This window comes from Pelorhabdus sp. sgz311002 (genome assembly GCF_056134285.1).
Map to the genome: position 1 here is coordinate 1 of NZ_JBWBCL010000004.1, position 57,671 is coordinate 57,671.

51 protein-coding genes, 1 rRNA gene and 1 pseudogene (1 of these 53 running past the window's edge) are annotated in these 57,671 nt (G+C 43.5%); 46 read left to right on the top strand and 7 right to left on the bottom strand.

Translation table 11 applies throughout. The annotated features are described in order from the left end of the window. The 5 genes from rrf to AC0NJP_RS07835 all read left to right on the top strand — a co-directional run. Positions 1–110: ribosomal RNA gene (gene rrf / locus AC0NJP_RS07815) — 5S ribosomal RNA — on the top strand; the annotation flags it as partial. A 516-nt stretch (positions 111–626) separates the two neighbouring features. Then, a complete protein-coding gene (locus tag AC0NJP_RS07820) occupies positions 627–860 on the top strand; it encodes an ACT domain-containing protein (RefSeq protein WP_474041142.1) in 234 nt (77 codons plus the stop codon). Positions 861–909: 49 nt separating this feature from the next. Further along, positions 910–1,902: a ketol-acid reductoisomerase gene (gene ilvC, locus AC0NJP_RS07825; RefSeq protein ID WP_474699394.1), complete on the top strand. Its 993-nt coding sequence runs from the start codon at positions 910–912 to the stop codon at positions 1,900–1,902. Between the two features lie 19 nt (positions 1,903–1,921). Next, entirely contained in the window at positions 1,922–3,625 is a 1,704-nt protein-coding gene (gene ilvB / locus AC0NJP_RS07830; protein ID WP_474699620.1) for a biosynthetic-type acetolactate synthase large subunit, read from the top strand. Between the two features lie 117 nt (positions 3,626–3,742). Then, on the top strand, positions 3,743–4,378 hold the full coding sequence (locus AC0NJP_RS07835) for an NUDIX hydrolase (protein WP_474041140.1): 636 nt from the start codon (positions 3,743–3,745) through the stop codon (positions 4,376–4,378). Positions 4,379–4,418: 40 nt separating this feature from the next. Here AC0NJP_RS07835 and AC0NJP_RS07840 read toward each other — a convergent pair whose 3' ends face one another. After that, positions 4,419–4,691: a hypothetical protein gene (locus AC0NJP_RS07840; protein ID WP_474699395.1), complete on the bottom strand. Its 273-nt coding sequence runs from the start codon at positions 4,689–4,691 to the stop codon at positions 4,419–4,421. Positions 4,692–5,066: 375 nt separating this feature from the next. On the opposite strand from AC0NJP_RS07840, the gene AC0NJP_RS07845 reads away from it, so the two are divergent. The 11 genes from AC0NJP_RS07845 (at position 5,067) to AC0NJP_RS07895 (ending at position 17,460) form a co-directional block, all read left to right on the top strand. Beyond that, positions 5,067–6,350 carry a dicarboxylate/amino acid:cation symporter gene (locus AC0NJP_RS07845; RefSeq protein ID WP_474699396.1) on the top strand — a complete coding sequence of 428 codons (1,284 nt, stop codon included), beginning with the start codon at positions 5,067–5,069 and terminating at the stop codon, positions 6,348–6,350. A 104-nt stretch (positions 6,351–6,454) separates the two neighbouring features. Further along, positions 6,455–7,546 carry a glycosyl hydrolase family 18 protein gene (locus AC0NJP_RS07850; protein WP_474699397.1) on the top strand — a complete coding sequence of 364 codons (1,092 nt, stop codon included), beginning with the start codon at positions 6,455–6,457 and terminating at the stop codon, positions 7,544–7,546. 67 nt (positions 7,547–7,613) lie between these two features. After that, on the top strand, positions 7,614–7,826 hold the full coding sequence (locus AC0NJP_RS07855) for a heavy-metal-associated domain-containing protein (protein WP_474699398.1): 213 nt from the start codon (positions 7,614–7,616) through the stop codon (positions 7,824–7,826). A 121-nt stretch (positions 7,827–7,947) separates the two neighbouring features. Further along, positions 7,948–9,291: an LCP family protein gene (locus tag AC0NJP_RS07860; RefSeq protein ID WP_474699399.1), complete on the top strand. Its 1,344-nt coding sequence runs from the start codon at positions 7,948–7,950 to the stop codon at positions 9,289–9,291. Between the two features lie 271 nt (positions 9,292–9,562). Then, positions 9,563–10,219, top strand: a complete 657-nt coding sequence (locus tag AC0NJP_RS07865; protein ID WP_474041134.1) for a precorrin-2 dehydrogenase/sirohydrochlorin ferrochelatase family protein — start codon at positions 9,563–9,565, stop codon at positions 10,217–10,219. Continuing rightward, positions 10,188–11,501, top strand: coding sequence for a glutamyl-tRNA reductase (gene hemA / locus AC0NJP_RS07870; RefSeq protein WP_474041133.1), 1,314 nt, complete (start codon positions 10,188–10,190; stop codon positions 11,499–11,501). Before AC0NJP_RS07865 ends, hemA begins: the two co-directional genes overlap by 32 nt. Then, a complete protein-coding gene (hemC, locus tag AC0NJP_RS07875; RefSeq protein WP_474699400.1) occupies positions 11,467–12,387 on the top strand; it encodes a hydroxymethylbilane synthase in 921 nt (306 codons plus the stop codon). Before hemA ends, hemC begins: the two co-directional genes overlap by 35 nt. A gap of 12 nt (positions 12,388–12,399) precedes the next feature. Continuing rightward, positions 12,400–13,929 (top strand): uroporphyrinogen-III C-methyltransferase, encoded by a 1,530-nt coding sequence (gene cobA, locus AC0NJP_RS07880; RefSeq protein ID WP_474699401.1) that lies wholly within the window; start codon positions 12,400–12,402, stop codon positions 13,927–13,929. Positions 13,930–13,944: 15 nt separating this feature from the next. Further along, positions 13,945–14,925: a porphobilinogen synthase gene (gene hemB, locus AC0NJP_RS07885; protein ID WP_474699402.1), complete on the top strand. Its 981-nt coding sequence runs from the start codon at positions 13,945–13,947 to the stop codon at positions 14,923–14,925. Continuing rightward, positions 14,925–16,235: a glutamate-1-semialdehyde 2,1-aminomutase gene (hemL, locus tag AC0NJP_RS07890; protein ID WP_474699403.1), complete on the top strand. Its 1,311-nt coding sequence runs from the start codon at positions 14,925–14,927 to the stop codon at positions 16,233–16,235. The genes hemB and hemL overlap by 1 nt, the downstream gene beginning before the upstream one ends. A gap of 394 nt (positions 16,236–16,629) precedes the next feature. Then, positions 16,630–17,460, top strand: a complete 831-nt coding sequence (locus AC0NJP_RS07895; protein ID WP_474699404.1) for a MetQ/NlpA family ABC transporter substrate-binding protein — start codon at positions 16,630–16,632, stop codon at positions 17,458–17,460. Positions 17,461–17,522: 62 nt separating this feature from the next. Here the strand turns inward: AC0NJP_RS07895 and AC0NJP_RS07900 are convergent, their stop codons facing one another. After that, a complete protein-coding gene (locus AC0NJP_RS07900; protein ID WP_474699405.1) occupies positions 17,523–17,924 on the bottom strand; it encodes a (deoxy)nucleoside triphosphate pyrophosphohydrolase in 402 nt (133 codons plus the stop codon). Between the two features lie 178 nt (positions 17,925–18,102). Between AC0NJP_RS07900 and AC0NJP_RS07905 the strand changes: the two genes are divergently transcribed. Continuing rightward, positions 18,103–18,342, top strand: coding sequence for a CDGSH iron-sulfur domain-containing protein (locus AC0NJP_RS07905; RefSeq protein WP_474041126.1), 240 nt, complete (start codon positions 18,103–18,105; stop codon positions 18,340–18,342). 80 nt (positions 18,343–18,422) lie between these two features. On the opposite strand, the gene AC0NJP_RS07910 is transcribed toward AC0NJP_RS07905, so the two are convergent. Further along, positions 18,423–20,570 carry a cell division protein FtsA gene (locus tag AC0NJP_RS07910; RefSeq protein WP_474699406.1) on the bottom strand — a complete coding sequence of 716 codons (2,148 nt, stop codon included), beginning with the start codon at positions 20,568–20,570 and terminating at the stop codon, positions 18,423–18,425. Between the two features lie 210 nt (positions 20,571–20,780). On the opposite strand from AC0NJP_RS07910, the gene AC0NJP_RS07915 reads away from it, so the two are divergent. From AC0NJP_RS07915 to AC0NJP_RS07925, 3 genes are read left to right on the top strand one after another with little or no spacing between them, the layout of a single operon-like run. After that, on the top strand, positions 20,781–21,635 hold the full coding sequence (locus AC0NJP_RS07915; RefSeq protein ID WP_474699621.1) for a DegV family protein: 855 nt from the start codon (positions 20,781–20,783) through the stop codon (positions 21,633–21,635). A 25-nt stretch (positions 21,636–21,660) separates the two neighbouring features. Further along, positions 21,661–23,292 (top strand): DAK2 domain-containing protein, encoded by a 1,632-nt coding sequence (locus AC0NJP_RS07920; protein WP_474699407.1) that lies wholly within the window; start codon positions 21,661–21,663, stop codon positions 23,290–23,292. 18 nt (positions 23,293–23,310) lie between these two features. Then, positions 23,311–23,934 carry a cyclodeaminase/cyclohydrolase family protein gene (locus tag AC0NJP_RS07925; RefSeq protein ID WP_474699408.1) on the top strand — a complete coding sequence of 208 codons (624 nt, stop codon included), beginning with the start codon at positions 23,311–23,313 and terminating at the stop codon, positions 23,932–23,934. A 103-nt stretch (positions 23,935–24,037) separates the two neighbouring features. On the opposite strand, the gene AC0NJP_RS07930 is transcribed toward AC0NJP_RS07925, so the two are convergent. Then, positions 24,038–26,215, bottom strand: a complete 2,178-nt coding sequence (locus tag AC0NJP_RS07930) for a Tex family protein (RefSeq protein ID WP_474699409.1) — start codon at positions 26,213–26,215, stop codon at positions 24,038–24,040. A 139-nt stretch (positions 26,216–26,354) separates the two neighbouring features. Between AC0NJP_RS07930 and AC0NJP_RS07935 the strand changes: the two genes are divergently transcribed. From AC0NJP_RS07935 to mmuM, 4 genes are all read left to right on the top strand, one after another. Then, on the top strand, positions 26,355–28,052 hold the full coding sequence (locus AC0NJP_RS07935; protein WP_474041121.1) for a LytS/YhcK type 5TM receptor domain-containing protein: 1,698 nt from the start codon (positions 26,355–26,357) through the stop codon (positions 28,050–28,052). After that, on the top strand, positions 28,045–28,803 hold the full coding sequence (locus AC0NJP_RS07940) for a LytR/AlgR family response regulator transcription factor (protein ID WP_474041120.1): 759 nt from the start codon (positions 28,045–28,047) through the stop codon (positions 28,801–28,803). The genes AC0NJP_RS07935 and AC0NJP_RS07940 overlap by 8 nt, the downstream gene beginning before the upstream one ends. A gap of 181 nt (positions 28,804–28,984) precedes the next feature. Continuing rightward, complete coding sequence (locus tag AC0NJP_RS07945) at positions 28,985–30,781, top strand: carbon starvation CstA family protein (RefSeq protein WP_474699622.1); 1,797 nt, start codon at positions 28,985–28,987, stop codon at positions 30,779–30,781. Positions 30,782–31,027: 246 nt separating this feature from the next. Continuing rightward, entirely contained in the window at positions 31,028–31,960 is a 933-nt protein-coding gene (gene mmuM / locus AC0NJP_RS07950) for a homocysteine S-methyltransferase (RefSeq protein ID WP_474699410.1), read from the top strand. 176 nt (positions 31,961–32,136) lie between these two features. Here mmuM and AC0NJP_RS07955 read toward each other — a convergent pair whose 3' ends face one another. Then, positions 32,137–34,008: a sigma 54-interacting transcriptional regulator gene (locus AC0NJP_RS07955; protein ID WP_474699411.1), complete on the bottom strand. Its 1,872-nt coding sequence runs from the start codon at positions 34,006–34,008 to the stop codon at positions 32,137–32,139. 246 nt (positions 34,009–34,254) lie between these two features. On the opposite strand from AC0NJP_RS07955, the gene AC0NJP_RS07960 reads away from it, so the two are divergent. The 16 genes and pseudogenes from AC0NJP_RS07960 to AC0NJP_RS08035 all read left to right on the top strand — a co-directional run bounded on the left by AC0NJP_RS07960 (position 34,255) and on the right by AC0NJP_RS08035 (position 50,720). Continuing rightward, the gene (locus AC0NJP_RS07960; RefSeq protein WP_474699412.1) at positions 34,255–35,445 is read left to right on the top strand and encodes a CaiB/BaiF CoA transferase family protein; all 1,191 of its coding nucleotides are present in this window, start codon (positions 34,255–34,257) and stop codon (positions 35,443–35,445) included. A 47-nt stretch (positions 35,446–35,492) separates the two neighbouring features. Then, positions 35,493–36,443, top strand: a complete 951-nt coding sequence (locus tag AC0NJP_RS07965) for a hydroxymethylglutaryl-CoA lyase (RefSeq protein WP_474699413.1) — start codon at positions 35,493–35,495, stop codon at positions 36,441–36,443. Positions 36,444–36,489: 46 nt separating this feature from the next. Beyond that, positions 36,490–37,926: an SLC13 family permease gene (locus AC0NJP_RS07970; protein WP_474699414.1), complete on the top strand. Its 1,437-nt coding sequence runs from the start codon at positions 36,490–36,492 to the stop codon at positions 37,924–37,926. Positions 37,927–38,081: 155 nt separating this feature from the next. Then, positions 38,082–38,282, top strand: coding sequence for a ferritin-like domain-containing protein (locus AC0NJP_RS07975; RefSeq protein ID WP_474039721.1), 201 nt, complete (start codon positions 38,082–38,084; stop codon positions 38,280–38,282). Between the two features lie 24 nt (positions 38,283–38,306). After that, entirely contained in the window at positions 38,307–38,621 is a 315-nt protein-coding gene (locus AC0NJP_RS07980; protein WP_474699415.1) for a spore coat protein, read from the top strand. Positions 38,622–38,778: 157 nt separating this feature from the next. Next, positions 38,779–39,204, top strand: coding sequence for a transcriptional regulator PerR (perR, locus tag AC0NJP_RS07985; RefSeq protein WP_474039719.1), 426 nt, complete (start codon positions 38,779–38,781; stop codon positions 39,202–39,204). A 151-nt stretch (positions 39,205–39,355) separates the two neighbouring features. Then, positions 39,356–40,234, top strand: a complete 879-nt coding sequence (locus AC0NJP_RS07990) for a peptidase MA family metallohydrolase (protein ID WP_474699416.1) — start codon at positions 39,356–39,358, stop codon at positions 40,232–40,234. A gap of 113 nt (positions 40,235–40,347) precedes the next feature. Next, positions 40,348–41,709: a phosphomannomutase/phosphoglucomutase gene (locus AC0NJP_RS07995; RefSeq protein ID WP_474699417.1), complete on the top strand. Its 1,362-nt coding sequence runs from the start codon at positions 40,348–40,350 to the stop codon at positions 41,707–41,709. Positions 41,710–41,760: 51 nt separating this feature from the next. After that, positions 41,761–42,534, top strand: coding sequence for an MBL fold metallo-hydrolase (locus AC0NJP_RS08000; RefSeq protein WP_474699418.1), 774 nt, complete (start codon positions 41,761–41,763; stop codon positions 42,532–42,534). Positions 42,535–42,559: 25 nt separating this feature from the next. Beyond that, positions 42,560–43,660, top strand: a complete 1,101-nt coding sequence (locus AC0NJP_RS08005) for a S1C family serine protease (RefSeq protein ID WP_474699623.1) — start codon at positions 42,560–42,562, stop codon at positions 43,658–43,660. Beyond that, the gene (rlmH, locus tag AC0NJP_RS08010) at positions 43,661–44,140 is read left to right on the top strand and encodes a 23S rRNA (pseudouridine(1915)-N(3))-methyltransferase RlmH (RefSeq protein ID WP_474699419.1); all 480 of its coding nucleotides are present in this window, start codon (positions 43,661–43,663) and stop codon (positions 44,138–44,140) included. A gap of 367 nt (positions 44,141–44,507) precedes the next feature. Next, the gene (locus AC0NJP_RS08015; protein WP_474699420.1) at positions 44,508–44,753 is read left to right on the top strand and encodes a hypothetical protein; all 246 of its coding nucleotides are present in this window, start codon (positions 44,508–44,510) and stop codon (positions 44,751–44,753) included. A gap of 328 nt (positions 44,754–45,081) precedes the next feature. Beyond that, positions 45,082–46,923, top strand: coding sequence for a DUF262 domain-containing protein (locus tag AC0NJP_RS08020; RefSeq protein ID WP_474699421.1), 1,842 nt, complete (start codon positions 45,082–45,084; stop codon positions 46,921–46,923). Between the two features lie 2 nt (positions 46,924–46,925). Then, positions 46,926–49,127, top strand: coding sequence for a GmrSD restriction endonuclease domain-containing protein (locus AC0NJP_RS08025; RefSeq protein ID WP_474699422.1), 2,202 nt, complete (start codon positions 46,926–46,928; stop codon positions 49,125–49,127). A 138-nt stretch (positions 49,128–49,265) separates the two neighbouring features. Continuing rightward, complete coding sequence (locus tag AC0NJP_RS08030; protein ID WP_474699423.1) at positions 49,266–49,457, top strand: hypothetical protein; 192 nt, start codon at positions 49,266–49,268, stop codon at positions 49,455–49,457. Positions 49,458–49,524: 67 nt separating this feature from the next. Then, positions 49,525–50,720 (top strand): annotated as a pseudogene (locus tag AC0NJP_RS08035) (IS256 family transposase). Between the two features lie 383 nt (positions 50,721–51,103). Here AC0NJP_RS08035 and AC0NJP_RS08040 read toward each other — a convergent pair. Beyond that, positions 51,104–51,877, bottom strand: coding sequence for an NAD(P)H-dependent oxidoreductase (locus tag AC0NJP_RS08040; protein WP_474699424.1), 774 nt, complete (start codon positions 51,875–51,877; stop codon positions 51,104–51,106). 146 nt (positions 51,878–52,023) lie between these two features. Between AC0NJP_RS08040 and AC0NJP_RS08045 the strand changes: the two genes are divergently transcribed. Together AC0NJP_RS08045 and AC0NJP_RS08050 are read left to right on the top strand one after the other, a co-directional pair. Beyond that, positions 52,024–52,401, top strand: a complete 378-nt coding sequence (locus tag AC0NJP_RS08045) for a winged helix-turn-helix transcriptional regulator (protein WP_474699425.1) — start codon at positions 52,024–52,026, stop codon at positions 52,399–52,401. A 118-nt stretch (positions 52,402–52,519) separates the two neighbouring features. Beyond that, positions 52,520–53,062, top strand: coding sequence for a dihydrofolate reductase family protein (locus AC0NJP_RS08050; protein WP_474699426.1), 543 nt, complete (start codon positions 52,520–52,522; stop codon positions 53,060–53,062). A gap of 221 nt (positions 53,063–53,283) precedes the next feature. On the opposite strand, the gene AC0NJP_RS08055 is transcribed toward AC0NJP_RS08050, so the two are convergent. Further along, positions 53,284–53,898: a Type 1 glutamine amidotransferase-like domain-containing protein gene (locus AC0NJP_RS08055; protein WP_474699427.1), complete on the bottom strand. Its 615-nt coding sequence runs from the start codon at positions 53,896–53,898 to the stop codon at positions 53,284–53,286. A gap of 94 nt (positions 53,899–53,992) precedes the next feature. Between AC0NJP_RS08055 and AC0NJP_RS08060 the strand changes: the two genes are divergently transcribed. From AC0NJP_RS08060 to splB, 4 genes are all read left to right on the top strand, one after another. Next, positions 53,993–54,937 (top strand): helix-turn-helix transcriptional regulator, encoded by a 945-nt coding sequence (locus tag AC0NJP_RS08060; RefSeq protein ID WP_474699428.1) that lies wholly within the window; start codon positions 53,993–53,995, stop codon positions 54,935–54,937. A gap of 146 nt (positions 54,938–55,083) precedes the next feature. Further along, a complete protein-coding gene (locus AC0NJP_RS08065; protein ID WP_474699429.1) occupies positions 55,084–56,049 on the top strand; it encodes a helix-turn-helix transcriptional regulator in 966 nt (321 codons plus the stop codon). A gap of 402 nt (positions 56,050–56,451) precedes the next feature. Further along, a complete protein-coding gene (locus tag AC0NJP_RS08070; protein ID WP_474699430.1) occupies positions 56,452–56,880 on the top strand; it encodes a pyridoxamine 5'-phosphate oxidase family protein in 429 nt (142 codons plus the stop codon). Positions 56,881–57,259: 379 nt separating this feature from the next. Then, positions 57,260–57,671: the 5' end (the start) of a spore photoproduct lyase gene (gene splB, locus AC0NJP_RS08075; protein WP_474699431.1), read on the top strand. It continues 611 nt past the right edge of the window; only the first 412 of its 1,023 coding nucleotides appear in the window; it begins with the start codon at positions 57,260–57,262; its stop codon lies off the right edge, out of view.

A 57,671-nucleotide genomic window follows, 5' to 3' on the forward strand; every position in this document is an offset into this window, starting at 1 on the left:
ACGATAGCTATGGGGTTCCACCTGTTCCCATCCCGAACACAGAAGTTAAGCCCATATACGTCGAAAGTACTTGGCTGGCGACGGCCTGGGAGGATAGATAGTTGCTGATTTCAAAAAACCACTTCATGATGAAGTGGTTTTTTGTTGTATAATTGGTTTGAATTTACAAGAATAATTTGGGATTGCGAGATGGTTTACAAAGTCGGCTAAAAAATAGTTAATTTTATTTTTGTATTTACACTTGACAACTTTACACCTAAATGGCATAATAATCTCCAATACTACTTTACAAAGTTACATGCAAAAAGGTTATGATTGGGGAAAAGGTGTTAGCTTCTTGTTCACAGAGAGCCGGTGGTGCTGCAAACCGGTACGGAACTAACTACTGATTAGTCGCCCAGGAACCCTTTGTTGAAAGGCAATTTTGCAACGTTTAGGTTTGCAAAATTTGTTTATTAGATAAAAGCGCTTTCTGCCCGTTAACGCAGAACCGTTGTTCACATCGGAGTGAGTAAAAGTTAGGGTGGTACCGTGCATCAAGCACCCCTGTCGGCAGAAATGTCACAGGGGTGCTTTTTTATATGCAAATAAAGGCAACATGGCTTGCTAAAAGGAGGAGGAGTAAGATGAAAGAGCAGTTGTGCCTCATAGTGGAAAATCAACCGAATGCCCTATCGCGTATCTTTCGCCTTTTGGCTCGTTATGAAGTGAATATCCAATCTTTGTCGATTCAAAAGGACGATGCGCAAGATCATTTAGAAATTATGTTAACAACTGAGGAAGAAACTGTGAGTCAGCAATTTATTCGCATGCTTTCGAAATTAATCGAAGTGATTGATGTCAGAGTGGCTTGTGAATAGTTGTTTACACAATAAAAATCAAAATAAAAGCATTTAAGGAGAGAGAACGATGGCAAATATGTATTATGACAAAGACGCAAACTGGGACGCAATGAAAGACTTAACTGTGGCAATTATCGGTTATGGCAGTCAAGGCCATGCACATGCTTTAAATCTACACGAAAGCGGTGTTAAAGTAATTGTCGGTCTTCATGAAGGCAGCGCCTCTATTGCGAAAGCAAAAGCCGCCGGTCTCTCCGTAACTGATGTAGCCAGTGCGGCAGCGGCAGCAGATGTAGTGATGATCCTTATTCCTGATGAAAAACAAGGTAAGGTGTATACAGAATCCATTCAACCTCATTTGAAACCAGGTAACGCCCTTGCTTTTGCCCACGGCTTTAATATTCATTTTAATCAAATTGTTCCGCCAGCAGGTGTTGATGTGTTTATGGTCGCACCAAAAGGTCCTGGTCATCTGGTTCGTCGGATGTTTGAAGAAGGGAAAGGCGTTCCTTGTCTGGTTGCTGTCCATCAAGACGCTACCGGAAAAGCAGCTGAATTGGCTTTGGCTTATGCCAGAGGAATCGGCGGCACAAGAGCTGGGGCGATTAAAACAACCTTTAAGGAAGAAACCGAAACAGATCTTTTTGGTGAACAAGCTGTACTTTGCGGTGGGTTAACGGCTTTGATCAAAAACGGCTTTGAAACTTTAGTCGAAGCAGGCTATCAGCCGGAAGTAGCTTATTTTGAATGTCTCCATGAAATGAAATTGATCGTAGATCTTATGTATGAAGGCGGCATGGCAAATATGCGCTACTCCATTAGTGATACGGCTGAGTATGGCGATTATGTAACTGGCAGCCGGATTATTACTGACAATACGCGCACAGAAATGAGACAAATTTTAAAAGAAATTCAAAATGGAACGTTTGCTGAAAAATGGCTGCTAGAAAATATGCTCAATCGACCCGCCTTTACTGCTGCACGCAAGAATGAAGCAGAGCACCAAATCGAACAGGTCGGAAAAGAATTACGTGAAATGATGCCATGGTTGAAAAAATAAGGAGGAATCCATTGTGAAAATGTCAGGAGCCCAGGCGATTGTAAATTGTTTACTTGAACAAGGTGTCTCAACTGTCTTTGGCTATCCTGGCGGCAGTATACTTCCTCTTTATGACGCTTTGTATCAAGGCCCGATTCATCATGTGCTAACCGTTCATGAACAGGGAGCGGTTCACGCCGCTGACGGTTATGCGAGAGCTTCGGGGAAGGCTGGTGTTTGTTTAGCTACATCCGGTCCGGGGGCAACAAATCTGATTACTGGACTAGCAACAGCTTATCTTGATTCTGTACCAGTCATTGCAATTACTGGCCAAGTAGGAACCGCCTTTATTGGACGTGATTCCTTTCAAGAGACAGATATGGTCAGCTTAACCTTAGCCATTACGAAGCACAACTTTTTAGTTACTAAGCCGCAAAATTTGGTTCCCACACTGCGCCGTGCATTTACAATCGCGCTTTCTGGGCGGCCTGGCCCTGTTTTGATTGATATTCCTGTAGATATTCAAAAGTGTGAAGTTGACTGGGAACCACTTCCGCAAGAAAAGTTTATACAGCAAGGACAGGGACTGGATGGAGCAGAAAAAAATCTGCAAGAAGGCCTTGATAAAGCGAAAAGCGATGTTTCACCAGACTTTTTTCAAGCGATTAAGATTATCGAAGCGGCAAGCCAGCCCGTAATTTTAGTGGGCGGCGGCGTGATTCGCGGCAATGCGACTGCTGCTGTTGCTAATTTTAGTCGTAAGTATCAGGCACCCATTGTAGCAACACTTATGGGAATTGGCGCAGTACCGTCATCACAGGAAACCTTTTTGGGCTTAACTGGCCTTCATGGTCATAAACAAGCCAATCGGGCGATTCAAGAAGCGGATCTCCTTATTGCAATAGGCTGTCGCTTCAGTGATCGTCTTACTGGTAAGGCCAGTGGCTACCACCGTAATAAGAAGGTTATTCATATCGATATTGATCAGACTGAGCTAGATAAAAATGTAGCGATTACCGTTGGTTTAGCTGGGCCAATAGAACCAATTCTGAATGAGTTGTGTCGTAAAATGACAGCTAGAAAGTTTGATGCTTGGCGGCAACGCGTGACAAGCTGGCAGGAAACTTCAATCGAATACGATAGCGACAGTTTATCAGCTTCTCAAGTGTTTCAGTATTTGAACAAGGTAAGGCAGGGAAAAGAAACTCTCTATGTTACTGATGTAGGCCAAAATCAGATGTGGGCCGCTCAAAACTTAAAGATCGAAAAGCCTCGTCAGTGGATTACATCAGGTGGTTTTGGGACGATGGGATTTGGTCTTCCTGCGGCAATCGGTGCGGCCTTTGCCTGTCCCAATACGGATATTATTCATTTGGCAGGCGATGGCGCCTTTAAGATGACGGGGACAGAATGGTTTACGGCTGTACGGGAAGGAAAACGACTGATTAGTATTATTTTTGATAATGGCTGTTTGGGCATGGTCCGTCAATTACAAACGCTATTTTATGAAGAGCGTTATGCCGAAACGACCATTGGCAGCTTTGACTTTCAACAATTTGTCGGCGCCTGCGGTGTTAATTCGGCTTTTGTCAAAACGCTCGATGAATTTGCTGCAGCTTATGAACAGGCGCAGCAGCAAACAAGGGGGATGGTTATTATTGTAAAAATCCCGCCAGAAGAACTTGTTTTTCCGATGCTTCGTCCAGGCGGCGCTTTGGGCGAATATGTAGAAGTTTCATATTAGAAAAAGTCGGAACCGCAGTTGAAGCGGTTCCGGCTTTTTTTCACGGAAAGAGGGTTCTTTTTTTATTTCGCAGAATATAATGAAGAGCAGTAAAAATGTCCAAGGAGTTGAACTATTGTGGATAAAGACAAGTTGACATTCCGTCTCCAGCATTATGAGCAGCAGTGCTTCCAGTTGATTGATAATGAGAGAGATTATTTTTCTTCCGCTGTATTGATTCCATTGATAGAAGAAGCAGGAAAGTGGTCAATTGCTTTTGAGGTTCGCTCAAGGGACTTAAATTGGCAACCTGGAGAAATTTGTCTACCTGGCGGTAAGGTAGAGAAGGATGATATTAGTTCTGCCATGACAGCTGTACGAGAAACTTGTGAAGAACTAGGAATTCAAGAAAAGCAGATTGAAGTTCTCGGTTCACTTAAATGTGTAGTAAGCCCGCTAGGGGTTATTATTTGCCCTCATGTAGGAATTGTCCGAGATTTTTCTAAGATTTCCCCCAATCCCAAAGAGGTAAGTGAAGTCTTTACTGTTCCGGTAGAGCATTTTTTTAATGAAAAACCGCGACGAGCCAAAATGGAAGTGGCAACAAGGCCTGGCGATAATTTTCCCTTTGAACTTGTGTCACCGCAATTTAATCGGGATTGGCGCAAAAGAAGTGCTTATTCTGTGTTATTTTATACCTATAATGATTACGTAATTTGGGGCCTTACGGCTCGGGTGATTCTTAGCTTTGTTAGAATGTATTGCCAGAAATAATTAAAGGGCTGTCACACTTTCGTGTGATAGCCCTTATTTGTTAGAGACTGAGTTTTTGAATCCGCCAAGCTTGTCCGTGTACTGCTTCATTATATAAGTCGGTCAGAGTTTGAAAGATGGTAGCTCGCTTTATGGTACGTTTTTTCGTTAGAAGCGAAAATTTGAACCAATGCCCTTCTTTTGAGAGCAAATATAAGGTTTTATTAATTTCCAACAAAATGCTTTTACTCGGTGAGATTGTGAGTGCATCTTCCAGCTTTTTAACAGCAGGACCATCAAGCGGCGGAGCAGGCATTAATACATTGTGGCTCATAGATCATACACTCCCTTGTAAAAAAATAGTCTAATTTAACTGAAAAATCAGTCAGAAGATTTGTTTCTATTATAGCACCTTTAGCAAAAAAGAAAAGCAAAAAATCATTTTCTTTGTAAATAATTATAACACATATAACGTATTATTTGTTATTTTTTCAAGTAAATGTAATGTTTATAATAAATATAAAGTACCATATTAAGGGATTTGCAAATATTGTCATTCTCTCAAGGATTGGTACATTCCGTGTTGCTTTTTAGTATTGTCTTTTTAACGGAGAATTTGTGCTATAATTCTATTGTGGAAATATTTTTAAAAAGGATGGAAAAACAAGTGAGAAAAAGATGACTAAACAAATGATGGGGAGGAAGTACTATGGAAGAGGAAGTTAGACAAACGCAGGCAAAAAAGAAAGGACGTTTTACTTTAGGTCTCACAAGCAAGATTTTTCTAGGACTTATCTTGGGGGCTGCTTTCGGGGCTTTATCACCGTATTATGGTGCGATGATGAAACCAGTTGGTGACATGTTTATTCGCATGATTAAGATGATCGTAGTTCCACTGATTTTTAGTTCATTAGTTATGGGGATTGCAGGTACTGGCGATTTTAAAAAACTAGGGAGACTTGGTGCGAAAGCGCTGATTTGGTTTGAATCTGCTACGACAGTCGCTTTATTTGTTGGTTTATTTGTCGTCAATGTTGCGCAGCCCGGTGCAGGCGTTAACGTACCGGTATCAGGTGATGCCAGTTCGGTAACGGCTGCAGCAGGCAAACATATTGACTTGATGCAGATGTTCGTGAACATTGTACCGACGAATATTGTCGATGTGATGGCTAGGCAAGATATGTTGGCAATTATCTTTTTTGCTTGCTTCTTCGGTGTAGCTGCCGCCGCTATGGGAAAAACAGGCGAGCCTGTTGTCAAGCTATGCAGCGCTGTTACGGAAGTCATGTTTAAAGTGACTCACTATGTTATGGAGTTGGCGCCCATCGGCGTCTTTGCGTTGATCGCCTATACGGTTTCTAAATTTGGTTTGGCTATGCTGATTCCGCTGGCAAAACTCATTGCCACACTGTATTTATCACTGATTATCTTTTTAGCATTGATCGTGCTCTTTGCGTCAATTATTTGCCGCATTAATTTTTATCATGTACTTAGAGCCATTAAAGATCCGCTGCTACTGGCTTTTTCGACGGCATCGAGTGAAGCTGCTTTGCCTGTAGCCATGGAAAAACTGCAGAAATTCGGGATTCCTAAACATATCGTAACTTTTGTTATGCCTACGGGTTATTCGTTTAATCTTGACGGTTCAACTTTATATAGCAGTTTAGCCGTTGTATTTATTTCGCAGATGTATCAGATTGACTTTCCTTTGAGTGCGCAGATTCTCATGGTACTTACTTTGATGTTATCAACGAAAGGGATTGCCGGTGTGCCTGGTGCCTCGATCATTGTTATTGCCGGAACGGTTGCTGCTTTCGGCCTGCCGGTAGAAGGCGTTGCAATTATTCTTGGCGTGGACCGCGTCATGGATATGGCTCGTACTTGCTGTAATGTTTTCGGCAACTGTATTGCTACAGTCGTTGTCGCCCGTTGGGAAAAAGAAATTACCAGTGACGATCTGGAAGTTGCCTACGTCAGAAGCTACGAAGATTAAGTTTGTTTTTTCGTTTGTTTTCATGAAAAGCTTCGCATAAGATACTTTCGCCAGCCAATACTAGAAGAAAAGAAGTTAAGTGAAACTGGCGAAAGGGTGAAAATATGAAGTTACTGAAGCAATATCTGTTGTATGTGATGGGCTTTCTTTTGTTGTTTTCTTTGCTTCTTGGCGGCTGTTTGGGTAAACCAGCGCCGAAGCCGTTGCCTGATAACCCGAACCAAGCAGCGCAGCCAGCGCCGGACCCAGCTCCGCCGATGCCAGCCCGCATGGTCATCGGCTATTACGAAAATCCCTATCCTGGTACGCCGGATCAGACAGGCTCTTTTCCCAGCATGAAAACCTTTGCTGCTTCGATGACCGGTGTGGGGCCCTTTTGGTATCGGGCTACAGCCGATGGAACACTGGAAACGAAAGAAAGCCAGCTTGTCTATGATACAGGCAGGCAGCTTGGCTTAAAGATTTTTCCGCTTATTACGAATAAAACAGGCGCTACCGATGCTGTTTTAGGGGATCCTGCGACTCGCTCGAAAGTGGTCAACAATATTGTGAAAGTCGTAACAGAAAAACCTTATGACGGCGTCAATATTGACTTCGAGCTGCTGCCACCGAAGCAGCGCGATAATCTCACTGCGTTTATGGCGGAACTTTATGAAAAAATCCACCCACTAAATAAACTCGTGATTATTTCGGTTTTTCCGCAGGTTGATGTGGCAGAGGATGTATCCGGCGCCTATGACTACAAGGCGCTAGCGCAAAATAGTGACTTTTTGCAGATTATGACCTATGATCATCACTGGTCAACATCGCCGCCTGGACCGATTGCCGAAATTAGCTGGTTTGAAAAGAACGTAAAGTATGCCATAGATGAGTGCGGCGCTCATAAAATTATTATTGGAGTTGGCGCTTACGGCTACGATTGGCCGGAAAAAGGCGCTGCCGAGACCGTTAAGTATGTTGATGCCATCGTCAAAGCAGAGCAAAATGGCGTAAAAATCAATTATGATGATAAGGACGAAGCGCCTTGGTTTAAATATAAGGGCCGTGAGGTCTGGTTTGAAAATGCCAAAAGTACCTCGGCAAAACTTGATGTAGTAGCTAGGTATAATCCGGCGGGGATCGCTATTTGGCGTCTTGGTCAAGAACAGCCCGAAATATGGGGGCTAATCGATCAAAAGTTTCCTAAAGGACAGTAGCAAATTGTGGCAGGTTTTTTCTCCTTTCGCAGCGAAACATCTTTTGATGGGAAAGGAGGAAGGCTTCTTGAATACTACAGAAATAATTCGTGTTGGCGGTATGACCTGCGGCAATTGCCAAAAGGCAGTAGAAGGCGCCGTACTTGCTCTTGAGGGAGTAAGCAGTGCCGTCGTGAGCTTAACGGAAGAGCGTCTTACTGTACAGTTTGATCAGACTAAGCTTTCTCTGGCAGCAATTAAAACAGCTGTTGAAGATATTGGTTTTGACATAATTGAATAAAGCGGGGGTTGCGTTTTTTTGTCAGAAATGTGTTGACTGACTTTGTCGCATCCTGTTATAATCAAAATTGGCCCAGAGTATTGGGCCTTTCTTTTATCTTTTAATAAGGGGGTGCGCTGATATGGCAGATGAACGAGTAGGTCAGCGTTTGGCAAGAAAACGCAAGAGTCGAAAAAAACGTATATTCATCGGCGTGCTTTTGTTTTTTCTGTTGGCGGCCGTAGCGGCTGGCGCAGCTTTTTTCTTGTTTGATGGTGAATTTAGTAAAGCCAAGCCAGCAACGGCAGAAGGCTCAGAACAGAAAGTAAATATTTTAATTCTCGGTGTTGATGAACGGGCTGATGATGTCGGGCGATCTGATACAGCGCTGTTACTCACCGTAGATCCGAAGCAAAAGAAAGCCTCGCTACTATCGATTCCGCGAGATTCCCGTGTGAAGATTCCTGGCCACGGTTATGATAAAATCAATCATGCCTACGCCTATGGCGGTCATCGGTTATCCCAACAGGCTATAGCGGATTTAGTGGGCGTACCTGTTGACTATTATGTGCTTATTAACTTTAAGGCTTTTTACAAAATTGTGGACGCCATTGGCGGCGTAGATATTAATGTAGAAAAACGGATGCGTTACAGTGATCCTTATGATGATGACGGGGGCCTTGTCATTGATTTGCAGCCAGGCATGCAGCACATGGATGGAAAAACGGCAATTCAGTATGTACGTTATCGCGATGAAGAAGGCGATATTGGCCGTGTCGCACGGCAGCAGCATTTTATGAAAGCCATTCTCGATCAAGTCACGAGTCCTTCTGTATTGCCGAAGATTCCGGCGATTATCAGCGAGGTTTTTGCAGCAGTAAAGACTGATTTAACAGTAGGCGATATGTTAAATCTTGCCAAGATCATGAAAGAAGCCCAGAAACAAGGACTAGAAACGGTGATGGTTCCTGGTAAGCCAGCCTATATTCAGGATATCAGTTATTGGCTGCCTGATATTGTGGCAGTACGTCAATATATGGCTCATGTTATGGGCATTTCCGATACGAAATATCTGGCAACCGCAGAACGCCACGCTAGTGAGTATACCCAGGCAGTACCGAAAGAAATGAAGATTGTGGAACAGCCAAAAGCGCCTGCTTCACCGAATTCGCCAAAGGCCACAGATAAAACAGCGGCTCCGAAAAAGCCTGCAACGCCAACATCAGCAAAGATCCAAGTTGATGTAATTAATTCGAGTGGTGTTAGCGCGACAGGTACTAAGGTGGCAGCAATGCTCCGTGATCAAGGTTTTGACGTATCTTCAGTGACACCAGGCAATCCGACGGCGACTACGGTTGTGGTGGCCCATACGTCAAATTCGGCGGCCTTGGAAAAGTTGAATAACTTGAGCTTTAAATATAATCTGCAAGTAAGTCGCGATGATAGCAACCATGTTACTGTCGTTGTCGGCAAAGATAATAATTAATTCCCCTGATTTGTCTTTAAATCGTCGGCATGGTTGGGTTAAACCATTCAGCCGACGATTTTTTTGCTTATTTTTAAAATAATGATGAAATTTTTTGATATTTTTTCATAGGCCCTATTGTATTTGCGAAAATCCTATGTTATAATTTTCACATGTTAGAAATACACCCCTCACTTCAGCCCGTTACAGGGCTATTTTTTTTATGCATTTTTGAAATTGTAAAAGGATTCAATCATTTAAAAGCGAATCATACTGATAGAGAGTTTATATTGTGGTGATAACTGTGGGTGTGTATCCGGTAAACCTGAATTTAAAGGCAAGACGCTGCGCTGTGATTGGCGGCGGCGTGGTTGCTGAACGAAAAGTAGAGACTCTTCTTGCCGCTGAAGCTGAAGTGACGGTTTTTAGCCCTACCTTGACGAATAATTTGTCGAAATGGGCCGAAACGGAGTTGCTGTCAGCTTATTTGCGTGCCTATAAACCCGGCGAATTAGCTGATTTCTTTCTCGTGATCTGCGCCACCAATGACGCCACGGTGAATCGGCTAGCTGCACAAGAGGCCAAGGAAGCGAAAGCTCTCGTAAATGTAGTTGACGCACCAGAGTTATGTGATTTTACCGTACCAGCTCAAGTGAAGCGAAATGATTTGCTGCTGACTGTATCGACAGGCGGCCATAGTCCGAAATTTGCCCGGCTGGTGAAAGAACAGCTGGCTGCCGAGTATGGCGAGGAATATGGTATTTACCTAGAACTTTTGGGGCAAATTCGCTGCGATTTGAAACAGGAAAATTTATCCTCGAAAGAGCGGTGCTCTTTTTGGCAAAAATGTTTAGATAAGGAAGTTCTGGCTTTATTAAAAGCCGGTGAGATTAAAAGGGCGGAGGAAAAGATTCGTTATGCAGCTTGTTGTATTGGGACTCAATCATAAAACAGCACCTGTTGATGTGCGGGAATGTTTTCGCTTTAGCGATGAACAAATTCATAAGACCTTAAAGTATTTGTATGAGTATGAAATGATCCACGAATGTGTACTTCTTTCTACTTGCAATCGTACGGAAATGTATGCCGTTGTCGATGATGCTGATGACGCGCTGCCAGAAATGCAGGCTTTTTTAGAGAGACTAGCGGCAAGGCCTGTCGATATGGATGATTATATTTTCTATTATCAGGAAGAACAGTGTATTGAGCATCTCTTCCGTGTTGCTTCCAGTCTTGATTCTTTGGTTATTGGCGAAGGGCAAATTCTTAGCCAGGTAAAAAAGGCCTATGCTGTAGCTAGAGACTGTAAGACGACGAGCACCGTCCTAAATACGCTGTTCAATCGGGCGATTGCCGTCGGTAAAAAGGTAAGAACAGAAACACGGATTGCTTTTAATGCTGTATCCGTCAGTTTTGCTGCTGTCGAATTGGCGAAAAAAGTGCTAGGAAACTTACAGGATTCGAATGTATTGATTTTAGGCGCTGGTGAGATGAGCGAACTTACAGCGAAACATCTTGTAGAAAATGGTGTAAAAACCGTTTTTGTTTCCAACCGTCGTTATGAGCGGGCTGTAGATTTGGCAGATCGTTTTTCTGGTGTAGCTGTTCCGTTTGAAAAATTTCTTGATTGTGCTATTGACGCCGATATTATTATTACGTCTACAGGAGCGCCCCATTATATGATTCGTTCCTGGGAAGTTGCTCATATCATGCCGAAACGCAATGGACGGCCTCTTGTTCTAATCGATATTGCTGTGCCGCGCGATGTAGAGCCTGAAGTGGAAGCGATTGCTGGCGTTAAGCTCTATAATATTGATGCGCTGGAAGCTGTAGTCGAATCTAATATGCGCTTGCGGGAAAAGGAAGCTTTGCTCGCTGAGCAGATTATTAGTGAAGAATTAAGCGGTCTTGTTGATAAATTTCGGTATCTTTCATTTAGACCGGTCTTTTCTCGGTTAACGGCAAAAGCCGAAAGAATGCGGCAATATCAGATGAAAAAGGCTTTGGCCAAACTACCTGATTTGACCGAAGAAGAACGTAAAGTAATTGAAAATATGTCTAAGATGATTGTCCGTAAGCTGCTGCGTGATCCTTTCATTAAAATCAACGAAAGCGCTGGGACGGATAAGGAAGCCTATTATCTGGAAGCTTTGAAAAAGCTTCATAAACTGGACACGATTGGAGAAGGTGCATTAAGTGAAGCAAAATCTTGTCATCGGTACGCGCGCTAGTAAACTGGCTTTATGGCAGGCTGAGCATATTGCCGGCCTGATTCGTCGCCAGCATCCTGCTGTGACGGTGGAATTAAAGCATGTAGTTACAACTGGCGATAAAATATTAGATGTTCCTTTAGCCAATATTGGCGGCAAGGGATTGTTTACGAAAGAATTAGAAGTAGCTATGCTGCAAGGCGATATTGATCTGGCCGTCCATAGCTTAAAAGATATGCCGACGGAATTGCCGGAAGGCTTGATGCTTGCGGCGATTACGGAGCGCCATGATCCCGGCGATGCCCTTGTTAGCACGAAATATAAATCCTTTACGGAGTTGCCTCAGGGCGCCCGTGTTGGTACGTCAAGCTTGCGCCGTAAAGCGCAGTTGCTTCATGCTCGGCCGGACCTTGTCATTGAAAGTCTGCGGGGCAATTTGGATACACGGCTCAGAAAACTCGATGAAGGCCATTTTGATGCCATTATTTTAGCGGCAGCCGGGTTAAAACGTCTTGGTTGGGAAGAGCGGATTGCGGAAATTTTACCAGAGAGTCTCTGTCTACCGGCAGTAGGTCAGGGAGCGCTCGCTATTGAAAGCCGCCAAGGCGATGAAGCAGTCAATTCCCTATTGGCGTTTCTTCATGATGAGCCGACCTATCAGGCAATTGCCGCAGAAAGAGCCTTTTTAGCACGCGTCGAAGGCGGCTGTCAGGTGCCAGTTGGTGTGAAAGGCACACTCGCTAGTAACGAGCTTTTATTAGAAGCCGTCATTGCTTCCCTTGATGGGAAAACCGTCATTCGTCGCAAAGTGACGGGAACTACGGCAGCACCGGAAAAACTGGGTGTTCTTTTAGCCGAAGAAATGCTTGCTGCTGGCGGAGCGGAAATTTTAAGCGCCATCGAATAAGGAGGAAAGTCTTTGAATACTCAGGGAATCGTATACTTAGTGGGCGCAGGCCCCGGTGACTATAAATTAATTAGTGTAAAAGGCTTGGAATATTTAAAAGAGGCCGATACGGTTGTTTATGACAGACTGGCTGATCCCAGACTGCTTTCCTATGCACGGCCTGACGCCGAAATGATCTATGTCGGTAAAGCTTCCAGTCAGCATACGATGCGGCAGGAAGATATCAATAAACTACTTGTGAAGCTTGCCCAAGAAGGGAAAAAGGTAATCCGCTTAAAAGGAGGCGATCCTTTTGTCTTTGGTCGTGGCGGCGAAGAAGCGTTGGAACTCAAAGAAGCTGGATTGCCCTTTGAAATTGTTCCTGGCATTACGTCCGCTATTTCGGTTCCGGCCTATGCGGGGATTCCCGTGACTCATCGCGGCATTGCTACATCGTTTGCCGTGATTACTGGTCATGAAGATCCGACGAAACCGGAGTCCACGATTCGCTGGGATAAGCTAGCTACAGGGACAGATACTCTTGTTTTTTTGATGGGCGTAGAAAATCTGCCTCATATTACCAAGAAATTAATGGAACATGGTCGTAGCGGCGATACACCGGCAGCGGTTATTCGCTGGGGTACGAAGCCGGAGCAGCGTGTATTGATTACCACCGTAGCAGCGGCAGCCAGTGATGTAGCAAAACAAGGAATTAAGCCGCCAGCAATCTTTTTGGTGGGAGAAGTCAGCAAATTGCGTGACGAACTCGCTTGGTTTGACCAGAAACTTCTCTTTGGCAAACAAATTCTTATTACACGAGCCAGAGAGCAGGCCAGTGCGCTGACAAGCAAATTAGAGGCTCTTGGCGCTCAATGCTTTGAAGCGCCTTCCATTAAAATTGTGCCGCCTGAGAGCTTTGCTCCTGTCGATGCAGCCATTAATCAGTTAGACACTTATGACTGGGTTGTCTTTACGAGCACGAACGGCGTCGACGCTTTTTTTGCCAGACTGCGTGAAAACGGGAAAGACGCCAGAGCTTTTGCGAAAAATAAAGTAGCAGCCATCGGCGTTCAGACAGCCAATCAGCTCAAAAAATTTGGCATTTGCGCGGATCTTGTGCCGACTGAGTTTAGAGCCGAAGGCATTGTGGAAATGTTGTCACCGCAGTTGACTCCCGGTATGAAAGTATTGATCCCGAGAGCCCTTGTTGCGCGGGATCTTTTACCGGCAAAACTGAAAGAATGCGGTGTGGAAGCGGAAGTCGTTCCGGTTTATCAGACCATTACGGCTGATACGGACGGCAGTCAAATTGCCGCGAAATTACGGCAAGGTGAAATCGATCTTGTTACCTTTACAAGCTCTTCTACTGTGACAAATTTGCTGGATCTTTTAGGCGAAGGCGGCAAAGAATTGCTGCAAACCGTAACCGTGGCTTGTATTGGGCCGATTACAGCAGAAACGTGCCTGAAAGCAGGTATTGAACCGACGATCGTAGCGTTAGAATATACCATAGCCGGACTTGTGACGGCCATTGAAGAATATTATCAACAAGGCACGCTTTAAGAGGAGGAATCTGTGATGAATTTGACTTATCGCCCCAGACGCTTGCGCGCCTCCGCGGGAATTCGCAATCTTGTGCGTGAGACGGTACTTACGCCCAATGATTTTATTTATCCTTTGTTTGTTGTACCTGGTGAAAAGGTACGGAAGGAAATACCAAGTCTACCTGGCGTTTGTCACTTGTCAGTCGATGAAGCAGTAATTGAAGCCAAAGCGGTACAAGCTTTGGGCATCCCCGGCATTATCCTGTTTGGACTGCCAGAGTATAAAGATGAACAAGGCAGCAGCGCCTGGGATCAGAGTAGTCCGGTGCAAAAGGCCATTCGCGCCATTAAAGCAGCAGTGCCAGAACTCTTAGTCATTACGGACGTATGTATGTGCGAATATACGACGACAGGCCATTGCGGCATGACCAAGGGCGAAACGGTTGATAATGACCCAACCTTAGAGTTGTTAGCAAAGGTAGCTGTTAGCCATGCCGAAGCAGGCGCTGATATTGTCGCTCCCTCTGATATGATGGATGGACGTATTGGCGTTATGCGTGAAGCCCTTGACGAAAAGGGCTTTGAAGATGTCACCATTATGGCTTATTCGGCCAAATATGCATCCGCTTACTATGGACCTTTCCGTGATGCTGCTGATTCAGCGCCGCAGTTTGGCGATAGACGGACCTATCAAATGGATCCAGCTAACGGCAGAGAAGCTATCCGCGAAGTCGAGCTCGATTTGGCCGAAGGCGCTGATATTGTCATGGTCAAACCAGCGCTTGCTTATTTAGATATTGTTCGCCAAGTCAAAGATCGTTTTGATGTACCTGTAGCGACTTATAATGTCAGTGGCGAATATGCTATGATCAAGGCAGCCGCTCTCAATGGCTGGATCGATGAGAAACGGACGGTTCTGGAAACTCTAACAAGCATGAAACGGGCCGGGGCTGATATGATTATTACGTATCATGCCATGGATGCTGCCAAGTGGTTGGCTGAGGGGGACAAATAATGGCTTTTTCACTAGAAAAATCAGCTGCCGCTTTTTTAGAGGCGAAAAAATATATTCCCGGCGGCGTAAATAGTCCCGTGCGGTCTTTCCGCAGTGTGGGCGGTACGCCTCCCTTTATTGCCAGCGCTCATGGTTCCCATATTCAAGATATTGATGGCAATGATTATATCGATTATGTGCTGTCATGGGGACCTTGTATTTTAGGCCATAGCCATGATGCTGTAACCAAGGCTCTGCAAGAAGCCGTCACCAAGGGGACAAGTTTTGGTGCTCCTACCCTGTTAGAAACCGAAGTGGCCAAACTAGTACGGGAAATTATGCCGAATATTGAACGGGTGCGCATGGTGAATTCTGGTACAGAGGCGACGATGAGTGCGCTGCGTTTGGCTAGAGCCTTTACCGGCCGCAGCAAAATTGTAAAATTTGAAGGTTGCTACCATGGCCATCATGATAGTCTGCTCGTGAAAGCTGGTTCTGGCGCTGCTACTTTCGGTGTACCTGATAGTCCTGGCGTTCCAGCAGCCGTAGCCAATACGACGATTACTGTTCCCTATAATGACAGTGCGGCACTAGAGGCTGTATTTGCCAAAGAAGGATCCGAAATTGCTGCGGTAATCATTGAGCCGATTGCGGGCAACATGGGATTAGTCCTGCCGAAGGACGGTTATTTGGCAGAAGTACGCCGAATTACGAAACAGTATGACTCTCTGCTCATTTTTGATGAAGTCATGTGCGGTTTCCGTTGTGCTTTTGGCGGCGCTCAGGAACTTTATCAGATTACGCCTGATATTACCTGCCTCGGCAAAGTGATTGGCGGCGGTCTGCCTGTAGCTGCTTATGGCGGACGGGCGGACATTATGGATATGATTTCTCCGGCTGGCCCCGTGTATCAGGCCGGAACGCTGAGCGGCAATCCGCTCGCCATGACAGCTGGTTATGTGACTCTCAATCTGCTGAAAGAAAATGCAGCACAAAGTTATAAGCTTCTCACCGAAAAAACCACGCAGCTATGCCAGGGAATTCGCTCGGCTGCTGAATCCTATGGGCTGAATTATCAGTATCACCAGATTGGTTCGATGTTCGGTATGTTTTTCAGCAATGATCCGGTGACGGATTATGAATCAGCTACGAAGTCTGACCTTGCCGCCTTTACAACGTATTTCCATGCGATGCTGCGTCAAGGAATCTATATGGCGCCGTCGCAGTTTGAATGCGCCTTCATGTCGCTTGCTCACAGCGACGAAGATATTGCTAAAACCATTGCCGCAAGCAAAGTGGCTTTTGGCGAAGTCGTGAAAAGCAAGAAATAGAAAATAAGGGTAACCAACGGCCTTCTAAGCCGTGAGTCGCAGGTTCGAGGAATATTACGTGGATAACGAATACAATTCATTGACTGCAGTCCTGTTGACAGGAGTAGTAAAGTCATTGTAAACTAGTAACACTAGCAATGAATCTCCGGGTACAATTCAATAATGGTTGATCAGGAATCTGAAGACCAAAGAAGTAAGATTAGATATCTTACTTCTTTGGTCTTTTTCTTTTCAAAATTGTGAAACACACTTGCACTAAAGAAAATCATCTGTAGATATAAATTTCTTTAGTTGAAGCATGATCTATTCATTTATAAAAAGGGGGGAACTTTTTTCAGCCGTTTCTGAAGGGGATTTTTGTGTACTACCAATAAGCGCAGGGAGGAATTTTGACGTGAATAAGAAAAAAGTAGCTATGATTGGACTGACAGCTATTTTGGTAATTGGAATTTTAAGCGGGTGTGGAAGTTCTACTGATTCTAAACAATCAAATAATCAAAATGGTACACCAACTGTAAGAGTTGGTACTACAGCTGGGCCTGGTGCGGAAGTATTAGAGCAGGTTAAAAAGGAAGCGGCAAAACAAAACCTAAATGTCGAGATTGTCGAATTTAATGATTATATTCAACCCAATGAGGCTTTAAGAGAGAAAAGCCTAGATATGAATGCTTTTCAGACGAAACCATTTCTTGATAGTGAGAGTGGCTTGCGAGGTTATAAATTTTCAATGATTGGCAAATCAATTATTCTTCCCATGGGCGCGTATTCCAAAAAAATTACGTCTATAAATGATTTGAAATCAGGTGCTACTGTAGCGATTCCTAATGATATTACGCAAGCTGGACGGGCATTGATGTTGATTGAAAAGTCTGGGGTCATAAAACTAAAGCCTGGTCTTGGCATGAAGGCTACTGTTAATGACATTGCAGAGAACCCCAAAAATATTAAATTCATAGAAGTCGATGCTGCACAAACTCCCCGTTCGCTAGAGGATGTTGACCTTGCGGCAATTAATACGAACTATGCACTGAATGTGGGATTAAATCCGAAGAAAGATGCATTAATCTTAGAAGATAAAAATTCTCCTTGGGGTTGTTATATTGTAGCAAGAGAAGAAGATAAGGATAATCCTACTTTTCAAAAATTTGTAAAAATATATGACTCGGAACCAATTGCTAAGTTTATTGAAGAACACTTTCAAGGCTCTGTATTTCCAACATGGTAACGAGAATAGCACTACAAACATATCACTATAAAGAAGAAGTATAGTAGTCTCAGATGAGATTACTATACTTCTTTTTCTTTAGCTAGTTTTTCGATAGTGGGGATATCAGCAGGAGCCCAGTTTAGCGATAAAAGATATTCTCTTTTCAGCCAAATTAATTTCGCATGTTCCGTTGCGACAGGAGAACCAGAAACTAGTTTGCATTTCAATGTAATTAAATTGATTGTAAAAGTTTCATATTCATAGGTAATGTCATCAAATGGTTCGATATATTGAACCTGGCATTTGAGTTCTTCGCGAATTTCTCTTTCGATGGCTTCAGATAGTGTTTCGCCTTTTTCTACTTTACCGCCGGGAAATTCCCAATAGTTAGGCAAACTCATTTGCAGCGACCGGAGAGCGCAGAGAATTTCACCTTGGTTATTTTCGATGATTGCGCCGACTACTTTGATAAATTTTTTCATAAAAGCACCTCTAAAGTGTAGGGTATCATATCAAGGCTATTAATTCAAATGAACATGAGGAATAGAGTTGGACGGTCAGCGTTGTGTTAAGAATTAATGTTGTAGCTAGGCCGTATCCGTTTTCCTTTTTATAGTGACTAAGGGGTGTAAGTAAATTTTAAAAGTGGAGTGATTTTTGATGGAAAAACCAGTAGTTGCTCAAAAAAATCCAATTCCTGTGGATGTAAAAGCCGGAGAAACCTATTATTGGTGTTCGTGTGGCAAAAGTGCGAAACAACCTTTCTGTGATGGCTCCCATCAAGGAACTGCCTTTTCTCCCGTTGCTTTTACAGCAAAAGAAGATAAAACCGCATTTTTCTGCGGCTGTAAGCACAGCAAAAACGCACCGTTTTGTGATGGCGCCCACAATGATTTATAATAATTTTTAAATAGCTAAAGGGGCTGTCGTGCTAAGAGAATCTTTTCTTAGCGTGACAGCCCTTTTACTTTATTATAATTTTATTCCCCATCGGCAAAGCTGATGATTACATCGACTTTGTCTTGGTTTTTGACGAAGCTGGTAAATTCCGCGGGGGAACCGTTTAAGAGAATTTCAATTTTTTTAGCGCGGATTGTCGTGGGCTGGGAAAAGCGAGCTGCTAGCATGACATCGCTAATCATGGGTTGTTTTTCTTTGCTAGTATATTCAATCACGGCTTTATCTGTCGCCGGTGCGTCAGGCTGGGCGATAGCGCCATTGACTTTAAGTTGCCAAACTCGGCTGGGAACACTTAAAGGCTTTTTGTTAAAGTGCACGGTCATATATTCTTCGGAATCGTTGCGCAGGCCAATCACTTGATACAGTTTTGGTTCTGGCGGCAGGATCACTTCAACGACTGAAGATGGGGTTACGGTCGTTGAAAGATCGGCTGGAAGTCCATTGATCTTATAAGAGGAGTCTACCACATAAGTACGCGGTGATCCGTTTACTTTATAAGTATATTCGCGTTTCGTTGCTGGAAAATCAATAAGTTTTAATACTTCTCGCAGGGTTTGCGCGGGGCGACAAATGATTTCATCGCGGTCAGCGACGCGAGAATCGGTCGAAGCCGCTTTGCCGTTAATTTTGAGAACGGGATGGACGGTATAAAGCTCATTATTAACTGTAACCATTATCGAGGGAGGTAAGGCAACGACTTCTTGTAATTGCGGCGTAGGTGTTTTGCCGTCTACGCCTTTTTTGACGACAAGTACATCGTGATCATTCAATTTTTCATCAAAGGACACTTGGTTGCCATTTAGTGTAATGGAGCCAGGTTTTCCCTGACCGCCAGGGACGAACTGCGTTTTGCCGTTTACTTTAAGGGCCAGACCCAGTCCGGGTCGCCCTGACAATTCGCGGATGTCAATTCCCGCAGCTAGCAGAGCATCTGCTACGGCGAGACTTCCCAAATTGAATAGACGAAGTGGCATGTCGTTTAGGGTGACGGAAATAAAGTTGAGGTGTTGGCTGGAAGACAGTTTTAAAATACCAAGCGGTGTGACGGCATCAGGTACTTGAAGATCTTCGGGAATCGTTTCAAGTCCGTCTACTTTTTCGGGACGGCGAATGGCCACACGGCCCTGATCAATGGCTAGAGCGGAAGCTAATGCCTCTGGTAGTAGGGGCGTCAAGGAACCGCCGCCAACAAGCAAGACTGCTTGGGGCGGTTCGGTGTTGAGACTAAGGATTTCTTTAGCGATGGCTTGGGCCAGATCATTGACTGTTGGCGCAATATTTTCTGTAATTTCTTTTGTTGATACTTTATGCGAGCAGCCCAGTACATCCATAAAGGAAACTTTACGGTTTTTATGATGAAGCTGTCGTTTCGCTGCTTCGGCAATATTAAAATCAAGGAGATATTTTTGCGAAATTGCTTCCGTGATTTCGTCGCCCGCGCAGGGAACCATGCCATAACCGACAACAGTGCCGTCTTTTGTTAAAGCTACGTCAGAAGTACCAGCGCCGATATCGACAAGGGCCAGATTTAAATGACGCATAGTCGGCGGAATGAGGACATGGATGGCGGCAATTGGTTCTAATGTCAGTGTAGCCATTTCCAAACCGACATTAGAAATGGCTGACTCTAAGGAGTCAATAACTTGACGCGGTAGAAAGGTGGCGATAATTTCGGCTTCGGCTTTTTTGCCGCGCTGCCCGATGAGGCTTTTTAAGAAGAGACCGTCCAGGGAATAGGCAACGACACTGTAGCCGACACAATAATAATCGGAAGGGTTGGGGACCGAGCCAGAGGTAGCTATCTGGTGCTGGGCGTTTTGAATGGCAGTCAGATCAAGCGCTCGTTCATCTTCCACTTTCAAAATGCCATGGGTGTGAATATCGAGTTCCGCAGAACTTTTTATAGTACATAAAGCTCGTCCGGCCGCAGCTACAGAAACGCTTTTTAAAGGGCCTGTTTTCTTTTCCAGACGGTCTTTGATTTCTCGGATTACACTAGCTACTTCCAACACATCATGTATTTGACCGTCAAGCATGGCCCGCGTATTATGCTCCTGACGATCGCAGGCGATAATTTGAATGGTGTTGTGTTCTGTCTTTTCGCCCACAAGGCCAACGACGCTGCGTGTGCCAATATCTAAGGCAAATAAATGCTGCTGTGTTTCCATTTATAAACTCCTCTTTCAAACGTTTTTTAAAAAATTCGTTCTTTAACGCCTTTTCCCCTTTTTTTCAAAGAGAAAGACAAAAAAATTAGTCTTTTTGTCTGATTGTGGCAAACGGTGCGATGGCTTTACTCTGCCTTGTTTTTGTATATTTCGTGAAAATAATTTGATACAATAGTAAAAGAACTGATGAATTAAAGGAGTCTTAGTGTGATGAACCTACATATTGTTATGGATAGTACGGCCCATCCTGATCCGGCGTGGCTGGCTATGCATCCTAATGTACATATTGTACCGCTGTCGGTAGAATTTGCCGGCCATGAATATAAAGAAAACGAATTAGAAGCAGAAGACCTTTTTTCCCTGATTGATCAAGGCAAAGGTTTTCCGAAAACATCGCAACCAGCGCCAGGCGTTTTTCAAGGCGTATTTGAGCCCTTGCTACAAGAAGGGGCGGAAATATTGGTGATTACTCTGGCGGCTGCGCTTAGCGGTACGGTCCGTAGCGCTAAACTGGCGCAATCGCTGTGCGGCTCTGTCGCTTGTGACAAGATAGCCGTAGTTGATTCGGGAACAACGGCGATTGGTATGGTTCAGTTAGCCGAGGATGCACTAACGGCTGCGGCGCAAGGCGTTGCTTTTTCCGAAATGGTGGCTAAGCTGCGCAATTTAGCCGCAAAGAATCATACTTTTTTTGTACCTGGTACATTGGAATATTTGCATAAGGGCGGTCGAATCGGCGGTGCTGCCGCATTATTCGGCGGTATTTTAAAAATTCGACCGGTGTTATATTTAGTAGAAGGCAAAGTGGAAATTTTAGAAAAGGTTCGGACCCGTTCACGTGCTATTGAACGCATGGTTGAGGAAATCGTCAAACTTGCGGCGGAACGATCGGTTGAATCTTTTGGCGTGGTGCATATTGGCGCCGCAGATGAGGGCGAGAAGCTTCGTGCCGTTTTGCAGGAACGTCTGCCGCAGGCTTCTTTTTCCTTATCGACAGGCGGATCTGTTTTAGCGGCTCATTTGGGACCCGGTCTTGTAGGTGTCATTGTTCAAGAACGCTTGTAAGGCTGGTGAAGAGAGGGGAAAGACGATGACAGAAGAAACGAAATTGATTAATGGAGAAGAATTTCGCCAGATGATTCGTGGGGCTTACAGCGCTTTCCTGCGTGATCATGAGGCGATTAACCGTTTAAATGTATTTCCTGTACCTGATGGCGATACAGGAACGAATATGATGCTGACAATTCAGTCGGCAGTGAAGGGCTTAGAAGAAGCGCCGCAAGGCGGGATTGGTTTTTTAAGCAAGCGGGCGTCTGATAGCGCTATTTTAGGCGCAAGAGGTAATTCGGGAGTGATTCTGGCTCAGATTTTCCGTGGGCTTGCGCGTGGTTTGACTGGCAAGCAGAAAGCTACATCTTCCGAACTAGGAAAAGCTTTTCAATACGGGATTTTATATGCCTATCGGGCTGTATCTACACCAGTCGAAGGTACTATTTTAACTGTGGCTAAGGGTATTGCCAAAGGCGCTCATCGGGCGGTACGCGATGAAAAGCCCTTTTTGGAAATTTTAGCGGAAGCGATCCAGGCAGGCGAGGAAGCTTTACAGCGTACGCCAGAGCTCTTGCCTGCATTAAAGGCGGCTGGGGTTGTCGATGCCGGCGGACAAGGTTTGCTATCTTTCTTAGCGGGCTGTGCCGAGGGACTTGCCGGAAAAAGTATAGCCGCGCCGCTGCCGCAAGTTAGCAGTTCGGAAGGGCCTAGCGCCGCTTCAGTAGCGTTTGCGGGCAGTCGACAGGAAACCTTCACGATCGCTCACCCCTATTGTACGGAATTTATTGTTCAGCCGTGCAGCTTATCGGTAGCAAAAGTGCGGGAAGTTTTACAGCCTTTTGGCGAATCACTCATTGTGGCGCCTGGCGATGAATTAGTGAAGGTGCATATTCACAGCGCTCATCCCGGTCTTGTCCTAGAACAGGCCTTAACTTGGGGGGCTGTTCATAAAATTAAAATTGACAATATGGCCGATCAACACCAGCATCTCCAGCATTATAATGCGGCACCTGTGAAAAAGCTGTCGGTAATATCTGTCGTGTCTGGCGATGGGCTGGAAAAAATTATGGCAGAGCTGGGCGCAGCGCAATGTATTGCTGGCGGTCAGACCATGAATCCACCTGTCGAGGATTTTGTAGCGGCGGTTCATTCCGGACAGGCAGAACGCTATATTTTGCTGCCTAATAATAAAAATATTGTGTTAGCAGCTGCGCAGGCGAAAAAGTTATTAGGCGAACGCTTGGAAATGATTCCGACGACGACGATTCCTCAGGGGCTAGCGGCGTTAACGGTTTTCCAAGAGGCGCTTTCGCTAGAAGAAAATCTGAAAAACATGAAGGAAGCGGCCGAGGCCGTACAGTCAGGCAGTGTGACGCAAGCGGTGCGTGACAGTGTGGTGCAGGGGAACCTCGTAAAAACCGGCGAATATATCGGTCTTAAGGGCAGCAAAGTCGTTTGCTCGGCTGAAACGCTGTTTGCTGCGTTGAAGGAATTGGCCGCCAAGTTGGTACAAAAAGAATCTTCCTTGATTACGTTGTATTATGGCGATTCGGTAAGTGAAGCGGCAGCGGAAGAAATGGCTTCTGATCTTGGCTGGGCTTTTCCGGCATTAGAGGTGGAAGTGTATTACGGCGGTCAGCCTAACTATCATTTTTATCTGAGTGTAGAGTAAGGAATAGGATGGTGTATTTTGGATTACATTAATTTGTCGGTTCGCGATTTTGCGCGAAGTCTTGCTGATTTTTCGACAGGACCGGGAGGCGGCAGCGCAGCGGCCGTTATGGGACTTTTAGGCATTAGTTTGTTAGAAATGGCAACAGGCGGTGAAACGTTCGCTGCCCATCAGCAAAAAATTACGAATGGAGAGAGAATGCAACTCTTGCCGGAACTGAGGGCCTTGCACCAATGGCTATTGCGTCTTGTTGATCAGGACTCGGCAGCTTTTGCGGCGGTACTGGCGGCACAGGAGAAAATGCAAACTACCCCAGTGGAAGCGGAATTAGAAGAGGCCGTTTGCGGCGCCATTGAAGTTCCCCTGACGATTGCGTCTTCGTGTTTGCAGGCGTTGCAGTTGGCGGAAAAAGTTGTCTCAACGATTGCCGCGCCGCTAGTCAGTGAAGTGTCGGGAGCTGCGGCGGCCTTGGGGGCGGGCATTCAAGGTGCGGCCGCGAGTGCTTATGCGAATTTACCGTTACTCACTTCGACGGAAAAACGTTCTATCTATGAAACGCAGATCCTGTCGCTGGAAGCATCAGGGAAACAACTGACTGAGTTTTTACAAAAGGCTTGTTTCATTCGCTTACACGAAAAGTAATAAAAATAGCGCGCTAATAGCAACAAGGGCTATCGCACAAACCGTGGGTTTCAGAGAAAACACGGAGTACGATAGCCCTTGTTCTGTTTTCAATTTTAAGCTGTTATTTTTCTTCTTTTACTTGTTTGATGCTGAGTCCGATCCGATTTCTACTTTCGTCAACACTCAGCACTAAGCAGGTCACAATATCACCAACGGAGATCACGTCGATAGGGTGGCGAAACCGTTTGTTACTTAGTTCAGAGCGATGCACTAGGCCTTTAATTTTAATGCCAATATCAACGAAGGCGCCAAAGTCTGTTACATTATGAACAACGCCTTGCACGAGAGAGCCTGCTTGAATATCAGAAAGCTTTACGATATTTTTGCGAATTAACGGTTTCGGCAGATCTTCGCGAGGGTCGCGACCGGGGCGGGCCAGAGCTGCTAGAATATCCCGAACTGTCGGTTCGCCAGCACTGAGCTTGGCCGCGATGGCCGTAGCATCGGCTTCCTGACATTTTTGCTGGATTAGCGGCTGGATTTCCTTACGCGATAATTCTTTGGGCGTAAGGCCCAGTTCTTTTAAGATGGCTTCGGCTAGCTCATAGGATTCGGGATGAACCGGCGTATTATCTAGAGGATTTTTACTTTGCTGGATACGCAGAAAGCCAGCGCACTGCGTAAAGGCAGCGGGGCCAAGTCTAGCTACTTTTAATAGCTCTTTGCGGGATTTGAATACACCTTGTTCATCCCGGTAGACAACGATGTTTTTGGCCACAGCAGCGCTGACGCCTGCCACATATTTTAAGAGCTCCGGCGAAGCGGTATTTAGTTCTACGCCCACATGATTTACACTGGATTCAACGACATGAGCTAGTGTCTGGGTTAGTTCTTTTTGATTGACATCATGTTGATATTGGCCGACACCAATCGATTTTGGATCGATTTTTACAAGCTCGGCTAAAGGGTCTTGGATTCGGCGGGCAATGGATACCGCGCCCCGCAGGGATACATCAAGATCCGGCATTTCTTCTCTGGCCAGTTTGGAGGCTGAGTAGACCGAAGCGCCTGCTTCATTTGTAATGAGATAGTGGGCCGATAAATTGTGATCAGCAATTAGTTTTGCTACAAACTCTTCGGTTTCATAAGACGCCGTGCCATTACCTATCGAGAGAAGATTCACGCCGTGTTTTTGAATTGCGGCGAGAATTTTATCGGCAGCTTGCTGTTTTTGATTATCGCTATGGGTAATATAGAGTGTAGCTGTTTCCAAGACTTGTCCAGTAGGGGCTACGACCGCCATTTTGCAGCCAGTGCGAAAGCCGGGGTCAAGGCCCATTACGGTATAGCCTGCCAGCGGCTGCTGTAATAGCAGTTGCCGTAGATTGAGGCCAAAGACTTTGATAGCCTGCGCTTCAGCGAGTTCTGTAAGGCGTGAGCGAAGTTCCCGCTCTAAGGCGGGCAAGAGTAAACGTTTATAGCCGTCAGTGATAGCAGCGGTGATGATTTCGCTGAAAATAGACGGATTTTTGATGATTTCCCGGCAAAGATACTCAATGTATTTATCGTGAGGCGCCTCAATTTGTACTTTGAGGATTTCTTTCGTTTCGCCGCGGTTAATTGCTAAAATCCGATGTGATACAATCCGGTTCACTGGTTCACTATAGTCTTTATACATAATAAATTCTTTGCCGTCTTCATCGCTGCCCGTAAGCTTTGTGGCAATGGCAGCATCATTCCAAAGTCTGGCACGAAGTTTAGCGCGAATATCAGCTCGCTCGCTCATTTGTTCGGCAATAATATCTTGCGCGCCCGCCAGGGCATCTTCGGCGGTCAGAATTTCTTTCTCTTCATTTATATAGGGGGCAGCTACTGCTAAAGGATCGCCTGATGTGAGCGTTTGATCCAGGATGGTTTGTGCCAGCGGTTCTAGGCCGCGCTCCCGGGCAATCTGCGCTCTGGTACGTTTTTTTTGTTTAAAGGGGAGATAGAGATCTTCTAATTCCTGCAGTTTCGTACAGGCCTGAATCGCTGCTGCTAACTCCTCAGTCAATTTACCTTGTTCGGTAATACTTGCGAGAATATCTTCGCGCCGCTTCGCCAGGTTGCGTAAGTATTGAGCGCGTTCTTCGACTTGACGGAGCTGTTCTTCATCAAGCTCGCCGGTAGCTTCCTTACGGTAGCGGGCGATAAAGGGAAGTGTATTTCCTTCATCTAATAAGGTAACAGCAGCGCTGACCTGATGCTGTTTTAATCTCAGTTCACCAGCAATGAGCGCCGAAAGAGTTTGTATATCCAATTCCTTCACCAACTTTTCGATTTATCGTCTATAGGTTTCCCTACCTTTGTGGTAAAATCCTCTTTCAGCAGAGTCATTGTCAATGGTACGGTTTCGTGGTACTCTTCCAATAGAGCTTTTAATTTTTGAGGTGAAGTCAATGGATATAAGTTTGCTCTTTGAACTCTTTCAGCGGATGACGCTGGCGGCGACGCTGGCTTTTGTATTATCGCAGACTAAGCTGTTTCGCCGGATTGTTTACAGACAAAGTCAGTGGCAGGATAAATTATTGGTGAGCGCTGCGTTTGGGGCGATTGGGATTTTTGGAACCTACGCGGGGATTCCCATTGATGATGCTTTGGCGAATTTTCGTGTTGTCGGTGTTATGGCAGCGGGATTTGTCGGTGGCCCTGTAGTGGGGCTGCTTACTGGGATGATTGCCGGGGGACATCGGTATTTTCTCGGTGGGTTCACGGCGTTTTCTTGTACTCTTTCTAGTATTTGCGAGGGAATTTTGGCTGGATTAATTTATCAGCTCTATCCGCGAAAGCCACTCCCATTGTGGGTAGCTTTTGTTGGCGGTTTTTTGGGCGAAGCGATGCAGATGGGCATTATTTTGCTCACGGCGACGCCCTATGAATTGGCGGCAAAACTTGTTGGTGAAATTGCTGTGCCTATGACGATTGTAAATGGTACAGGCGTTGCGATTTTTATGGTAATCATTAAGACGGCGATGACGGTGCAAGATAAGATTGGTGCGGAAAAATCGCAGAAGGCCTTGAATATTGCCGCCAAAACGTTGCCCTATCTTCGACGGGGGTTAAACAGCGAGTCGGCGCTGGCTACAGCTAAAATTATTTATGAGGCTGCCGATTATAACGCTGTGGCTGTGACGGATACGGAGCAGGTGCTGGCTTATGTCGGCGCCGAAGCGGATCATCATGCGCCTCATTTATCGAAGTTGACGCAAATTACGCGAAAAGCGCTTACGACAGGCGCACCGATTGTGGCTCAGGAAAAAAGTGAGATTGGCTGTTCGCGGCCGCAGTGTAAGCTGGCCAGCGCGGTTGTCGTTCCCTTAGTACAGGCTGGCGAGGTAATTGGCACATTAAAACTGTACTATACGGCAGAGCGAGCTGTCGTTCATTCGGATATTGTCTTTGCGGAAGGGTTGGCGCAGCTTTTCTCTACACAGCTAGAGCTTACGGAAATTGATCGTCAGGCGAAGCTGGCGTCTCGTTCGGAATTAAAGGCTCTGTACGCGCAGATTAATCCGCATTTTTTCTTTAATACCTTAAATACGATTACATCTCTGGTGAGAACAAAGCCGGAGCAGGCGCGAGGGCTTCTCGCTAATTTAGCAGCCTTATTCCGCTTTACGCTACACAAGACGGGGAAAATGATTCCCATTGTTGAAGAAATTGCCCAGGTAGAAAGTTATCTAACGATTGAGCAGGCCCGGCATGGTGACAAGCTGCTTGTGGTAAAAGAAATTGATCATCATAGCGATCATTATTTGATTCCGTCGCTGAGCATCCAACCACTGGTGGAAAATGCGATTAAGCACGGATTGCAGCCGAAGGAAGCTGGCGGTAAGATTATTCTGCGGGTTCGCATGCTTAGCGACGATGTGATTGTGGAAATCATTGATGATGGCGTGGGCATGGATTTGACGATTGTGAATCCTTTGGAGGAAAGTGCCAGTGAGGCGATTGGCCTTGTGAATGTGCATGAGCGGTTGCGCGGTCTGTATGGGCATAAATATGGCATTCAACTAGAAAGCGAAGTCGGGATAGGAACGACGGTACGCATGTATTTTCCGAAGTGCCTTGATAAGGAGGTAGAGGATTGTGCTTAGAACACTTGTAGTTGATGATGAGACGCCAGCTCGTGATGAACTCGTCTATCTGCTGTCGTTGGCAAGTGGGATTGACGTAGTAGGACAGGCTGACAGCGGCGCTGCCGCTATTTCGCTAGCGGCTGATTTAAAGCCTCATGTGGTTTTTATGGATATTGCCATGCGCGGAATGAACGGCTTAGAGGCAGCTGCTGTGATTCGAAAGATTTTGCCGGAGACTCTTGTTATTTTTGCCACAGCCTATGACGACTATGCCATTAAGGCCTTTGAAATCGGTGCTGTCGATTATGTGTTAAAGCCTTTTGAAGTAGAGCGGATTCATGCCGCTGTTAAGCGGTTGAAAACATACCGAACAGCGGAATGGCAGGCGGCGGGACAGCGAATTGATGCGGCTATTGAAACGCAGAAAGTGGCGCTTAACAAACTGCCAGCTGAGAAAAATGGCAAGATCGTCTTGATTCACTATGATGACATTGTCTATGTGACCACAGAGGGTGGTCTTGTTACGCTGGTTACGGCTAAAGAGCAGTATGGCTATCAGGGGACGCTGGCAGAAATTGAAGAGCGGACGAAAGGGACAGAACTGCTCCGGGTTCATAAAAGTTATATTGTGAATTTGAATAAAGTAAAAGAAGTAATTCCCTGGTTCAAAGGGACCTATTGGCTTAAAGTAAACTCGGCTGGCGCTGTTGAGATTCCTGTAAGCAAAACAAAAATCAAAGAGATCAAAGAGATTTTCGGTCTGAAATAAAGCAAGATTTCTGGCTGTTTTCTTTTCCACTGGCAGGCTCATATTTCCGATGAGCCTGCTTTTTCTTCTCCTTAGAGGATTTTTGTAGTTAAGATTCAGTAAAAACAGTAAAATACGGATTGTGGAATTATTCTTACGGTTTCGAATTTATTGATTCTAAGAGGAGGAAAAAATAATGGTTATGAATGGTCTTTATCTTGTTATTATTGCTGCTCTCGTTCTTACTTTGGCCTATCGCTATTATGGCGCCTTTATGGCGGCGAAAGTGCTTACCCTTGATGGCAATCGTGTTACACCTGCTGTGAAATACAGTGATGGCCGCGATTTCGTGCCTACTAACAAATTTGTAGTTTTTGGACATCACTTTGCCGCAATTGCCGGCGCTGGCCCACTAGTTGGTCCTGTGCTAGCAGCGCAGTTCGGTTATCTTCCCGGTACCTTATGGCTCTTAATTGGCGCTGTCCTTGGCGGTGCAGTCCATGATATGGTAGTTCTATTTTGCTCAGTTCGTCATGGCGGCAAGTCCATTGCCGAGATTGCTAAGCTGGAAATCAGTAAAGCATCTGGTTGGGCTACCACCATTGCGGTACTCTTTATCTTGATTATTACGATGGCTGGTTTGGCTATTGCCGTAGTTAATGCGCTTTACCACAGCCCTTGGGGCACCTTTACGGTATTTATGACTCTGCCGATTGCTCTGTTTATCGGCGTGTATCTTCGCTTTTTGCGTCCCGGTCAGATTCGGGAAGCTACGATTATCGGCGTATCCTTGATTCTGTTTGCTGTATTTGCTGGTTCTTGGGTACAGGATTCTTCATTGGCTCCTTACTTTATCTTTGAACGGACTCAACTCAGTATTATCCTTGCTGTTTACGGTGCCGTTGCTTGTACGATTCCTGTATGGCTGCTGTTAGCTCCTCGCGACTATTTGGTAACATACATGAAAGTCGGTACGATTGCCGCTTTGGCCCTAGGCATTATTATTGTACAGCCTACGCTGCATATGCCTGCTGTATCGCAGTTTGCTGGCGGCGGCGGTCCGATTATCCCTGGTCCGGTTTGGCCGTTCGTGTTCATTACGATTGCTTGCGGTGCTATTTCTGGTTTCCATGCGATGGTTAGTGCTGGCACAACGCCGAAAATGCTTACGAACGAACTGGATATGAAAGCTGTCGGCTTCGGTGCGATGCTGACTGAATCCTTTGTTGGCTTAATGGCTCTTATTGCAGCTACTAGCATGATTCCGGCCGATTATTTTGCAATCAATGTATCAGTGGAAGCTTTCGCAAAACTGGGTATGACCCCTGTAGAATTGCATCAGCTTAGCCAGATGGTGGGCGAAGATGTTGCTGGTCGTCCTGGCGGCGCTGTTTCCTTGGCTGTGGGCATGGCTCATATTTTCTCCAACATCCCTGGTTTGAAAGGTCTCATGTCCTTCTGGTATCACTTTGCCATCATGTTTGAAGCCCTCTTTATCTTAACAACGATTGATGCGGGAACTCGTGCTGGTCGTTATCTGATTCAAGATATTGGCGGTAAAATTTACAAACCATTCGGTGATGTACATTGGTTCCCTGGTATCGTCATTTCTAGTGCCTTAATGAGTTTTGCTTGGGGCTATCTTGTATATGGCGGCAGCATTTCCACCATTTGGCCGCTCTTCGGTGTAGCCAATCAGCTGCTAGCGACCATGGCTTTGGCAATTGGTACGACGGTGCTCTTTAGAATGGGTAAAGACAAATACACTTGGACGACAATTATTCCCATGACCTTCTTGGGCATCACGACAATTGCCGCTGGGTATTTGAATATTGTTGATAACTATTTGCCGAAAAACAATTATCTCTTGGCAGCAGCTAGTGCCATTATGGTGGTACTCATCGTCTTTGTTGTGGCTGATGCGGTTCGTACTTGGATTTCCATTCGCCAGCAGCATGCCGAAGGTATTTCGACAAAACTGGTAGAAGACGCAAAATAATAGTTCTGAAATTTTTCTAATAGAAAAGTCATGTATTGAAAGGTCAAAGCTGCTCTTAACCGTAGCTTTGACCTTTTTCTTCTATGCAGCTTACCTATAGGTAGGCTATTCTATAAGGACTCGTAACTTCAATTGTCATAGTTTGCTTCTTGTATTACAGTCTGGTAATATGGATAGTGCCTTTAGGGATAAGAATGCAATAGAAATTGAGGCGTAACAGTCTATTTAAGGAGAGTTGATAAAACGATGAATCCTATCGCTAGTATTTTAGATAAATTTCCTGTCATGATTCTAGATGGCGCTTTTGCTACAGAATTAGAACGAAATGGCTGTAATTTGAATGATGAGCTTTGGTCTGCTAAAGTCTTGTTCGAGCAGCCCGAGCTGATCAAGAAAGTCCATCTAGACTATTTTCAGGCCGGAGCTGATTGCGCTACCAGCGCCAGCTATCAAGCCTCCATCGAAGGTTTTATGCGTAAAGGCTTTAGCCAAACGGAGGCGGCTGATTTAATTCGTTTAGCCGTTCAGTTGGCAGTGGAAGCTCGTGACGCTTTTTGGGCGGAACATCAAACAGAGAAGCGTCCTAAACCTTTAGTGGCCGCTTCGGTAGGACCTTATGGCGCCTTTCTGGCCGATGGATCGGAGTATCGTGGCGATTATACCATTGGCGAAGCCGAACTAGCTGCTTTTCATAAGCCGAGATTAGAGCTATTAATAGCAGGTAGGCCGAATCTTTTGGCTTGCGAAACGATTCCTTGCTTAGCTGAGGCCAAAGTTTTGGCTAATTTGCTTAAGGAATATCCTGAAATGTCGGCTTGGGTTAGCTTTTCGGCAAAAGATAGCTTACATATTAGCAGTGGCGAACGAGTGGCTGATTGTGCTGCTTGGCTGGAAACACAGCCACAGGTCAGTGCGATTGGGATCAATTGTACCGCGCCTAAGTATATCCCTTCGTTGATTGCTGAGATTGCTGCCAATACATCAAAACCGATTCTTTTGTATCCTAACTCTGGTGAAGAATATGATGCTACGGATAAAACTTGGCATGGCAGTTCTGATGGCCGTACCTTCGGCGACAGTGCCTATGAGTGGTATCAACAAGGAGCCAGGATTATTGGCGGTTGCTGTCGCACAACACCGCAAGACATTAGCAGCATTGCGGCTTGGGCTAGAAAATAATTTGATCTTCAGCCAATCGAGAAAAAGCTAATTGCCTATTCATTAGGCATCGGTGTGGCGCTGTTAGTCGTTTTTATTTTTGGTTTTTACGGCAGCTATTAAAAAATGTGCTAAACTAAATAAAGAAGCAGCCAAATCAATGAGGATAGCACCTCTTGATTTGGCTGCTTCTTTATTTAATATGTGATATTTAATCTTTCCATACGGCGATATAAAGTGGTGCGATTGATGCCAAGGTGTTTAGCTGCAGCAGTATAGTTTCCCTTGGTTTCCTCCAGTGCGGCTAAAATTTCAGCTTTTACACGTTGTTCGCGTGTAGAGGCGACAGGAGCGGGAACTGGGGCGCCTTTAATCATTTCGGCGACAATGGATTTATCAATTTTGGCTGTTTTTACTGTGGCGGCAAGGCGCTCCATTACATTACGGCACTCGCGAATATTTCCTGGCCAGGAATATTGCTCCAGAAATTTTAATGCATCAGGCAGTAAGGTAAGGTCTTTATGATTTTCTTGGGAAAATTCCTGGAGAAATTCTTGAGCATAACGGCCAATATCACTTTTCCTTTGTTTGAGGGGAGGCAGTTCTAAGCGAAGTACATTTAAACGGTAATAAAGATCGGAGCGGAATTTATTTTCGGTTACTAAGCTTTCTAGGTTTTTATTAGTCGCGGCAATCAATCGTACATCGACAGGCGTTACGCTATAGCTGCCAAGTCTTACGACGGCTTTTTCCTGGAGAACGCGTAGGAGCCTTCCCTGGTTAATATAGTCCATTTCGCCCAGTTCGTCGAGAAAAAGTGTGCCGCCGTGGGCTACCTCGAATAAACCGGCCTTGCCTTCTTTATTAGCCCCGGTGAAAGCGCCGCCGACATAACCGAAGAGCTCACTTTCCAACAGCTGGGCCGGCAGTGAAGCGCAGTTGATGGCGACAAAGGGGCCGCTGGCACGTTTGCTGGCATTATGAATGCTTTGCGCAAATACTTCTTTTCCTGTTCCTGTTTCGCCTAAAATGAGGACGCTGGAATTGGTTGCTGCAAAATCCTTTGCTGCCTCTATGGTTTTGATAATGGCTGGGCTCTGCCCGAAAATATTATCGAAATAGAACTTGGCGACATGGCCATGGGCGTAGATTTCTTTACGGATCATTGCCTCCATTTGTTGGATTTTTCGTGTTTCTTGTAAGGTGATGACCGAGCCGAAGGATTTGCCTTTAATAATAATGGGGACGCAGTCGTATAAAATTTTATTACTGTTCATGTCGAGTAATTTTGGTACGGATGCTTTGTGCTGTGAAGTAATTTCATCTAAGGGGATTTGCGGGAGAATGTCTTGCAAGTGTTTTCCCAAAACGTTTTTCTTATGAATTTTTAAAATTCTTTGGGCGATAGGATTGAAGGCTGTAATATGCTGCTGTTGATCAATCGTAATAAAGCCGTCACGGGTATGGTCGAGAATGGTTGTTAAAAAACCTCTTTTGGCAGACTCCAAATCTAAGGCGGTTTGTAGTTGCAGCGCTTCCTGCGCGGCTTGTAGTAAACTTTCGCTGCCGATAGGAATCAATGAACAAGGAATATTGTGCTTTTTGGCTGCTTTTACAGCCAGAGCGCCGCCTAAAATGACTTCAGCTCCTTCGGCGGTTGCTTGGAGAATAACCTGCTCGTAATCTTCTCCGTAGCTTGTAACATAGTGGCGAATTTCTACATCCAGTTCTTTGGCTAAAAAATCAATACCTAATACCATGGCGGCATGAGCGACAACGGCAATCGCTTTTCCCTGCACCTTCGCGCCGTTAATTGCTCTAATAATATCAAAGCTGGTGATCGGAATCGTAACAACATGAATGTTTAAGTTCGCTTTTCGGAGGGCCGTGGCAGTAACTGGTCTGGCTGCTACGATCTCTACTCCTTTGGCAATATGTTGTTGGACAACCTCCGTTGCTTCGCGGGGATTTATAATTTCTAAAATAATAGAGGGAGAAGAAGCGGAAAGAACTTGCGGGATATCTGTGACCATCGCTTCAGACGGAATTAAAAATAGAATTTTTACCATAACGCCTCACTTAAGAACGAAATGCAACGAATTGCATCATATTTAGCAACAATTATAATAAAATTTACCGAATAAAGCAATTATATTAGAAAATTTGCAATTGGCGATTCAATCTAAAACCAAGTAAAATCAACGTATTTAGGCATTCATATATTTTTTAGTTCACACATTTTGTTCTTGGCATGCTTTTTGCTTTTGTAATATGGTGATGGATTTTTGATGGAAGAATGAGGGAGTGGATGAATTATGGCAAGTGCATTAGAAGGAATCAGAGTGCTTGACGCCTCTACCGTTATTGCAGGCCCTTTTGGCGCCTCGCTGCTTGGTGATTTTGGCGCCGATGTAATAAAGGTAGAAATGCCTGGAAGTGGCGATAGCGGACGCAATATGGGGCCTTTATATGAAAAAAAATCACTACGCTGGGCAACATTCGCCAGAAATAAACGCAGTATTACCTTGGATCTGCGCAAAGAAGAAGGCAAGGAACTATTTTTGAAGCTTGTGGCGCAAAGCGATATTATCATAGAAAATTTTCGGACCGGAACCTTTGATAAATGGGGCCTGGATTTTGCCACACTAAAACAGGCAAATCCGAAAATTATCGTGATTCGTATTACCGGCTACGGTCAGACAGGTCCTTATCATAAACTGGCGGGATTTGGTACGCCAGCAACGGCTTTTTCTGGCTTAACTTATCTGACAGGCTACCCTGATCGCGCGCCTGTCAATCCGCCGATTTCTCTGTGCGATTATTTAGCGGGAATATATGCAGCTTATGCAGCTATGGTATGTATTCATCATCGCGATAAGACTGGTGAAGGGCAAGAAGTGGATCTTAGCCTTTATGAAAGCATTTTCCGTATGTTAGAAGGCGCCGTCGCTAATTTTGATATTGCTGGCAAGATCACGGAAAGAAGACCGAGTATCAGTGGTTCGGCAAGTCCCTCCGGGACCTTTAAAACAAAAGACGGCAAATGGGTCGTGCTTGTTTGTAGTACGGATCGGACTTTCGAGTATTTTGCAAAAGGCATTGGCAGAGACGATCTGCTGCAGGACGAACGTTTTAATACAAATGGCGCTCGCGTAAGAAACAATGTTTTGGTGGAAGAAATCGTCAACGATTGGATGGGAAGCCATGAGTATAAGGACGTAAAAGCGATTCTTGATGAAGCCGGTGCGCCTGTAAGTCTTGTCTATAGCATGGAAGATATTTTTGCCGATCCTCACTATGCAGCGAGAGAAAACATTCTTGCAATGCCTCACCCTGATTTTGGCACTATAAAAATGCCTGGCATTGTACCTAAGTTGAGCGCAACTCCCGGAGAAGTGAAATGGGTTGGACCGAAGTTAGGCGAGCATAACGAAGAAGTATACAGCGAATTGCTCGGCCTAGCAAGCAAAGATGTTAGCGAGTTAAAAGACAAAGGCATTATTTAACGTTTCTAAGACGATGTTTAAATTTTCTTTGGAAGGAATGACCCGGTATGGAAAAAACAATTCAGTGGCCAGCAAGAGTTACAATCTGTGAAGTAGGCCTACGTGACGGGCTGCAAAATGAAAAGAAATTATTTAGTGTTGAAGAAAAATTACAGCTATTAAATTCTGTCGTGGCATCAGGCGTGAAAATTATTGAAGTAGGTTCTTTTGTACATCCCAAGGCCGTTCCAGCCATGGCAGATACGGGCAAGCTGGTAGAAGCAATGGAAAAAGTAGACGGCGTAGAATATCGCGTCCTTGTTCCGAACTTTAAGGGCGTGGAAAGAGCTTTTTTGGCAGGTATTAAAAAAGTAAAGTTGACTGTTTCCGCAAGTGAAGCTCATTGCATTAATAACTTTAATAAAAAACCCTTGGAGATGATGGATGGTTTTGGCGAATGTGTTACTTTTGCCAAGAAAAACGGCATGGAAGTGTCTGGCGCAATTTCTACTTCTTTTGGTTGTCCTTTTCAGGGAAAAGTGCCTGTAGAGCAAGTTGAGAATGTTGTAAAACGCTTTTTAGAATTAGGAATTACCGAATTATCGTTGTCTGATACGACTGGTATGGCCAATCCGCATCAAGTCTATGAACTTGGTAGTTATATGGTAGAAAAATATCCGCAGGTCAGTTGGGTTATGCATTTTCATAATACACGAGACATGGCTCTGGCGAATATTGTCGCAGCGATGCAAGCAGGCATTACTGTATTTGATGGCGCTTTTGCCGGTCTTGGCGGCTGTCCTTTCGCACCCGGCGCTTCGGGAAATGTAGCGACAGAAGACGTGATTCATATGCTCCATGAAATGGGGATTGATACAGGTATTGATCTCTTAAAGGCGATGGATACGGCAAGATTGGCGGAAAAACTTGTGGGCCATGCAGCAGCCAGCTCGGTTTTAAAGGCTGGACGTTGTGCTGATTTAGCAAAAGAGCAAGCCAAAAAACAAGATAATAAGTAAAAAGAAGTCCTGATATATGCGGGAGAGTGAAAAGGAGGTCGGTGTTGTGAGTACAGGGGAAAAAGGAAAACTCGATGAACTTCGTCAAAAAATAGGAGTTCCCTTAGCTGTTTTGTGTACTGTAATCGTATGGCTTTTACCTGGCTTTGAAGGCCTTTCTCAGGTAGGCCATCGAGCATTGGCGTTGTTTGCCGGGATTTTTATTTTATACCTCACCGAAGCATTGCCTTTGCCTGTGACCAGTATTTTGGTTGTCCCGAGCGCTGTATTAATGGGGATTGTAAATTTGAAAGGGGCTCTGGAAGGCTTTGCGTCGTCTTCCGTTTATTTGCTAGTAGGGTCTTTCGTATTGGCAGCGGCAATGGTTAAGACAAAGTTAGCAGAACGAATTACCTATATGATTCTCTTGAAAATCGGCAGTTCAACTCGTAATATTACGTTCGGTGTTATGGTTGCCAATATCTGTCTTGCCTTTCTTGTACCGTCCAGTACAGCGCGTACGGCCATTTTACTGCCTGTTTGCCTAAGCATTATTCATATTCTGAAAGGCGACGAGCAGGGGAGATCTAATTTTGCAATTAATCTTTTACTTACCTTGGCGTTTACAAATGCCACAATTAGTGCCGGAATTATGACTGCCACTGTGCCAAATCCGGTCACTGTAGATTTTATTATAAAAGCCGGAGGCCCAGCAATAGGTTATATGGATTGGCTGATTTACGGCTTTCCGCCGGCTTTGCTTATGACCCTTGCTACGTGGTGGCTCATTCAGATTATATTCAAACCGGAAAAAGCAGAACTTACCGGGGGAAGCGCTTTTGTGCACGAGCAAATTCAGAAGCTCGGTGTTATGAGTCAGGCTGAATGGCGGACTGCAGCTGTATTTGTTTTAATTGTTGCCGCTTGGGCGACAGGTTCGATGACTAAGATTGATGCGACGGTGGCTTGTTTAGCTGGTATCGTATTGTTTTTCTTACCACGATTTGGTGTTTTAAACTGGAATGACGCCAATAAATCCATTTCATGGCAAGTTGTCTTGATTTGCGGTGGCGGTATTTCCTTAGGTGATATTTTAATGAAAACAGGTGCCGCAAAATGGCTAGCAGTTACTATCTTTCATTTTATGGGACTGCAAGGAGCGTCTACGATCGTTATTTTAGTTCTCGTGATGCTTGTCATTCAGTACATGCACCTTGTTTTTGTCGGTACGACAGCCATGGCAACCGCCCTACTGCCAATTGCTTTGGGGATGGCTCAAACGGCAAATATTAATCCCGCTGTACTAGCTTTGCCTGTTGGAATGATTGTTGGCGGCTATCCGCTCTTAATGTTTTATAACACACTCCCTAATATTTTAATTTATGGCACAGGCGAGCTGAAGATCGGCGATTTTCCTAAAATTGGCGTTGTGATTTGTACTCTGGCATGTCTTGTTTATTCGTTGTGCGCCATTACCTATTGGCGTTGGCTGGGAATGTTCTAAGACATAAAAATAATAGATGAATTTACTGTGTGCTAAGGCCCGTCTCTCAGTAGAGATGGGTCTTTATTTTTAAAATAATGTTATTGCAACAGTTGACGCATAGATCTTTTTTATCTGATGCAAACTAGCTAAGTCGAAGCAGAAAGGAGGGATGAATGATGATGACAAGCAAAGAGTTAATGCATGTAGAAGACTTTCTTTCGATGACACAGACGAGCGCAAAAACCTTTCAGCATTTAGCGAGCGAAATGCAGGATTCGTCAGGCAAGCAGCTTTTGCAGCAATTAGCCCAGAAACAGCAGCAGCATACACAAACAATCGGAAAACATTTGAGCAATGCGCAGAGCTTGCAATAATAAAACAGCAAAGGAGGGATTCTTATGGCGCAAAATCAACAGCAGAATCAACAGCAAAATCAACAGCAGAGCGGCCAACAGGGGCAGTGCGGCGATCAAGAGCTTTTGAATCTGGCCTTGAATGAAATAAAATACACAACCCAGACGATTAACCTGTATATTACGGAAGCAAGCAGCAATCAGTTGCGGCAGGATTACATGACCGTTCTTGGCGATGTCTATGGTCAGCAAAAGCAGTTGTTTGACTTTATGCAGCAAAAAGGCTACTACCAAGTGAAGCAGGCCAATCCTCAGGAAGTGTCGCAGGTACAGTCAAAATTTAGTCAGCAAATGCAATAAAACATGATGAAATAAGAAGATTCCTGTCCGTTTATGGGGCGGGAATTTTCTTATTTTTTTATGCTTGACAGGGGCGGATTATTAGTTGTATTATTAATTTAAACTTAATCAATAAAAGTTATTAAGGAATAATTTCAATGTAAAGTAGGTGTTTTTTTTGGAAATCTGCGTCACGTCCATGCTCCGCGACAAAGGCTTCAAGGTAACCCCCCAACGATTGGCAATTTATAATGTGCTGGCTAACACGAAAGCTCATCCCAGTGCTGAAATGATTTTTGCTGAATTACAACCTTTATATCCCACGATGAGCTTAGCAACTGTATATAAGACGATCGAGATTCTAAAGGAAATCGGTTTGGTTCAAGTGTTGAACGCCGGTGAAGATAGTTTCCGCTATGATGCTCGTGTAGAATCACACAGCCATATTCGTTGTATGCAATGCGGTCGAGTAGACGACTTAGAAGATATTGATGCTAGCAAATTTATTGATGAAGTCAGTGCGTCTACCCCTTATAAAGTGACGGGACAGCAGTTCTATTTCTATGGAGTATGCCCTTCTTGCCGGGTACACGATATTAACTAATTCAAGCTTCATACAGTTCTTAAAGGACCCTTCTTGCGATAAGATATATCGTGAGAACGGTCCTTTTTGTTTACATAAAATAACGGTAGGCAGGAACTATGCCCTGTGCTATACTGAGAGTCCCTTAGTCTATAGAGAGGAGGGGACAGCCATGCAGACAGCAGGCAAAACAGAAATTACAGTAATCGCAGGGCTGCTGTTTATGGCAGTATGTTTTTTGCTTTTTACTCAGTTTTCCTTGCGGCCGCGGCTATGGCTTTACCCTCTGGCGAGGCAGGCGGCAGCCGCAAAGCTTACCTATGAGGCTCGGCAATTTCAGCAGCAGGAAACAGAGCATTTTATTATTGTGTATCCGCTGGAGGATGCCGACCAGGTTCAACTTGTGGCAAAGGCGGCGGAAGCAGCTTATGAACCTGTTCGCAACTTATTAGCCTATAGTCGTTCGGAAAAATCCATTTTATATATTCAACCAGGACGCAGTGAATTGCGTAAAGCGTTGGGGTGGTCTGGCGATGAAAGCGCTATGGGGGTTTATTACGGCGGATCCATTCAGATTCTGTCGCCTAAAGCCTGGATGCAGCCGGACGATGGCCCTGAGGTTTTCTGGCAAAACGGCCCTGTGGCTCATGAGTTTACCCATCTCTTGCTAGATTATCAAACAAACGGCAATTATACCCGCTGGTATACAGAAGGATTAGCGCAGTATGCGGAATATAAAATTACCCATTATGAATGGCTTACAGGCACCAACAAGCTTACTGAGCCGCTTTATTCCCTGAATGAACTTGATGACCATTTTGATGATTTAGATAATCAGTCACTGGCCTATCGGGAGGCTTTTGCCGCAGTTCGTTTTATTGCGGAACGACAGGGCGAGCAGGCGCTACAGGAAATTGACCGACAGTTAGCGCAAGGCGTAACTTTTAAACAGGCCTTAACGGCAGTAACCGGTTTATCTTATAGTGACTACGAAACGGCCTGGAAAGCTTGGGCTGCGAAACTTGATGAAACCAGAGAGCGTCATTCTTGACAAAAGGGCTCTCTGGTTTTGTTTTTTCAGGACGAAACCGTGCATTGTCAGTGGATTCGGCGGCGCTTCTATGCTACAATAACAACGATAAACTGCCTAAAAGGAGACAAAAAATGGCTAATATTTTTCATGCCTGTGATATACGCGGTATTGCTGGAACCGATTTGACGCTAGATAAGGCAAGACAGATTGGACTGGCTGTCGGCACAAAATTAATGGGGAAAAAAGTAGTTGTCGGCGGTGATGTACGTCTGTCTACGCCAGAATTGCAGAGTGCGATGGTAGCGGCATTAGCCGAGTCAGGCTGCGATGTTTTTAATATTGGAACCGTAGCCTCGCCCGCTTTTTATTATGCCTTGCAGGAACTAGAAGCTGACGGCGGTGTCATGGTGACAGCTTCTCATAATCCCGCTCCCTATAATGGCTTTAAACTCGTCCTTGGTCCAGGGCCGGTGACGGAAGAAGAAGTGTCGGAAATTCGTGCAATCGTGGAAAGCGGCGAATTTTCGTCAGGGTTTGGCTGTCAGCGAGAATATCCGCTGCTAGCCGATTATATTGACCATACGGTAAGAAAAGCAGCTCCGGCGCAAGAACCGCTACGGGTTGTAGTGGATGCCGGCAATGGCGCGGCTGCCTTGACGGCGCCGAGGGTGTTACAATCGCTTGGATATGAAGTGATACCGCTATTTTGCGAACCTGACGGCAATTTCCCCAATCGGGCGCCCAATCCCGCTCTCAGCGAAAATCTAACGGCGCTGGCGGCAAAAGTAGTAGAAACAGGCGCTGCTTTAGGCATTGCTTTTGACGGTGACGGCGATCGTTTAGGCGTTGTTGATGAAACAGGCCGCGTTATTTCAAATGATAAGATTATGGTTCTGTTGGCGCGGTATTATTTAGCGGCAAAACAGGGAAGGATTATTTATGATGCGAAGTGTTCTATGGTCGTGCCGGAAGAAATAAAAAAAGCTGGCGGCGAGCCAATTATGGGACGAGCTGGTCATACCTTTATAAAACAGGCTTTTCTGGAACAACAAGCGCTCTTCGGCGGTGAATTGAGTGGACACTTCTTTTTTCAAGAGCTTGGCTATGATGACGGATTGTTCGCTGGCCTAAAAGTATGCGAACTTATCGCGGCTAATGGCAAGCTATCGCTACAGGCCGACTCGGTGCCTGATTATCTCTTGACGCCAGATATTCGTGTTACCTATCATGGCTCCGATAAAGCGGCTGTAATTGATCAAATTGCTGAAAAATTGCAAGCTTATCAGCCCAATCGAATTGACGGGGTACGTATTGAATTTAACGATGGCTGGGCCATGATTCGTTCTTCGGTGACAGAGCCGCTGTTTACGTTGCGTTTTGAAGCGAAGACGCAAAGCCGCCTAAGAGAAATTGCCCAGATTTTGCTTGCGGCGCTGCCAGGGGAAGTTCGCGAGTCCGTACAGGCGAAGCTTACGGAAGTCGAAGGATTTTAGGAATCGAAAACGAACTACATAGGGAAAATGGATTAGTTAAAGGAGCTTTCTATGGATATACATGTTCTTGCCAGCGGCAGTACCGGCAATGCAACTTATATTGCCATGGGCGATGCCAAGATTTTGATTGATGCCGGTATCAGCACGCGGCGCATACAGCAAAGTTTAAAGAAGCTGGGGACAGATATTGCTGAGCTTGATGGTATTTTATTGACTCACGAGCACAGAGATCATATTTATGGACTGGAAACACTATTGAAACGCTATGAAATTCCTGTCTATGCTACAGCGAAAACCTGGGATGCCATGTATTTACGCGATAAGGTGCCGCAAACAGCTTTTCGCGAATTGATGCCGCAGGTTGACGTAAAAGATATGCGGATCGAGCCGTTTCGTATTTCCCATGATGCAGCTGATCCTGTTGGCTACTGCTTATATGGCGAAGGCGCTAAATGCTCGATGGTGACAGACTTAGGCTTTGTCACAGAAGGCGTACAGCAGGCGCTCGCTTTATCAGATGTGCTCGTATTAGAATCGAATCACGATGTGGAAATGGTGGAAAAGGGTTCCTATCCGTGGCATTTGAAGCGTCGGATTTTAAGCAACCGCGGCCATTTATCCAATATGGATGCCGGTTGGCTCCTAACCCGTTTACAGCGAAAAACTCATACTCATGTTTTTCTCGCTCATATGAGCCAAGAGAACAATACGCCGGAACGAGCCGAGGAAACGGTAAAAAGTGTTTTGGAAAGCCAGAATATAGCTGGTGAATTTAGTCTTCATTTAACTTATCCTGATGCGATTTCTAGTTTAAATGCCGGGTGAACCGACAAAGGAGGAATGATCTGTGATGAATAAACGGATGACATCCTATGTCATTGTGGCTTTAATTGGAATTATTGTGGGAGCCAGCCTCATGGTGGGTTGTGGTAGCTTCTTTTCTAAACCGGGAGCGCAAAATAATGCGCCATCGTCGAATTTAAATGCTGTCAAAGCAGCCGATTTATCACCAGCCCGCAATACGGCCATCGTAAAAGCGGCGCAGATGGTGGCCCCTGCCGTAGTGGGGATCACGAATAAAGCCTATGCCCGCGATATCATCAATCGAAAAGTCTTGGTGGAACAGGGACAAGGCTCTGGCGTTATCATTGACGCCAACGGCTATATTGCGACGAATAACCATGTCGTGGAAGGCGCACAGGAAATCGTTGTATCTCTTGCGGATGGACGAACTTTTCCTGGCAAGGTCTTAGGCACCGATCCGGCGACGGATCTTGCTGTGGTGAAAATTGATGCAACGAATCTGCCTGTTGCCGCTCTAGGCGACTCTGACAGTCTACTTGTCGGCGAACCAGCGATTGCCATTGGCAATCCGCTAGGCCTTGAATTTCAGGGCAGCGTGACTGTCGGTGTAATCAGCGCGTTAAATCGGTCTTTAGAAATCGGCGAAAGAAAGTTCAAACTCATTCAGACTGATGCCGCCATCAATCCAGGGAATTCCGGCGGCGCACTCGTCAATGCGGACGGCGTTGTGATCGGGATTAACAGTGCGAAAATTTCCGTGTCGGGTGTAGAGGGAATTGGTTTTTCCATTCCAATTAATACAGCCAGACCGATTCTACAGTCCTTGATTGAAAAAGGACGTGTCATTCGTGCGTACTTAGGCGTAGGCGTACTTGATAAAAATACCGCGCCGCGTTATGGCTATACTCTCAACATCGATGCCGGGATTTATGTGGCTAATGTGACTCAGAACGGGCCAGCGGCGAAGGCTGGTATCCGTCAAGGCGATATTATTACGAAAGTCGCCGGGGCGCCTGTGAACAGTGTGCCTGACCTGCGGTCTGTTCTCGATAATCAAGCCATCGGCTCGACTGTCGATGTGGAAATCGTCCGCAATAATCAAACTAGAACCGTCAGTGTATTGATGGAAGAAATGCCGGTGCAATAGATGCATATTCAAATCGTTACAGTCGGAAAAATTAAAGAGAAATATTTGTCTGCCGGGATTGCTGAATTTACCAAACGGTTGACGCCATTCTGTAAGCTGCAGATAGTTGAGCTTGCCGAAGAGAAGATGCCTGATAATCCATCGGCAGCGGAAAAAGCCAAAACGTTAGAAAAAGAGGGCGAGCGCATTATTAAAGCGCTTCGCCCTGCTTCTTATGTGATTCTGTTAGATGTAGTCGGCAAAGCTTTATCGAGTGAGGACCTGGCCGAAAAACTAGAGCGTCTTTCTGTGACCGGTCAAAGCGATGTTACCTTCATTATTGGCGGCGCCTTCGGCTTATCTGACGCGGTACGACAGGCGGCAGATGAGCGAATCAGCTTCTCGAAAATGACCTTTACCCACCAGATGATTCGCCTGCTATTAGTAGAACAGGTGTATCGGGCATTTAAGATAAATCGGGGAGAAAAGTATCATTTGTAGTGTGCTTTGTGATTTTGTCAACTAGAAAGTTCAGCACCGTTAAAGGTGATACGGAGAGAAGTGGCACGTGTAATGCGCGAGACGAATTTAGAAAGCCCGAAATTTGTTGTGATAAACTAAAACTGTAACACCTCAATCTAATAGATTATAATAGGTCTATTAAAGAAAAGCGGTAAAACAATGCGACAATATGATGAAGAATTATTTTTAGCTATAGATGATTTTGCTTATGTTTGGTACAACCATCTCAGGCCACATTCGTATAATAGCTATAAAACGCCATTTAAAAAACGCTATCACAGAAATTAGTCTTTGGTGTTACAAATATATTTGACCACTACAAGTTTAAGCAGAAAGGGAGGCTCTCATGACGTATACAGAAATGGTAAGACAACATATAGCTAAAATGTTTTTAATTTATAGGGAACAAAATCAGGAGTACATTGAGTTGCATGCAAAAGAGGTTCATAGAAAATTGGGATTTACAGAAAGATATCCGATAGTGTGTAATGCCATGCAACAAATGATGACAAATAATGATGCGTATGTGAGCGAGACTGAAAGGCGGCAAAGTTCCAGTATTATAATCAGGTATTATTTAAAAGATAAATGAATTAGTTATGCTCGTGAGGATGGAAAGTTTAAGTCTTGCCGTTTATTGACACGTCATGAGGGACTATTATTGATTCAAACAAAGAGTTGAAAATTTCGCAGTTATACCTGATAAGGAAAGGGCCTCACCCGTAACATAACTATCGGCGAAAGACTAATTGATTTTATTAGTGCTTGGTAGGAATTTACGAATATGAAAAATACCAATAACTTATTGTAGATGAGTTATTGGTATTTTTCATAAGAGATAGTATGCATTATTAGAGATTTATAATCTTTCGATAGGAATGCCTTAAACAACGAACGGTGTATAAAAGAGGGGGAACATAATGGAAGATAAACTAGATTTGAGACCGGTTAATGAGCTATTAGGAGAAAATTTCTACATTCCGTATTATCAACGAGGCTATCGTTGGACGACTCAGCAGGTACTCGACTTATTGGATGATATATGGACGTTTGCTGAAAGGGAAACTGAGAAAGGCGAGTTTTATTGTTTGCAGCCGGTTGTTGTAAAAGAAAGGAATTGGGAGGAAAAAGGAGTATGCTTGAATGGCTGGGAAGTGATAGATGGTCAGCAGCGGCTTACGACTATCTATATCATAATAAGTTACCTCATGAAAGAATATCTAAAAGTAGACAGTTTGTTGGGCGATTATGGTAAGGAAATGTATACTGTAAGATATCAAACCCGGATGCATAGTGAGAGCTTTCTAAAGAATATTGTCGAGCGTTCGTTAGATAGTAACTTTTATATGTCCAATATTGACTTTTTTCATATGGCAGAAGCCTATAATACAGTAAAGCAATGGTTTACGGATGGAATTGCGGTTAAGGATCGAACAGATCGGGAGAGATTTTTAAGTGCTATTCTTGGCACTAAAGAGGGAAACCATTCTGTTCAAGTTATTTGGTATAAAGTTAGCCAACAAGCAAGCAGTACAGAATTATTTACACGACTGAACCTTGGAAAAATTCCGCTGACAAATGCAGAGTTAATTAAAGCGTTATTTTTATCCTCAGCAAGTTTTAAAGATATAACTTCTGAAGAACAGATCAAGAAAAAATGGGAAATTGCGTTTTTGTGGGATGAAATGGAACAAAGACTGAGTGATCAAGATTTTTGGGCGTTTATTACTAATGAAAAGCAGTCTGCATATCCTAATAAAATAGAATTGTTGTTGGATATAGTTGCGGGCAAAAGGGAAAAAGAGACAGACGGGTTGTATACTTTTTTATATTTTCTAAAATATACAAGAAATAATACTCATTCTCTGTGGGATTTATGGCTTATAATTGAGCAATATTACCAAGTACTATGTGAGTGGTATAAAGATAAAAATCTGTATCATAAAATTGGCTACTTAATTGCAGTCGGGAAAAAGGAGCATTTACAAGATCTCGTTAATGAGTCCTTAGAAACCAGAAAAGATGCTTTTGAAGGGATGATTGATTTAGCAATTAGAGATAGTGTAAATTTTGATCTTGATAAGTTAAGTTATGATAACAAAGCTGATCACGAGAAAATTAATAATATATTATTGCTGTTTAATATTGAATCGATTCGAAGCAACGAAAGTGCAGCCGAGAAGTATCCGTTTAAACTTCATAAGGGTGACGAATGGAGTTTGGAGCATATTCATGCACAAAACTCAGAAGGCGTGAATAAAAGTAAAAAAGAAGCATGGCTTGCATGGCTTTCTTCTCATAAATTGCTCATAGAAGAGGTCAAGGCGGAAACAAATGATGAAGAAAAAATTAAAGTGTTTTCCGATTTAATACATGAAGTTGACTTATTAGATAAAGATAGAATAAATTGGGAAGGGTTTAATACATTATCAAAGCGCATTATACAGAATTTTACCGAGGATTCAAGTGGGCCAGCTGAAGATATTCACGGCATATCTAATTTAGCGCTACTGAGTTTGGCTGACAATGTCGTGTTAAACAACTCGGTTTTTGAAGTAAAACGGCGGGAAATCATAAATATGGATAGGCGAGGAAAGTATATACCGATATGTACGCGTAGAGTTTTTCTGAAATACTATAATTCTAAACCATCTACCGAGCATTATTACTTCTGGAGCAGAGAAGACCGCAAAAATTACCGAAATGAAATAGAGACAGTTTTAAAAAAATACTTGCCTCGGCAAGAAGCTACGGAGGATTGACGATGGCAACGAGTTTTTTGCAGCTGGTAAAAGAATATAAGGTAGTCATTCCCATTTTGCAAAGAGATTATGCGCAGGGGCGGAATACGGGAAAAGTACCGTCAATTCGAGATAATATTCTCAAGGCATTGTCCATAGCTGTCCAGGCGAATAAAAATCCGCTGGTGCTTGATTTTGTATACGGTTACACAAGAATGCAGGGGGATCAGAGGGTTTTTTACCCGCTTGACGGTCAGCAGCGGTTGACAACATTATATTTATTCCACTGGTTTGTTGCTACAAAGGAAGGGCATGGTGCAGAGGCTGCTTGGTTCTTGGATAGGTTTACGTATGAAACCCGACACAGTTCAAATATATTTTGCGCAAAACTGGTGAAATACCAGCCTGAAAGCTTTACCGATTCAATTAAACAGAGTATTTTAAACCAACCCTGGTTTTTTGCTGCATGGATAAATGATCCTACGATAAACTCCATGCTTACCATGTTGAATGATATTCAACATAAGGTTATTAACGAATATAAACTGGAAAATATATGGCCTTTGCTTTCTGGAAATAAACCGCCGGTGGTCTTTCATATACTCCCGATGGAAAAACTCGGGCTTCCGGATGACCTATATATAAAGATGAATTCGAGAGGCAAGGAACTAACTGAATTTGAGTATTTTAAGGGCCACTTTTCGGATTGTTTGACAAATGCCAAAGCAATTGAATTTAATGAAAAAATAGATCAGCAATGGTCGGATTTGTTCTGGAATTTGTATAAAGAGGATAGTAGTATACTAGATATTGCCAGAAGCGTCGATGCTGCGTTCCTTCGTGTCTTTCGCTATCTAACGGAAATGATGGCCGTTCAAGATGCTGATATAGAGGATGAATTGGACGAAGCTGAACTTGTTAAAAAAGTATATTCTCAAGATAAAAATGTGGAGTTTCTTTTTCTATCGCTGGACAAGCTGGCTGCTACCAATAAGACTAGGCCAGAGTTTTTTTCTTCGGTCTTTTATATTGAGCCAAACGACTATGCGGTAGATAAAATTAGGCTGTTTTTTGATAACCCTGCCACTGAGTTATTCAACAAATGTGCTGATTGTTATGATTCCACACAGCGGATTAATAGGTTCTCCATTGGCGAACAACTGCTACTGTACGCCTGTATTGTTCATCTATTGGAAAATACCAATGAATTCAATGTGCGAATAAGGAAGCTACGTAATCTAATCAGTAATTCAGAGGATACTGTGCGCAGGGAAAATTTGGCTTCGCTGCTTTGTTCTGTCAAAACCCTTATTAAAAGCGGTACCTTAGATAATGACTCGAAATTTAACAAAACACAAGTTCAAGAAGAAATACAAAAGGAATTATTCCTAAAACAAAACACTGGTCTGCTTGATACTGTTTACAAATTGGAAGATCATCATCTGTTGCAGGGCTGCATTGCTATTTTTGTGCTATCGCCTGCTTTAACTGATTATGCAGCACAGTATCATATGATTTTTTCAAAAGAATGTGAGTATGAATTAATAAGCCGTGCCATGTTAACATTTGGTGACTACTCCCAGAAAATGGGTTGGAGCAGATGTTTTGGTAATAGAAATAATTCAGTCTGGAGAGACTTATTTACCCCAAGTCAGAGACGCGGTGATTTTCAAAATACCCAGAAATTTTTATACGAACTTCTGGAGTACCAGCACCAAAACCCTGTAGTAACACTTGGGACAGTAGTAGAAGATTATTTAGCAAGATTTAATGAAGATCAGTTTTGTGAAAAAGAGTGGAGGTATTATTTTATCAAATATCCTGAATTCAGAAAGCATGAAGATGGTTTCTATTATTGGCCGGATGCTACTAAGCCATACGAATGTATTATGATGCGTAGGAAAACATTGGGCGGGTTTCATTGGGATCCTTTCTTATTTGCTATCAAAGAAAATTGTGCTGACAGTTTGGTAAATCTGGACAATTACGGAGCACCTCTAATTTACGTAAAAGGTAATATCACCTTAAAAATCATCAACAAGAATGAAGGTTTTATGTTGGAAGCCTTGGGCGAGGAGGGGAAACCATTGTTACAGGTTGCTGTTAATGCTGGAATTATCTCTGCAGACTGTATCAGCAGAATTAGCCAATCTGCGTCAGGCTTGGATATGGAAAATAGAATTGAAAAAGGTTTGCAGCTTATCAAAGAATTAGACAAATTATAATGAGAGAATTACGTATGCCGTATTTATTGATACTGCTAGCTTTGCAGGGCTACTAATAATGCTTGGGCAAAGTCAAGCACAATTGTTACACATGTTTAGTTACTAGAGTTCAACCTGATGTCTGGGGGGCGTGGAGTTATGGCACATATAAAAGAGCCATTAATTGAGAAGGGCCCCAGAAAAACATTTCAGACAGCATTCAAGAATGAATTATATAGTATTCTTCAAAATAAGAAAGATAAAAATATTATTCAAGAATTTTTGTTATTAGAAGGCTTTGGTTTAGATATAGCGGTGTTTGATAGAGTACAATTAAGTTCGCAAAAGTAAAAAAGGAAAAGCCATCGAAGCTCCGAAAAGGTAAGTGTCCAGCAAACCAATAAGGAGTGAAAAATCGATGGCTTACCAAAATTCTACCGTACCTTTTGAAAAAATGCTAATGAAATTTGTATCAGAGGAAGATCCGATGCAATCCATGCTCAAGTGGCTCTGTGAACGTCTAATGGAAGCTGAAGTAGAAAGTAAGCTTTGTGCCGAGAAATCAGAACGGAACAATGAACGACAGGGATACCGATCAGGCTATCGCGTTCGCCGGTTTGACACAAGAATGGGAACAATGTATCTCATGGTTCCTAAAATCAGAAATGGCGGATATATTCCCTTCTTTGTGGAAGCGAAAAAACGTTCAGAGGCAGCACTAATGAATGTCATTCAGGAAGCCTACGTCAAAGGCATTTCGACTCGAAAAATCGATAAATTAGCCAAAACACTGGGCATCGAATCGATTTCACGTAGCCAGGTTTCAGCGATCACCAAAGACTTGAACGAACAAGTAGAGGCATTTCGAACCCGAAAACTGGAAGCTACGTATCCAGTTCTTTGGGTAGATGCTTTATATGAGCGAATTCGTGATAACCACAGGGTTCAAAATATGGCCGTACTAGTCGTCACTGGCATTAATTTAGAGGGCAAACGTGATATTTTAGCGGTAGAGCCCATGTATGAAGAGTCTGCTGCAACTTATACGAAAGTATTTGATCAGCTAAAAGAACGAGGTTTAGAGAAAGTATGGCTGGTCGTATCTGACGCTCATAAAGGTCTGGTCAAAGCTGCTAGAGAAGCCTTTCTTGCTTTTGCTCGTGGCAACGGTGTAAGGTTCATTTTATGCGAAATATATTGGCGCATGTTTCTGGTAAAAATAAAAAATCGTTTGCCGAAAAGCTCAAGCAAATCTGGCTACAACCGGACTACGAGAGTGCTCAACAATATGCTAATACATTCATGAATGACCATGAAGCTCAGTATCCTCAGGCCATATCCTTGTTAGAAGAGGGCCTCGAAGAATCGCTTCAATTTTTCAGTTTCCAAGAAATTGATGCTAGAAAAATCTCATCTGCGAATCTACTGGAATGATTAAATAGGGAAATCCGGCGCCGGACTAGAGTAGTTGGAATTTTCCCCAGTATGGATTCATACGTCTGGCTTGTCACAAGCTATCTTATTGAGTACAGCGAAGATTGGTCCAGCGGGCGTTCTTACATTAACCCTAAAATTATTACCGAGCTTCAACTACAATTAGCAAAGACTGATTAACTTAATCCGATTCGGAGGTTGATGGTTTTTGCGAACATTGCTTGATACTATCAGTAGAAAGTTCAGCACTGTTATACATGATACGGAGAGAAATATCATCTCTAACGGTGCAAAATGGGCATCAATCCTTGTTTATGAGGATTGATGCCTTCATTGTTTTGAACTAGGTTATCAATATGTTTTAAATGGCAAAGCTTTTTTATGTACATTATGATGCTTAGTGGCCTTCCAGATGAAGTAAAATGGGTTGCCACTACGTCAAGCAAAAGCTAAATACGGTGTAGAAAGAAAAACACTATGTCGCAAAACCTATTTTCTTGGCATTTTAGAAGCGAATTTTACATTTACTTAAGATGATAACTATCAATTAATATGGTTTGACGCTATTTATCTATATGAGCCAAAAGTCCAGTTTGGCCGATGGCAACCTGGTCTGCGAGTATGTGGTGATCGGGATAGTCTCCGCCATTTTGATGTCGGAAGGCAATTGGTGTCTCCTCAAAAAGATTCTCAAGACGTGATCGCCAGATTGCTTTAGCGGATTCTACATTGTCTGGAGTGATATTACCAGTTCCGTAGACTGCATAGGTTGGCAGTACGTCCATACCTGAGAAGAAAAGCGTACCGTGAGTAATAGGGAAAAGTAATTGTTCTAATGGTCCATTGATGCCGCGTGGCAAATAGTCTTTTTCTGGCCCCCCTATTGTTACGGACAGTATTGCTCGTTTTCCTTTGAAACCACCATCGCCATAGCGAAATCGATTTCCTTTATCTTTATAGCCGTAAGCCAAACCGTAAGCAAATACTCGATCAATCCAGCCTTTTAAGATTGCTGGCATACTAAACCACCAAAGCGGGAAATGGAATATGACAGCATCTGCGGAAAGAAGTTTTTGTTGTTCTAACGTAACATCTATTGTCTGTTGATTAGTTGAGTAGGCGTTTTTGGATTCATCAATAAAGGATAAGCGATCAGGATTAGCTCTATTCGGAAAATCATCTTTATCAAAAACTGCCTTCCAGTTCATATTATAGAGATCTGATAACATGACATTATGTCCTTGTTCTTGAAGCGTTTGTATAGATATATCAACTAGGTTGTGGGTCAACGATGTTGGTTCGGGATGTGCAAAAATAATTAATATATTTTTCTTCATAAATTTATTTCACTCTCCATCTGCGTTTTGTTCACAACACTTAAATATGAGTTGCGCACTTTCATACTAGTAAATATAATGATAAATGTAAAGTACGCACATTATTTGTATATAGTATCAAAAAGTATACTATTGGAGTGAACAAAATGGGGAAAAACGAAATTGAATTTAATCATCCTTCTGGTTTTGCAGGATGTCCTGTGGAAATAACTTTAGATGTAATTGGAGGAAAATGGAAAGGAATCATATTATTCCATCTTATTAATGGTACGAAGAGATTCAATGAATTTCAAAAGCTCCATCCCTGTATAACACAGCGCATGCTTACATTACAGCTAAGGGAGTTAGAACGAGATGGATTGATTCACCGTGAAGTTTATAAGGAGGTTCCTCCAAAGGTAGAATACTCTCTAACGCAATTTGGGAAAACCTTAGAGCCTATTATTTTATTAATGAAGGATTGGGGAGAACGGAATAAAGATAGGATTAAGCGTATTAAAGCAACACCAAAAATTAAAGATTAGAATGTATTATGAAGTTGTGAAACAGCATTCCTCAATTCCGAGTTGCGAAATGGCAGTAAGACAGAGTTCACGGGCTGTATGCCAGCAACAAGGTAAGAAGTATGGAGGCTTGGTTTAAGTGCGTAAAGTAATATTAGATTTAGCAGTGACCCTAGACGGGTTTATCGAAGGCCCAAATGGTGAAGTAGATTGGTGCATAATGGATGACGAGATGGCTTTCGACCAATTTCTCAGTGAAGTAGACACTATCTTATACGGTAGGAAAAGCTATGAATTATGGGGACAATATACCCCTTCGCCTACTGCTTCTGAATCTGAAAAGCAGATTTGGGCAATGGTTCATAGTAAAAAGAAAATTGTTTTTTCCACTACGAGCGTAGGATCAGATGGAGCGGTACAATATATATATGATATTGAAACGCAAATTGGGAAACTCAAGCAGGAATCTGGTAAAGATATGTGGCTGTATGGTGGGGCAAGTCTAATTTCCACATTTATGAGACTGGGGTTAGTGGATGAGTATCGATTATCTGTTCACCCGGTCGTTCTCGGAGCAGGCAAGCCATTATTCGAAGGTTTACAGAAAAGGACCAGACTAACGCTTACAAATGTGCGCACGTATAGCTCCGGAGTTGTGCAGTTGAAGTATCAGTCAATGTAAGACAGATGTAGAATTCGTAGGGCAAGAGGGCGAATTCATTGCCCTATCCTGCACCGTTATACGTGATACGGAGCAAAATACCATTTGTAGTATTTTTGCCAATAAGACGGCGGTCTTAAAAAAATAAATGAGTCAGAATTTCTCCAAACAAACATTAAGCAGGCGTAGTTGTGGGTTCCACAGTTACGTCTGCTTTTTCTATTTTGCGAAAGTCCGTCCATTCAGTTGCTTTCAAATTTAACTTCATTGTTGGTTACCAGTAGGGCATCTTTATTGCTAATCGGGATTAATTGTAACGTAGAAGAATAGGTGTCAATTATTTTTTGCGCACTTTTCGCAAAAGGCGGATTGGTATAGTGCGGTACGGGATAAAATTCTACCAAGCCTAAGGCAGCCAGACTTTTTAAATTCGGAGCTTTTTTTATACTGTCCATCCCTTTGGCATATTCAACATTAGCTGATGCTACCATTGCTCCGGCAGATTCACCGATATAAAGTTTGCCAGCGTTGACCTCGTCAATAATGATTTTATCTGCGCCTGTTCGTTTCAATTCTTGTAACAGATAGAACGTATTTCCTCCCGTTACATAAATGAAGTCATTATTTTTTATTTTTGCGTGTATTTCGTCAGCTGTTGCAGTTGATATTTCCAGCTCGTCAATGGTCAAACCCATTTTTTCCAGCGCTTTTTTGCCTGCGCTTACATAAAATACAACTTTTTCTACTTTGCTTGCAGTAGGGATAAAGGTTACTGTTTTACCGCTCAGGTCTTTTTCAAATTCGGTGAAGCGGTTAGCTGCGTCCTGAAAAGATGAAACCAAAAACATTTTTTTCATAGCTGCTGTACTCTCCTTTATTTGATGTCTAACCATAATATAATATATAATGGTGTCAATTAGTGAAACCATTCAATTTAAAAGAGGAACTCCTATGAAAAAATCAGAACGGCTAAATGATATGATGATTTATTTAAATGATAAAAAATCTTTCAATCTTAAAGACATTATGCACAGATATACAATTTCTAAAAGCACAGCTCTCCGGGATATTCAGTCTTTAGAGGAAATAGGCATGCCCATTTATTCCAATCCGGGACGAAATGGGTATTATGGCATTTTATCCAACCGTCTATTATCGCCCATCGTTTTTACAATTGACGAGGTTCACGCTCTGTATTTTGCCATGCAGACACTGAATGCCTATCAATCCACCCCATTTCATTTGAGTATTGAACAGCTAAAGCAAAAATTTGAAGGCTGTATTTCCGAAGAAAGAATACAAAGGCTTCGGAAAATGGAGCTGATTTTTAGCTTAGGGCATCATCAGAACAAAAATGACTGCGTTTATTTAGGTGATATTCTGCAAATGGCGGTTAATGAAAGCGTCTGTGAGGTTTGCTATACAAAAGGAGAAACCAAGAAATACTATTATGTTCAATTCTTTGATATAACCTCTGCCTATGGTCAATGGTATGCAACGGCGTATAATTTCCAAACCCAAAAACCGCAAGTGTTTCGTTGTGACAGAATTCATTCTGTGCAACCTAGTGATCAATATGTTCCCAAACCGCTTTCTGAATTTCTTGTGTCTGCCCGTGAGCTGTTCCGGGACAAAACAGCAGTCGACTTTGTGGTTAAGGTTTCCCGCAATGGGGTAGACATATTTCATAAAGAACACTATCCGTCTATGGAACTGTACCAGGAAAATGGTGAATGGTATATAAGCGGTTTTTACAACAAATGGGAAGAGCTTTTTATCGCTAACTATTTTATTATTTACGGTGAAAGCCTTTTGGCTATTCAGCCGGACAGCTTAAAAACGATTATCATCGAAAGATTGGAAACGATAAAAGAACATCTTGCTTTGCAAAACTAAGTGGATTCAAGTGATCCTACCATGATTTTACTAAAGATGTAGAACTTAAAAGAGAAAAATAAAATAAAAAGCAAGTAAAATCAAGCAATAATCTCTTTATTTCTTTATCCTAAATGTAGGGTGATTGAAACGAGGTGAATAAACGAATGTACGATTGGGAGAAACAAATTCAAATAGTCGTTGATGAAATTGACAAATGTATTAAAAATTATAATGATGAAGCCTTGACACTGCGCTTTCTTTCTCGCAGGCTGGGTTATTCCGAATTTTATACAACGAGAAAATTCAAAGAAATATCGGGGATGCAATTTAGAGATTATTTGCGGCATAGAAAATTAGCCTTTGCACTCAAAGAGGTTCGGGATAGTGAAAAAAGCATTTTGGATATTGCTTTTGATTATGGTTTTTCATCACATGAAGCTTTTACCAGAGCTTTTAAAGGAACATATGGTGTAACTCCAAGTGAATACCGAAAAAAGCCTAAGCTTGTCGTTCTTCGTACAAAAATAAATCCTTTCGACCGCTACTTTTTAGGATTAGGAGAGATTGGTATGATGAAATCTACAGATGAGGTTAAAATTTATTTTGTAACCATTCCCTCACACAAATTTTTGCACATTAAAAACTATGAGAGTAATGGGTATTGGGATTTTTGGCAAAAGCAAAGTCTTATTCCAGGACAGGACTGCGAAACGATTTGCGGCTTACTCGATAGTATCAAAGGCATATTGGATGACGATGGTGGGAGCGAATCTAACGGCGGCAGTGGTCAGATTATGGCGTACATTAATGACCCGGACGGGAGACTCTGCGATTGGGGTATTTCACGTACAGAGTGTTATGGTGTACGACTTCCTGTTGACTATAAAGGTGAAGTACCACCACAAATGATTATAATTGATGTTCCCGAAACCGAGTATATTGTTTTTGAACATGGGCCATTCGATTATGAGCAGGAAAATCGTAGTGTGGAGGAAAAGGTTGAAAAGGCAATGGCAACTTTTGATTTTGCCGGTACTGGTTACTGCTTTGATACTTCCCCCGGTAGAATAATTTACTTTTATTTTAATCCGGAACGGTTTTTTAAGTATATCAGACCAGTGCGGAAGTAAATATCATTGACTTCATATCCACTATACAAATGCTAATGAAGACTTTCACCCGTATCATTGGTAATGGCGAAAGAAGAAGAACTCCTGCCAAATTGCTGTTAATTTGGCAGGAGTTTTATGCTTTTGAGGGAATTTTCAAATTATAAAGTGGTACTTAGAGAGCGAATTTGTAGAATGTCCCCGAGAGTCCTTTCGTTTGTTAGGAAAGTTATGAGGGAGGAGAAATGGCAAAGTTTTACAGGTCACTATTAGTACTGGCGTCAGTTCTAGCGCTAATCCATTCAGGCGGAGTTGTTGAAACTAGCGGATGAAAGGTTATATGATGCAAAGCGAAACGGGAGAAATCAAGTTGTCTTAGCTTGTAATTTGTATTCATAAGAATTCGTTAAAAAGGAGAAAGCTATGCTGAACGATGAGATTATTTCGATATTGAAGACCCAAGTGTGTTTCTTGGGTACTTCGCATGAAAACGTGCCGCGAGTGAGACCGATGCGTCCGTTTGTTAGCGAAGAGGGAACCATTTGGCTTATCAGCTATACGGACACTGAAAAAACAAGAGAAATAGAAGCTAATAATGTAGTTGAACTATGTGCGGTTGATGAAAATAGCAATGTTCTTCGGTTGCAGGGCAAGTTAGTGGGGGAAGAGAAGCTTCTTTTAGAAGAAAAAGAAAAGGTGCGTCGTAAAATTATTGAAGAGCTGCCAGGCGCTGAGGACTTTTTTTCTGGATTTAGCGATTCTGCTATGGCGATTTATAAATTTGAGATTTCCAATTTAGTCTTCCGCACTTTGGAGAATGTTGCTCGCGCCGAGCTTCATTTTCGCAGGTAAGCGCAGAGCCATTTATTTAAGGCACGTAATCAAATAGCCAATTCTACAAAGAAGAACAGGCGTAATATTACGTACCTGTTCTTCTTTTATCTCAACGATACTGTATTTTATGATCTTACAAGAAAAAGCGCAAGGAACATAAAATTCGGTATCGGATCGTATTAAGAGAAGTTCGCAAGAATTCTTGGATGCAGAATTGGAAGCATCTAAGAAACTACTTGAATTACGGATGGTTTTAGAGAAGTAGCAGGATGTTCATATCAACGAAGTGGAGCTTTGATAGCGAGTCGATATAAAAGTATCCAAATTACTTTTCTTGAATTACTAGATGATGTTATGATAGCGCATACTAGACTCAAATATTATGGGAGTGAAGCATATGCGCTTTGTACCTAAACGAGCATTCTTTGAGCCTCAGGCGCTGGAATTTCCGCTTGGCAAGAAAATTTATGATAAGTTGATGAACTTGGCAGTGGACATTAAGTTCACAGGATCTCACAACCGTGTTACCGGAATTCCGGGCGATAACCAACAGCAGGCATTTAGTGAAGCCAAGCGTACTCTTGTTGTAGGCGTACGTCGAGGCACTGAATTTGCGACTTGCAAGCCTTCGGCTCATTATCAGCTTCCCTTGAATACGAGTTGTCCGGGAATGTGTGAATATTGTTATTTGGCTACAACGTTGGGCAAAAAGCCATATTTGCGTGTTTATGTCAATAACGAGCAAATATTAGAACAGGCAGACAAGTATATGGCCGAACGTGCGCCAGATGTCACCCTCTTTGAGGGGG

What these genes read in the sequence shown, in the direction of transcription:
- AC0NJP_RS07820 (WP_474041142.1), top strand. Translation starts at nt 627, where the DNA reads ATGAAAGAGCAGTTGTGCCTCATAGTGGAAAATCAACCGAATGCCCTA.
- ilvC (WP_474699394.1), top strand. Translation starts at nt 910, where the DNA reads ATGGCAAATATGTATTATGACAAAGACGCAAACTGGGACGCAATGAAA.
- ilvB (WP_474699620.1), top strand. Translation starts at nt 1,922, where the DNA reads ATGTCAGGAGCCCAGGCGATTGTAAATTGTTTACTTGAACAAGGTGTC.
- AC0NJP_RS07840 (WP_474699395.1), bottom strand. Translation starts at nt 4,691, where the DNA reads ATGAGCCACAATGTATTAATGCCTGCTCCGCCGCTTGATGGTCCTGCT.
- AC0NJP_RS07845 (WP_474699396.1), top strand. Translation starts at nt 5,067, where the DNA reads ATGGAAGAGGAAGTTAGACAAACGCAGGCAAAAAAGAAAGGACGTTTT.
- AC0NJP_RS07850 (WP_474699397.1), top strand. Translation starts at nt 6,455, where the DNA reads ATGAAGTTACTGAAGCAATATCTGTTGTATGTGATGGGCTTTCTTTTG.
- AC0NJP_RS07860 (WP_474699399.1), top strand. Translation starts at nt 7,948, where the DNA reads ATGGCAGATGAACGAGTAGGTCAGCGTTTGGCAAGAAAACGCAAGAGT.
- hemA (WP_474041133.1), top strand. Translation starts at nt 10,188, where the DNA reads ATGCAGCTTGTTGTATTGGGACTCAATCATAAAACAGCACCTGTTGAT.
- hemB (WP_474699402.1), top strand. Translation starts at nt 13,945, where the DNA reads ATGAATTTGACTTATCGCCCCAGACGCTTGCGCGCCTCCGCGGGAATT.
- hemL (WP_474699403.1), top strand. Translation starts at nt 14,925, where the DNA reads ATGGCTTTTTCACTAGAAAAATCAGCTGCCGCTTTTTTAGAGGCGAAA.
- AC0NJP_RS07900 (WP_474699405.1), bottom strand. Translation starts at nt 17,924, where the DNA reads ATGAAAAAATTTATCAAAGTAGTCGGCGCAATCATCGAAAATAACCAA.
- AC0NJP_RS07905 (WP_474041126.1), top strand. Translation starts at nt 18,103, where the DNA reads ATGGAAAAACCAGTAGTTGCTCAAAAAAATCCAATTCCTGTGGATGTA.
- AC0NJP_RS07910 (WP_474699406.1), bottom strand. Translation starts at nt 20,570, where the DNA reads ATGGAAACACAGCAGCATTTATTTGCCTTAGATATTGGCACACGCAGC.
- AC0NJP_RS07915 (WP_474699621.1), top strand. Translation starts at nt 20,781, where the DNA reads ATGAACCTACATATTGTTATGGATAGTACGGCCCATCCTGATCCGGCG.
- AC0NJP_RS07920 (WP_474699407.1), top strand. Translation starts at nt 21,661, where the DNA reads ATGACAGAAGAAACGAAATTGATTAATGGAGAAGAATTTCGCCAGATG.
- AC0NJP_RS07935 (WP_474041121.1), top strand. Translation starts at nt 26,355, where the DNA reads ATGGATATAAGTTTGCTCTTTGAACTCTTTCAGCGGATGACGCTGGCG.
- AC0NJP_RS07945 (WP_474699622.1), top strand. Translation starts at nt 28,985, where the DNA reads ATGAATGGTCTTTATCTTGTTATTATTGCTGCTCTCGTTCTTACTTTG.
- mmuM (WP_474699410.1), top strand. Translation starts at nt 31,028, where the DNA reads ATGAATCCTATCGCTAGTATTTTAGATAAATTTCCTGTCATGATTCTA.
- AC0NJP_RS07955 (WP_474699411.1), bottom strand. Translation starts at nt 34,008, where the DNA reads ATGGTAAAAATTCTATTTTTAATTCCGTCTGAAGCGATGGTCACAGAT.
- AC0NJP_RS07960 (WP_474699412.1), top strand. Translation starts at nt 34,255, where the DNA reads ATGGCAAGTGCATTAGAAGGAATCAGAGTGCTTGACGCCTCTACCGTT.
- AC0NJP_RS07965 (WP_474699413.1), top strand. Translation starts at nt 35,493, where the DNA reads ATGGAAAAAACAATTCAGTGGCCAGCAAGAGTTACAATCTGTGAAGTA.
- AC0NJP_RS07975 (WP_474039721.1), top strand. Translation starts at nt 38,082, where the DNA reads ATGATGATGACAAGCAAAGAGTTAATGCATGTAGAAGACTTTCTTTCG.
- AC0NJP_RS07980 (WP_474699415.1), top strand. Translation starts at nt 38,307, where the DNA reads ATGGCGCAAAATCAACAGCAGAATCAACAGCAAAATCAACAGCAGAGC.
- AC0NJP_RS07990 (WP_474699416.1), top strand. Translation starts at nt 39,356, where the DNA reads ATGCAGACAGCAGGCAAAACAGAAATTACAGTAATCGCAGGGCTGCTG.
- AC0NJP_RS07995 (WP_474699417.1), top strand. Translation starts at nt 40,348, where the DNA reads ATGGCTAATATTTTTCATGCCTGTGATATACGCGGTATTGCTGGAACC.
- AC0NJP_RS08000 (WP_474699418.1), top strand. Translation starts at nt 41,761, where the DNA reads ATGGATATACATGTTCTTGCCAGCGGCAGTACCGGCAATGCAACTTAT.
- AC0NJP_RS08005 (WP_474699623.1), top strand. Translation starts at nt 42,560, where the DNA reads ATGAATAAACGGATGACATCCTATGTCATTGTGGCTTTAATTGGAATT.
- rlmH (WP_474699419.1), top strand. Translation starts at nt 43,661, where the DNA reads ATGCATATTCAAATCGTTACAGTCGGAAAAATTAAAGAGAAATATTTG.
- AC0NJP_RS08015 (WP_474699420.1), top strand. Translation starts at nt 44,508, where the DNA reads ATGACGTATACAGAAATGGTAAGACAACATATAGCTAAAATGTTTTTA.
- AC0NJP_RS08020 (WP_474699421.1), top strand. Translation starts at nt 45,082, where the DNA reads ATGGAAGATAAACTAGATTTGAGACCGGTTAATGAGCTATTAGGAGAA.
- AC0NJP_RS08025 (WP_474699422.1), top strand. Translation starts at nt 46,926, where the DNA reads ATGGCAACGAGTTTTTTGCAGCTGGTAAAAGAATATAAGGTAGTCATT.
- AC0NJP_RS08030 (WP_474699423.1), top strand. Translation starts at nt 49,266, where the DNA reads ATGGCACATATAAAAGAGCCATTAATTGAGAAGGGCCCCAGAAAAACA.
- AC0NJP_RS08040 (WP_474699424.1), bottom strand. Translation starts at nt 51,877, where the DNA reads ATGAAGAAAAATATATTAATTATTTTTGCACATCCCGAACCAACATCG.
- AC0NJP_RS08045 (WP_474699425.1), top strand. Translation starts at nt 52,024, where the DNA reads ATGGGGAAAAACGAAATTGAATTTAATCATCCTTCTGGTTTTGCAGGA.
- AC0NJP_RS08055 (WP_474699427.1), bottom strand. Translation starts at nt 53,898, where the DNA reads ATGAAAAAAATGTTTTTGGTTTCATCTTTTCAGGACGCAGCTAACCGC.
- AC0NJP_RS08060 (WP_474699428.1), top strand. Translation starts at nt 53,993, where the DNA reads ATGAAAAAATCAGAACGGCTAAATGATATGATGATTTATTTAAATGAT.
- AC0NJP_RS08065 (WP_474699429.1), top strand. Translation starts at nt 55,084, where the DNA reads ATGTACGATTGGGAGAAACAAATTCAAATAGTCGTTGATGAAATTGAC.
- AC0NJP_RS08070 (WP_474699430.1), top strand. Translation starts at nt 56,452, where the DNA reads ATGCTGAACGATGAGATTATTTCGATATTGAAGACCCAAGTGTGTTTC.